Source organism: Parafilimonas terrae, assembly GCF_900115755.1.
GTDB classification, from domain to species: domain Bacteria; phylum Bacteroidota; class Bacteroidia; order Chitinophagales; family Chitinophagaceae; genus Parafilimonas; species Parafilimonas terrae.
This window is the reverse complement of sequence record NZ_FOXQ01000009.1, coordinates 1-57,671: the sequence shown is the minus strand read 5'-3', so window position 1 is coordinate 57,671 and position 57,671 is coordinate 1. Positions and strand designations below refer to the sequence as shown.

Annotated in this window: 48 protein-coding genes (1 of these 48 running past the window's edge); 25 read left to right on the top strand and 23 right to left on the bottom strand. The window is 39.3% G+C overall.

Annotation, left to right across the window (positions count from 1 at the left end; translation table 11 throughout):
- The 4 genes in view from BM015_RS14530 to BM015_RS14515 are tightly spaced (at most 35 nt apart) and all read right to left on the bottom strand, a layout consistent with a single transcriptional unit that may run on beyond the window.
- Positions 1–727: the start of an OPT family oligopeptide transporter gene (locus BM015_RS14530; protein ID WP_090659926.1), read on the bottom strand. Its footprint begins 1,340 nt before the window's first position; 727 of the gene's 2,067 nt are visible here — the first part of the coding sequence; its start codon is at positions 725–727; its stop codon lies beyond the left edge, outside the window.
- Between the two features lie 16 nt (positions 728–743).
- Positions 744–1,130, bottom strand: a complete 387-nt coding sequence (locus tag BM015_RS14525) for a type II toxin-antitoxin system VapC family toxin (RefSeq protein WP_090659923.1) — start codon at positions 1,128–1,130, stop codon at positions 744–746.
- On the bottom strand, positions 1,130–1,342 hold the full coding sequence (gene vapB, locus BM015_RS14520) for a type II toxin-antitoxin system VapB family antitoxin (protein ID WP_090659920.1): 213 nt from the start codon (positions 1,340–1,342) through the stop codon (positions 1,130–1,132). The genes BM015_RS14525 and vapB overlap by 1 nt, the downstream gene beginning before the upstream one ends.
- Before the next feature lie 35 nt (positions 1,343–1,377).
- On the bottom strand, positions 1,378–2,961 hold the full coding sequence (locus BM015_RS14515; RefSeq protein ID WP_090660287.1) for a peptide MFS transporter: 1,584 nt from the start codon (positions 2,959–2,961) through the stop codon (positions 1,378–1,380).
- A 119-nt stretch (positions 2,962–3,080) separates the two neighbouring features.
- Here BM015_RS14515 and purD point away from each other — a divergent pair, with 119 nt between their 5' ends.
- From purD to BM015_RS14485, 5 genes are all read left to right on the top strand, one after another.
- Positions 3,081–4,367 (top strand): phosphoribosylamine--glycine ligase, encoded by a 1,287-nt coding sequence (purD, locus tag BM015_RS14510; RefSeq protein ID WP_090660283.1) that lies wholly within the window; start codon positions 3,081–3,083, stop codon positions 4,365–4,367.
- 316 nt (positions 4,368–4,683) lie between these two features.
- Entirely contained in the window at positions 4,684–5,709 is a 1,026-nt protein-coding gene (locus BM015_RS14500; protein ID WP_090659914.1) for a rod shape-determining protein, read from the top strand.
- Between the two features lie 116 nt (positions 5,710–5,825).
- Positions 5,826–6,677 (top strand): rod shape-determining protein MreC, encoded by an 852-nt coding sequence (gene mreC / locus BM015_RS14495; RefSeq protein WP_090659911.1) that lies wholly within the window; start codon positions 5,826–5,828, stop codon positions 6,675–6,677.
- Positions 6,674–7,210, top strand: coding sequence for a rod shape-determining protein MreD (locus tag BM015_RS14490; RefSeq protein WP_090659908.1), 537 nt, complete (start codon positions 6,674–6,676; stop codon positions 7,208–7,210). Before mreC ends, BM015_RS14490 begins: the two co-directional genes overlap by 4 nt.
- 261 nt (positions 7,211–7,471) lie before the next feature.
- The gene (locus BM015_RS14485) at positions 7,472–9,517 is read left to right on the top strand and encodes a M13 family metallopeptidase (RefSeq protein WP_090659905.1); all 2,046 of its coding nucleotides are present in this window, start codon (positions 7,472–7,474) and stop codon (positions 9,515–9,517) included.
- A 175-nt stretch (positions 9,518–9,692) separates the two neighbouring features.
- On the opposite strand, the gene BM015_RS14480 is transcribed toward BM015_RS14485, so the two are convergent.
- On the bottom strand, positions 9,693–10,796 hold the full coding sequence (locus BM015_RS14480) for a fatty acid desaturase family protein (protein ID WP_090659902.1): 1,104 nt from the start codon (positions 10,794–10,796) through the stop codon (positions 9,693–9,695).
- Between the two features lie 305 nt (positions 10,797–11,101).
- On the opposite strand from BM015_RS14480, the gene BM015_RS14475 reads away from it, so the two are divergent.
- A complete protein-coding gene (locus tag BM015_RS14475) occupies positions 11,102–12,109 on the top strand; it encodes a fumarylacetoacetate hydrolase family protein (RefSeq protein WP_090659899.1) in 1,008 nt (335 codons plus the stop codon).
- Positions 12,110–12,143: 34 nt separating this feature from the next.
- Entirely contained in the window at positions 12,144–13,031 is an 888-nt protein-coding gene (locus BM015_RS14470; protein WP_090659896.1) for a flavin reductase family protein, read from the top strand.
- A gap of 188 nt (positions 13,032–13,219) precedes the next feature.
- On the opposite strand, the gene BM015_RS14465 is transcribed toward BM015_RS14470, so the two are convergent.
- Together BM015_RS14465 and BM015_RS14460 are read right to left on the bottom strand one after the other, a co-directional pair.
- Positions 13,220–15,010: an acyl-CoA dehydrogenase family protein gene (locus BM015_RS14465; protein WP_090659893.1), complete on the bottom strand. Its 1,791-nt coding sequence runs from the start codon at positions 15,008–15,010 to the stop codon at positions 13,220–13,222.
- Positions 15,011–15,159: 149 nt separating this feature from the next.
- Positions 15,160–15,624, bottom strand: a complete 465-nt coding sequence (locus BM015_RS14460; RefSeq protein WP_090659890.1) for a MarR family winged helix-turn-helix transcriptional regulator — start codon at positions 15,622–15,624, stop codon at positions 15,160–15,162.
- A 141-nt stretch (positions 15,625–15,765) separates the two neighbouring features.
- On the opposite strand from BM015_RS14460, the gene BM015_RS14455 reads away from it, so the two are divergent.
- From BM015_RS14455 to rpsA, 5 genes are all read left to right on the top strand, one after another.
- The gene (locus tag BM015_RS14455) at positions 15,766–16,563 is read left to right on the top strand and encodes an alpha/beta fold hydrolase (protein ID WP_090659886.1); all 798 of its coding nucleotides are present in this window, start codon (positions 15,766–15,768) and stop codon (positions 16,561–16,563) included.
- 23 nt (positions 16,564–16,586) lie between these two features.
- On the top strand, positions 16,587–17,735 hold the full coding sequence (locus BM015_RS14450; protein WP_090659883.1) for a glycosyltransferase: 1,149 nt from the start codon (positions 16,587–16,589) through the stop codon (positions 17,733–17,735).
- Positions 17,736–17,842: 107 nt separating this feature from the next.
- Positions 17,843–19,699 (top strand): membrane protein insertase YidC, encoded by a 1,857-nt coding sequence (gene yidC, locus BM015_RS14445; RefSeq protein ID WP_090659880.1) that lies wholly within the window; start codon positions 17,843–17,845, stop codon positions 19,697–19,699.
- A gap of 51 nt (positions 19,700–19,750) precedes the next feature.
- A complete protein-coding gene (locus tag BM015_RS14440) occupies positions 19,751–20,179 on the top strand; it encodes a CBS domain-containing protein (RefSeq protein WP_090659877.1) in 429 nt (142 codons plus the stop codon).
- Between the two features lie 169 nt (positions 20,180–20,348).
- On the top strand, positions 20,349–22,316 hold the full coding sequence (gene rpsA, locus BM015_RS14435) for a 30S ribosomal protein S1 (RefSeq protein ID WP_090659874.1): 1,968 nt from the start codon (positions 20,349–20,351) through the stop codon (positions 22,314–22,316).
- Positions 22,317–22,609: 293 nt separating this feature from the next.
- On the opposite strand, the gene BM015_RS14430 is transcribed toward rpsA, so the two are convergent.
- Complete coding sequence (locus BM015_RS14430; RefSeq protein WP_090659871.1) at positions 22,610–23,419, bottom strand: M48 family metallopeptidase; 810 nt, start codon at positions 23,417–23,419, stop codon at positions 22,610–22,612.
- Positions 23,420–23,545: 126 nt separating this feature from the next.
- On the bottom strand, positions 23,546–24,211 hold the full coding sequence (plsY, locus tag BM015_RS14425; protein WP_090659868.1) for a glycerol-3-phosphate 1-O-acyltransferase PlsY: 666 nt from the start codon (positions 24,209–24,211) through the stop codon (positions 23,546–23,548).
- Between the two features lie 247 nt (positions 24,212–24,458).
- On the opposite strand from plsY, the gene BM015_RS14420 reads away from it, so the two are divergent.
- Positions 24,459–25,034, top strand: a complete 576-nt coding sequence (locus tag BM015_RS14420; RefSeq protein ID WP_090659865.1) for an inorganic diphosphatase — start codon at positions 24,459–24,461, stop codon at positions 25,032–25,034.
- Positions 25,035–25,132: 98 nt separating this feature from the next.
- Here the strand turns inward: BM015_RS14420 and BM015_RS14415 are convergent, their stop codons facing one another.
- From BM015_RS14415 to BM015_RS14395, 5 genes are all read right to left on the bottom strand, one after another.
- Positions 25,133–27,688 carry a phosphoenolpyruvate carboxylase gene (locus tag BM015_RS14415; RefSeq protein WP_090659862.1) on the bottom strand — a complete coding sequence of 852 codons (2,556 nt, stop codon included), beginning with the start codon at positions 27,686–27,688 and terminating at the stop codon, positions 25,133–25,135.
- A 44-nt stretch (positions 27,689–27,732) separates the two neighbouring features.
- The gene (locus tag BM015_RS14410; RefSeq protein WP_090659859.1) at positions 27,733–28,569 is read right to left on the bottom strand and encodes a phytoene/squalene synthase family protein; all 837 of its coding nucleotides are present in this window, start codon (positions 28,567–28,569) and stop codon (positions 27,733–27,735) included.
- Between the two features lie 56 nt (positions 28,570–28,625).
- A complete protein-coding gene (locus BM015_RS14405) occupies positions 28,626–30,164 on the bottom strand; it encodes a phytoene desaturase family protein (protein ID WP_090659856.1) in 1,539 nt (512 codons plus the stop codon).
- Between the two features lie 131 nt (positions 30,165–30,295).
- Positions 30,296–31,108 carry a 2,3,4,5-tetrahydropyridine-2,6-dicarboxylate N-succinyltransferase gene (locus tag BM015_RS14400; RefSeq protein ID WP_090659853.1) on the bottom strand — a complete coding sequence of 271 codons (813 nt, stop codon included), beginning with the start codon at positions 31,106–31,108 and terminating at the stop codon, positions 30,296–30,298.
- Positions 31,109–31,150: 42 nt separating this feature from the next.
- A complete protein-coding gene (locus BM015_RS14395) occupies positions 31,151–31,987 on the bottom strand; it encodes a glycosyltransferase family 2 protein (RefSeq protein WP_090659850.1) in 837 nt (278 codons plus the stop codon).
- A 72-nt stretch (positions 31,988–32,059) separates the two neighbouring features.
- Between BM015_RS14395 and BM015_RS14390 the strand changes: the two genes are divergently transcribed.
- The 5 genes from BM015_RS14390 (at position 32,060) to BM015_RS14370 (ending at position 36,194) form a co-directional block, all read left to right on the top strand.
- Positions 32,060–33,190: a glycosyltransferase gene (locus BM015_RS14390; protein ID WP_090659847.1), complete on the top strand. Its 1,131-nt coding sequence runs from the start codon at positions 32,060–32,062 to the stop codon at positions 33,188–33,190.
- Positions 33,187–33,762, top strand: coding sequence for an L-threonylcarbamoyladenylate synthase (locus BM015_RS14385; protein WP_090659844.1), 576 nt, complete (start codon positions 33,187–33,189; stop codon positions 33,760–33,762). The genes BM015_RS14390 and BM015_RS14385 overlap by 4 nt, the downstream gene beginning before the upstream one ends.
- Before the next feature lie 67 nt (positions 33,763–33,829).
- Positions 33,830–34,021 carry a hypothetical protein gene (locus BM015_RS14380; protein ID WP_090659841.1) on the top strand — a complete coding sequence of 64 codons (192 nt, stop codon included), beginning with the start codon at positions 33,830–33,832 and terminating at the stop codon, positions 34,019–34,021.
- A gap of 37 nt (positions 34,022–34,058) precedes the next feature.
- Complete coding sequence (locus BM015_RS14375; protein WP_090659838.1) at positions 34,059–35,477, top strand: CCA tRNA nucleotidyltransferase; 1,419 nt, start codon at positions 34,059–34,061, stop codon at positions 35,475–35,477.
- A gap of 168 nt (positions 35,478–35,645) precedes the next feature.
- A complete protein-coding gene (locus BM015_RS14370; RefSeq protein WP_090659835.1) occupies positions 35,646–36,194 on the top strand; it encodes an IS1096 element passenger TnpR family protein in 549 nt (182 codons plus the stop codon).
- Positions 36,195–36,294: 100 nt separating this feature from the next.
- On the opposite strand, the gene BM015_RS14365 is transcribed toward BM015_RS14370, so the two are convergent.
- Together BM015_RS14365 and BM015_RS14360 are read right to left on the bottom strand one after the other, a co-directional pair.
- Complete coding sequence (locus tag BM015_RS14365; RefSeq protein WP_090659832.1) at positions 36,295–37,368, bottom strand: SGNH/GDSL hydrolase family protein; 1,074 nt, start codon at positions 37,366–37,368, stop codon at positions 36,295–36,297.
- Between the two features lie 17 nt (positions 37,369–37,385).
- On the bottom strand, positions 37,386–39,137 hold the full coding sequence (locus BM015_RS14360) for an Ig-like domain-containing protein (protein WP_090659829.1): 1,752 nt from the start codon (positions 39,135–39,137) through the stop codon (positions 37,386–37,388).
- Positions 39,138–39,426: 289 nt separating this feature from the next.
- Between BM015_RS14360 and BM015_RS14355 the strand changes: the two genes are divergently transcribed.
- Positions 39,427–40,383, top strand: a complete 957-nt coding sequence (locus BM015_RS14355) for a D-2-hydroxyacid dehydrogenase (RefSeq protein ID WP_090659826.1) — start codon at positions 39,427–39,429, stop codon at positions 40,381–40,383.
- Positions 40,384–40,751: 368 nt separating this feature from the next.
- On the opposite strand, the gene BM015_RS14350 is transcribed toward BM015_RS14355, so the two are convergent.
- The gene (locus tag BM015_RS14350; protein ID WP_090659823.1) at positions 40,752–42,167 is read right to left on the bottom strand and encodes a hypothetical protein; all 1,416 of its coding nucleotides are present in this window, start codon (positions 42,165–42,167) and stop codon (positions 40,752–40,754) included.
- Between the two features lie 24 nt (positions 42,168–42,191).
- Positions 42,192–45,008 (bottom strand): TonB-dependent receptor, encoded by a 2,817-nt coding sequence (locus tag BM015_RS14345; protein ID WP_090659820.1) that lies wholly within the window; start codon positions 45,006–45,008, stop codon positions 42,192–42,194.
- 247 nt (positions 45,009–45,255) lie between these two features.
- Here BM015_RS14345 and BM015_RS14340 point away from each other — a divergent pair, with 247 nt between their 5' ends.
- Entirely contained in the window at positions 45,256–46,773 is a 1,518-nt protein-coding gene (locus BM015_RS14340) for an oligosaccharide flippase family protein (RefSeq protein ID WP_090659816.1), read from the top strand.
- Between the two features lie 74 nt (positions 46,774–46,847).
- Here the strand turns inward: BM015_RS14340 and BM015_RS14335 are convergent, their stop codons facing one another.
- Entirely contained in the window at positions 46,848–48,701 is a 1,854-nt protein-coding gene (locus BM015_RS14335; protein ID WP_090659813.1) for a M1 family metallopeptidase, read from the bottom strand.
- Positions 48,702–48,750: 49 nt separating this feature from the next.
- Entirely contained in the window at positions 48,751–49,158 is a 408-nt protein-coding gene (locus tag BM015_RS14330; RefSeq protein ID WP_090659810.1) for an NUDIX hydrolase, read from the bottom strand.
- Positions 49,159–49,352: 194 nt separating this feature from the next.
- Between BM015_RS14330 and pyrE the strand changes: the two genes are divergently transcribed.
- Together pyrE and BM015_RS14320 are read left to right on the top strand one after the other, a co-directional pair.
- Positions 49,353–49,985 carry an orotate phosphoribosyltransferase gene (pyrE, locus tag BM015_RS14325; RefSeq protein ID WP_090659807.1) on the top strand — a complete coding sequence of 211 codons (633 nt, stop codon included), beginning with the start codon at positions 49,353–49,355 and terminating at the stop codon, positions 49,983–49,985.
- Positions 49,986–50,325: 340 nt separating this feature from the next.
- Complete coding sequence (locus tag BM015_RS14320) at positions 50,326–50,745, top strand: heavy-metal-associated domain-containing protein (RefSeq protein ID WP_090659804.1); 420 nt, start codon at positions 50,326–50,328, stop codon at positions 50,743–50,745.
- Here BM015_RS14320 and BM015_RS14315 read toward each other — a convergent pair.
- Positions 50,742–51,749, bottom strand: a complete 1,008-nt coding sequence (locus BM015_RS14315) for a PfkB family carbohydrate kinase (RefSeq protein ID WP_090659802.1) — start codon at positions 51,747–51,749, stop codon at positions 50,742–50,744. The genes BM015_RS14320 and BM015_RS14315 overlap by 4 nt on opposite strands.
- A gap of 208 nt (positions 51,750–51,957) precedes the next feature.
- On the opposite strand from BM015_RS14315, the gene BM015_RS14310 reads away from it, so the two are divergent.
- Genes BM015_RS14310 through BM015_RS14300 form a run of 3 tightly spaced genes read left to right on the top strand, consistent with a single transcriptional unit; the run spans position 51,958 to position 55,409 of the window.
- On the top strand, positions 51,958–52,680 hold the full coding sequence (locus tag BM015_RS14310; RefSeq protein WP_090659799.1) for an ABC transporter permease subunit: 723 nt from the start codon (positions 51,958–51,960) through the stop codon (positions 52,678–52,680).
- Complete coding sequence (gene gldG / locus BM015_RS14305) at positions 52,680–54,443, top strand: gliding motility-associated ABC transporter substrate-binding protein GldG (RefSeq protein WP_090659793.1); 1,764 nt, start codon at positions 52,680–52,682, stop codon at positions 54,441–54,443. The genes BM015_RS14310 and gldG overlap by 1 nt, the downstream gene beginning before the upstream one ends.
- Positions 54,444–54,458: 15 nt before the next feature.
- Positions 54,459–55,409, top strand: a complete 951-nt coding sequence (locus BM015_RS14300; RefSeq protein ID WP_090659790.1) for a TerC/Alx family metal homeostasis membrane protein — start codon at positions 54,459–54,461, stop codon at positions 55,407–55,409.
- 175 nt (positions 55,410–55,584) lie between these two features.
- Here the strand turns inward: BM015_RS14300 and BM015_RS14295 are convergent, their stop codons facing one another.
- Together BM015_RS14295 and BM015_RS14290 are read right to left on the bottom strand one after the other, a co-directional pair.
- Positions 55,585–55,992: a nuclear transport factor 2 family protein gene (locus BM015_RS14295; RefSeq protein ID WP_090659787.1), complete on the bottom strand. Its 408-nt coding sequence runs from the start codon at positions 55,990–55,992 to the stop codon at positions 55,585–55,587.
- On the bottom strand, positions 55,964–57,502 hold the full coding sequence (locus BM015_RS14290) for an RNA-directed DNA polymerase (protein ID WP_090659783.1): 1,539 nt from the start codon (positions 57,500–57,502) through the stop codon (positions 55,964–55,966). The genes BM015_RS14295 and BM015_RS14290 overlap by 29 nt, the downstream gene beginning before the upstream one ends.
- Positions 57,503–57,671 lie beyond the last annotated feature (169 nt).

Sequence of the window (57,671 nt, the reverse complement as noted above, 5' to 3'; positions counted from 1 at the left end):
CACTTCCGGCAACCAGTGTGCCTGCAATGCGCGGGCCTATAATGTAACCAACACCAAGATATTCCGGCGTTATTTCACCACTCACTTTTGCTGCAGGAAAATATTTATTGGTGAGTTTAGTTACATGATCTGGCGTTTCTGCAATAATGTGCAATACTTTTTGCAGGAAGGCATACACCATTGCAACGCCTAAACCAACGAATGCTGTTCTCGCTATATCACCGCCTTTTTCACCGGCTTTTAAAACCGATGCGCAGGCCGTTCCTTCGGGGTAAGGCAGGGTTGCATGTTCCTTTACAATCAAAGAACGGCGCAGGGGAATCATCATTAATGTGCCAAGCAATCCGCCAAATATGGCCAGTATTAAAATGGTCATATAATTGAAAAAATTGGCGCCAACACTCTGCCCGTTTACCATTGATAAAAATAAAAATCCGGGCAATGTAAATGCTACGCCGCTGGCTATGCTTTCGCTGGCTGAACCTGTGGTTTGAATGATATTGTTTTCAAGGATGGTTGTTTTTAATAATTTTCTGCCGATTGTAATTGCAATAACTGCGATAGGAATGGATGCGCTTACGGTTAAACCTGCTTTTAATGCAAGGTAAACATTTGCTGCACCGAACAGGCAACCCATAACGCAGCCCATAACAATTGCTTTTACGGAGAATTCTTTCATATTTGTTTGCGGCGAAACAAACGGCTTGAATTGTGTTGGTTCGGACATGTTGATTTGGTTTTGGTTACCAGATTGTTTGAACGTTGTATAAAGAAAGCTTGCTGTCTTTTGAAAGTAAAAAAAGATTATCTGTATATGCTACAGCAATTATCATTCTATCAAAAGGATCTTTATGGTAAAATGGTAAGAGTTTAATAAGATTAAGATGATGTAATTTGATTGGGATGATTTGAATTTGGTTTTCAATGCAATAATCTACAATCTCATCTAACGTATAATTTAGCTTTAATCTTTCTTTTGAAAGTTTTATTGATATTTCCCAAAGAGATACAACACTTAGAAATAATTTTTGTTCAGAGTCGGTAACAATATCTATTATTTTTTTGCTTAGTTCAGAATTGCCTTCCTGCATCCAAATAAGCGTATGCGTATCCAGTAAGTAATCAGCCATTACATGTAGTCTTTAAAGTCTTCTAATGGCTCGTCAAAATCCGGACTCATCCAAACCTTCCCCTTAAATGCTCCAATTATTTTATCACGATTAGGTTTTTCTAAAGGTTGTCCAAGTTTTTTTTCCCAAACAAAATCAATAAAATTTTTAATTTCCTGCTGATAATCTGCAGGCATCAATTTTACTTTTTCCAGGAAATCATAGTTACTCATACTTCACTTCTTTCTTCAAATTTAAACTATATTCCTTACTGTATCCCATGCATCATTTTTTGCAGTTTTTTCGAGAGCAAGAGAAGAATAATACCCGCTGCGCCACCCATAAAAACAAACAGCATAAAAAAATCATGCAGGCTACTTATCTGGTAGCCAAGAAACGAAGTGGTTTTGCCGCCTTCAGGATATAAACTGCTTAACACACCGGCTAATTTATTGCCACCGGCATTGCCTGTGAACCATACGGCCATCAGCAACGATGCAAATCTTAACGGCGATAATTTATTGAATAATGAAAGGCCGATAGGTGAGAGGCATAATTCGCCCAGCGTGTGCAGCAGGTATAAACCGGTGAGCCATATCATGCTCACCTGTTTTGCGGCAGCATCTTTTACGCCATACGCAATCCATAAAAAACCCAAAGCCAACAGCAATAGACCTATGCCCATTTTGGTAGGCGTGGCAGGTTGTTTCTTTCCCATCTTTAACCATAACCATGCTAATATTGGCGCAAAAATGATGATGAATGCAGAGTTGAATGATTGAAAATAGGCTGGCGGCATCACATAATCGCCCCAGAGATGGCGATTGGTTTGCCTGTCTGCAAAAACGCTCAGCGAAGCGCCGGTTTGTTCATAGGCGCCCCAGAAAAACACAACAAAAAAAGCAATGATCACCATTACCCAAATTCTTCCCTTTTCTTCTTTGGTTAGGTTTTTATCTGAAAAAATAAGAATGATGATAAACAGGAAGCTGCCGCCTAAAAGATAGAACAGGTAATTGATTTGCGTATCAAGGTAAAGCGCACCAATTGAAATGACCGCAAATACAAGCATGATAATAACCGTGGAAACAGGGTTCGACCATATTGGCGCTGGCGGCTTTACATGGCTTGATGCTTCTTTGTTTAATTTATCAACAACCAGGTCATCAGGTTTGAGGCCCAGTATTTTTCCTTCTGGATCGCGTACCAGTTTGTTGTGATATATCCGCTGTACAATAAGGCTGATGATCATGCCTACGCCGGCAACAAGAAACGCCCATTTAAAGTCTGCAGGATTGCCTGTATTGCCAACATAACCACAAGCTATAGGGCCGAAAAATGCGCCCAGGTTTATGCCCATGTAAAAAATAGTGTAAGCAGGGTCAACACGCAGGTCGCCTTTTGGATAAAGCTGCCCCACAAGCGTAGAAATATTGGGTTTGAAAAAACCGTTGCCCGCAATCATTAAACCAAGGCCGGAGAAGAAAAGAATGTTGGATAAAGCCGGGGAAGAATTATAGATAGTGCCACAAACAAAGAGAATTAATTCGCCAATTGCCATTACCAAACCACCAACAAAAATGGATCGTTTATTGCCCCAAAAGCGGTCGGCAAAATATCCCCCAACTAATGGTGTCAAGTACAACAAACTTATATAACTACCATACAGGTTTAAAGCAAAATCAAGTTTGAAGAGTAGCGCCTGCGTCATAAAATAAGTAAGGATTGCACGCATGCCGTAATAATTAAACCGTTCCCACATTTCAATTGCAAACAACACATATAAACCTTTGGGATGATTTTTACGGGCAGGTTGTTCAGCAGCACTTATTGCATCTTCAGTAATATTCATTAAAGCTGGTTTATTGGAATAATAATTAGTTGGCAGCCCAAAATAAGCAGTTTTTACAATTAACAAAATCTAATTCAGAAAGCATAAAACTTTTACTTTCGCCGCCTAATTATTTTTTCATGAATATTTTGTTGTTGGGAAGCGGTGGCCGTGAACATGCACTGGCGTGGAAAATGGCACAAAGCAAACATTGTTCAAATTTATTTATTGCGCCGGGCAACGCCGGAACAGCGCAATGCGGAAAGAATGTAAGTATCGGTGTAAATGATTTTGACGCCATCAAAAAATTTGCTGTTGAAAATAATATTGAAATGATTGTTGTGGGGCCGGAAGACCCGCTGGTAAATGGCGTGTTTGATGCGCTTAAAGCAGATACTTCAACCCAACATATAATTGTCATCGGGCCTTCTGCCGAAGGCGCTCAACTGGAAGGCAGCAAGGCATTCTCCAAAAAATTTATGCAGCGGCATAATATACCAACAGCCGCCTATGCCGAGTTTACAAAAGATAGTTTTGAAGAAGGCAAAAAATATATCCGGCAACATAGTTTGCCGGTTGTGCTAAAAGCCGATGGTTTGGCCGCTGGTAAAGGTGTTGTAATTGCACAAACAACAGCAGATGCATTGAAAGCTTTTGAAGAAATGATCATCAACCAGCAGTTTGGCGAAGCATCAAGCAAAGTGGTGATTGAACAGTTTTTAGATGGCATTGAACTGAGCATTTTTGCATTAACTGATGGTAAAGATTATAAGATCATCGGCCATGCAAAAGATTATAAACGTATTGGTGTTGGCGACACAGGATTGAATACCGGCGGCATGGGTTGTGTAAGCCCTTTGCCATTTTTAACTGATGAATTTTTACAGAAGATTGAAACAAAAATTATTCAGCCAACCATACAGGGTTTGCAAACAGAAAATATTATTTACAATGGCTTTGTATTTTTTGGGTTGATTAAAGTGGGCGATGAGCCTTTCGTTATAGAATACAATTGCCGCATGGGCGACCCGGAAACGGAAGTGGTGATGCCGCGTTTAAAAAACGATCTTGTGGAATTATTTTTATCCGTACATAATAATACTTTAAAAGATACAGTTATTGCATACGATGATCGGGCATGCGCAACGGTTGTTGCAGTAAGCGGCGGTTATCCCGGCGACTATGAAAAAGGAAAGCAGATAAGCTTACCGGATAATGTGTTGGAAAGTAAAAGCTTTATTTTTCATGCGGGAACAAAACCGGATAATAAAGGTGAAGTTGTAACAAATGGTGGAAGAGTTTTAGCCGTAACATCTTTTGGCAAGGATATTGCCGAAGCAGTGCAACTTTCAAAAAATGTGTTAGGTAACATACATTTTGAAGGCATGTATTTCAGAAGCGATATTGGGTATGAATTTAATCCGTGAATTGTCAATCGTAAAACGTGAAAACTTTAAAGGTTTTCAGACGTTGAAACATGTTGAAAAATTAAGGTCTGAAATAATAACAGCAATTTTAAAATTGAACGTTCTTGTATTTGCTTTGGACGATTCATGTTTGAAGAAAGCTGTTTTGCATATCAATAATTGTCTTCCCCGCCAAAAAAAGTTTAGAACTAAAAAAATAATGTTTGTGCATATTAACAAAACCCCTTGAAATAGAAATATCTGTGCTTTGTAAATTCGAATTATATCCTGCACCTTTGCGGCTTATTCAATAAATAACATTTGAACTAATTATATAATGGGACTTTTTAATTTTTTCACACAGGAAATTGCGATTGATCTTGGCACCGCAAATACCCTGATTATACATAATGATGAAGTGGTGGTAAATGAACCATCCATTGTTGCCTTAAACAGGAATAATCCAAAAGAAGTGCTGGCTGTGGGAAAACGTGCACTGATGATGCACGAAAAAACGCATGAAAGCATCCGTACCGTGCGCCCGTTGAAAGATGGTGTAATTGCCGATTTTAATGCTGCTGAATTAATGATAAAGGAAATGATCAAAATGATTTATCCTAAAAAACCATTGATTGCACCGAGATGGAGAATGGTTATCTGCATTCCTTCCAGCATAACAGAAGTTGAAAAACGTGCGGTTCGCGACAGTGCGGAGCAGGCAGGCGCCACAGAAGTGTATTTGATCCATGAGCCTATGAGCGCTGCTTTGGGTATTGGAATAGATGTGGAAGAACCGGTTGGTAATATGATCATTGATATTGGCGGTGGCACAACTGGCATTACCGTAATTGCATTGGCCGGCATTGTTTGCGACCAGAGCATTCGTATTGCAGGCGATGAATTTACCGCTGATATTATGGAAGCTTTGCGCCGTTACCACAGTTTGCTTATTGGTGAGCGCACGGCAGAACAAATAAAAATAACGATCGGCGCGGCTATGAAAGACCTTGATAATCCGCCGGAAGATATGCCGGTAAATGGCCGTGACCTCGTAACCGGTATTCCAAAACAAATTATGGTGAGCTACCAGGAAGTGGCTGAAGCGCTGGATAAATCCATCTTTAAAATAGAAGAAGCTATTTTAAAAGCGCTGGAAACTACGCCGCCTGAACTGGCTGCTGATATTTACCGCAGGGGTTTGTATTTAACCGGCGGAGGTGCATTGCTGCGTGGTTTGGATAAACGTTTAAGCCAGAAAATAAAATTACCTGTCCATATTGCTGAAGACCCGCTTATCAGTGTTGTGCGCGGAACAGGGCTGGCATTAAAAAATTACCAGCGTTACCCTTTTGTAATGAAATAAAAGAAGCCCGTCTAAATCTTCCCAAAGAGGAAGGCTTGCAAATTATAAATGATAAATAACCAATATAAAAATCAACGTTCTATTTCCTCCACTTAGAGGAAGCTGGGAGGGGCTTTATGCGTAATATAATTGCCTTCATACGTCATTTTTTTAACCTGTTCCTGTTCCTTATTTTGATGGGGATTTCACTGGCTGCCCTCATTAATTACAATCAAACTTACCAGGTTGCGTTTTCTAATATAGCCAATGAAACCACAGGTAAAGTGGGTGCGCAGTATAATGCTATTGAATATTATTTCCGTCTTAAAAAAACCAATGAAGCGCTGGCTGCTGAAAATGCTGAGCTCAGGGGCATGCTGCAATCAAGCTTTGAAGCGCCCGATACATCAAAAGTATTCCAGATAGATTCCCTGCTGAAAGACACGCTTGGCCGCATAAGGAAATTTGAATTCCTTCCTGCCAAAATTGTAAACAACGATATTTCAGAACAAAACAATTACATCACTTTATACCGCGGCGCTAAACAGGGTGCACAGGTTGATATGGGTGTAACGGGCCCGCGTGGAATTGTGGGTAAGGTAATTATGGTAAGCGATAATTATTGCCGTGTAATGAGCCTGCTTAACCGCAATGCCAAAGTAAGCGCCATGACAAAGAAGGATTTCTATACCGGCCTCGTTGACTGGGATGGCGAAGACCCTCGTTATGTAACCATGCATAATGTGCCTAAATCAGCTAAAGTAAAAGTAGGAGATAGTATTATCACCAGTAATCTGTCAGGCAGTTATCCGCCAGGTATAATGATTGGTACTGTTGCTGCTTTGCAGGGCGATTCCGGCAGCGGCTTTTATGAATTGAAAGTAAAAACATCAACTGATTTTTATAATATTCAATATGCCTATCTTGTTAATAACATGATCTGGGCTGAACAAAAACAACTGGAAGCTAAAACGCCAAAAGATAAATGACGAACCTGCTAAAAAATATAATCCGTTTTGTATTGTTCATCGCTGTGCAGGTTTATGTATTTAATAAAGTGCCACCCGTGCATGAGTTTGTGAAGCCATACATTTATTTCCTGTTTATTTTATGGCTGCCATTCAATATGGGGCGTGCGCCATTAATGCTGCTCGCATTCATATTCGGCTTAACGTACGACTATTTCAGCGGCACACCGGGCCTTCATGCGGCGCCTTGTGTTTTAATTGCTTATTTGCGGCCCTTTTTATTAAACCTTTTAATACCACAGGAAACAACGCAGTTAAGCTTTGCAGAGCCGTCCGTTAAAAGCATGGGCTGGGGTTCTTATGCAACATACATTCTTATACTCACCTTCATGCACACAACATTGCTTGTGTTTCTTGAGTGGATGGAGTTTGGTGATTTCTTCTTCTTCATCGGAAAAGTAACTGCCACCACAGCGCTTAGCCTTGTGCTCATTTTTATTGCAGAAATACTCTTTCCGCGCAAAGGAAAAGTGAGAACAAATGCTGCAGCCTGATAAATGCTTTCGCATTTATTATTCGTTATTGTGTTACCGGCAGCAGTAACGTTGTTAAGCACGGTTGCGTCGCACACTTCAGCAGCAATGCTTTTCTCAACAATATAATCAGCTTACAGAGAACAGTTATCCGTTATAAAATTTATGTATCTGTGGTTAAATAAATTCCATCTCTTTTCATAGCAAATATTTCAACCGCATAAATAAATAAGTTGATTCTTCCGCATGCATTACTTTAATTTGACTTTAAAAAACTACTGTATGTTATTCCGAAACCTCGCAAATGCATGCGTGCTCTTATCCGTTGTTCTTGCAGCTTGCAACACTTCAACAAACAAAAATGAAAACAAGCCCGATCCGCTTGTAACCAATCGTGATACAACCGTTAATCCTGCACAGGATTTTTTTCATTATGCAGATGGAGGATGGTTTAAAGCGCATCCTATTCCGTCAAGCGAAAGAAGCAACGGTATATTCAGAACCATACAGGATACAATTAATGACCAGGTAAGAAGAATATGTGAGGAAGCTTCAAAAGCCAACGATGCGACAGGAAGCAACAAACAAAAGATAGGTGATTTTTTTGCCAGCGGCATGGATACGGTAAATATTGAAAAGGCAGGTATAGCGCCATTGAAAAATGAATTTGCAGCTATAGATTCTATAAACAGTATAGATGCAGTTATTGCTGCAATTGCACATTTGCATTCAATAGGCGCCAGCCCGCTTTTTTCTTTTTATATATCACAGGATGATAAGATAAGTGATAAGTATGCCATGCTGTTTGCGCAGGGCGGCATTGGCCTTGGCGTTCGCGATTATTATTTTGATAATGACGGGCGCACAAAAAATATTCGCAATGAATATGTAAAGCATATTCAAAAAATGCTGCAGCTTTCCGGTACCGACAGTGCAACTGCAAGCGCCGGTGCATTAAATATTATGAAGCTTGAAACGGAGCTTGCCGCACATAGCCGTAAGCTTGCCGAATTACGCGACCCGGAAAAGAATTATAACAAAATGCCTGTGGCGCAGTTTAATAAGTTAACGCCGGCAATTAACTGGAATAATGTACTGCCCCTGTTAGGTATAAAAAATGGTGATACGGTTATTGTTGGCCAGCCTGAATTTTATAGCGCATTAAATAATACGCTTAGTAAATTTTCAATCAAGGACTGGAAAGCTTACCTGCGCTGGAACCTTATTAATGCGTATGCTTCTTATTTAAACAAAGCCATTGATGATGAAAATTTTTATTTCAATGCAACTATATTAAGTGGTGTTAAAGAGCGAAAGCCGCGCTGGAAGACAGTTGTGGAAAACACTAACGGCTATTTGGGTGAATTAATAGGGCAGGTATATGTAAAGGAATATTTGCCCGAAGGCACAAAAGATAAACTGGTAGAAATAGGCAATAACATTCGTGATGTATTTGCAGGCCATATTAAAAAGCTCGACTGGATGAGCGATTCTACTAAAACGAAAGCGTTATATAAACTTTCGAAGATAGTAATGAAAGTAGGCTACCCTGATAAGTGGAAAGATATGAGCAACCTTACGATTGACCGCAGTTCTTATGCACAAAACGTAATGCATGCAAACCAGTGGTTTTATAATTATATGATATCAAAATGGGGCAAGCCTGTTGACCGTGAAGAGTGGACGATGATGCCGCAAACTTATAACGCTTATTATAATCCAAGTAATAATGAAATTGTAGTGCCGGCCTGCAATATTATTGTTCCCGGTTTTGAAGGCCGCATGCCCGACGATGCTGTTTTATATGGCATAATTGGCGGTTCCACATTTGGTCATGAAATAACGCATGGCTTTGATGACCAGGGCAGCCAATATGATGATAAAGGCAATCTTAGAAACTGGTGGACAAAAGAAGACCGTGAAAAATTTCTTGCCAAAACAAAGCTGATCGTTGAACAATTCAACAACTATGTTATGCTTGACAGCCTGCACATAAACGGGGATGCCACGCAAGGAGAGAATATTGCTGATCTTGGCGGTGTGGTTATGGGATATGAAGCATTCAAAAAAACAAATCAATATAAAAACAATGAAACGGTTGCAGGGTTAACGCCAGACCAGCGTTATTTTCTTGCTTATGGTTATGCATGGATGGTAAATGCAACGCCGGAATCTATTGCAAGACAAATACGCATTGATGTGCATTCGCCTGCACAGTACCGTGTTAACGGGCCTTTGAGCAATATTCCTGAATTTTATAAAACATTCAATGTAAAACCCGGTGATGCGATGTACAGGGCTGATAGTTTAAGAGTTGTTATCTGGTAAATAAAGGCTGGATGAATTTTCGTGCAGCAATGCAGAATAAAATTTGTTTCTGTAAATAGGAGAGTAATATGAGTGGGGTTGATTGATTTCGGCATAGCAAAACAGCAATAATTTCACACTAATAAGAAAGAAGAACAACAAATAGTTGTTCTTCTTTCTTATTAATAATTCACCGTTACATTGTTTCTTCAAAAATATTTTCGTGAAAGGCATTTGTGCGTAATAGTTTGTAATGATTGCGCAACGATTTAACCAGGGGAAACTGGCGGTAAGGCAAATTGTTTTTTGCAGCAAACTCCCTTATAACCTGTGTTACTTCAGGATAAAAAACATGGTTTACCGCCGGGAACAAATGATGGGCAATATGATAATTAAAACATCCCATAAAAAAACGGATAAACCAATTGTCTTCGCTTACATCATTTGTACAGCTAAGCTGGTGCCTGAACCATGCCATGGGCATTTGCCCGTTTTCATCAGGCATTGGGTATTCACTTTCTGTGCTTGCATGCGGCGATAACAATACCAGCAGCGAAACGATGCTTGCCGTAAACAGCATGATTAAAAAAGCTATAATTGCCTGTCCCCAGCTAACATTAAAAAACAACACCGGCAATAAAACTGTATATAGTATAAAAGCAATTTTAAAAATAAACAGTTTAATATATTCAATAGTTGGTATATGGTCTATCACTTTCCAAACCAGTTTTCTCTTATTAAAGAAATCTTTAAAATCCCTTACCAGGAGCCAGTTAATAAGATATAAAGGATAAAAAAGCGGCAGATAAATATGCTGGTATTTATGCATTTTGGAAAATGGCGCATGCGGGAATACCCTTGCCAGCGGGCTTTGCTCAAAATCGCTGTCCCAACCCATAACATTTGGATAGTTATGATGCAGCCGTATATGTCTTATTTTCCAGATGTAACTGTTGGCGCCCATCAGGTCAAAGAAATGAACATACCAGTTGTTGATATGTTTATTTGAAAACAAAGTGTTGTGAACGGCTTCATGTATGAGGTTTAAAAAATTTAATACCAGCAAAAAGCCCATTGAGAAAAAGCAGAAATAATAAATGGAAGTATTCGAAGCCCAGTAAAGTGCCGCTATATATGATAAAATGTAAAGTGCGGGGAAAAGAATAGCTTTAACAATAATTCCCGGTCTTCTTTTTTCTTCCAATCTGCTAACTGTAATATTAACCTCTTTCCTTAATTGCTGAAATAACTCAGCATCTGCGTTTTTTATGAAAGAAGGTTTGGTAACTCTCTCTGTCATAAATGTATGTTTATAAGTATTCTATGGTGTGCCTTTGAGGCTAGCTAATTCACCTGCAAAAATAACAAAAAAGAACTTTTATGCTTGTCTGTATTATAACCGTACTTCAGGTAATAATGCCGCTTAACATTCTGTTTCTCAACTTTTATTCCATAAAATTGCATACAGAAATAATTATTCATAAATGAATATATATTCATTTATGAACCAGGTGCAAAAATACAGCATCCAACTGAAATAATTATTATGAAACAGGGCATAATATTTTATCACACGAAGGCCATTTAAAAAATAAACTTATACGAATGAAATTGGTTTCTTATTTAAAAGAAGGGCATGACCAGTTAGCTATTCTTGAAAATAATTTATTGTACGATACAGATTTGCTGCATAGCGAAATGCCATCATCTATGATGATGTTCCTTACTTATTGGGAAGATAATTACGCACTTGCATTAAAACTGCACCAGGCAATTTTGGATGGCCGCATTGGCAGGGAAAAAGGCTTTCCGGTTAATAGCGCAGATTTACTGGCGCCTGTACCTTTTCCTCCAAGCTGCCGCGATGGATATGCATTCCGTCAGCATGTTGCCGCTGCCAGGAGAAACAGGAAAGTGCCCATGCTGCCTGAGTTTGATCAGTATCCTGTTTTTTATTTCACTAATCATCATGGCGTGCAGGGGCCGGGGCCTGTTATGTGCATGCCCGATCATTTTAATAAACTTGATTTTGAACTGGAAGCAGCCATTGTTATTTCTAAATTAGGCAGAAATATTCCCGCAGAAGAAGCTGACGAATATATTGCCGGATTAATGATTATGAACGACCTCAGCGCCCGCACTTTGCAATCAGAAGAAATGTTGCTGAACCTTGGCCCGGCAAAGGGAAAAGATTTTGCAACGGCAACAGGCCCGTGGTTAATTACATTGGATGAACTGGAACAATTTGAAGTGCCGGCAAAAGAAGGCCATGCGGGTAAAAACTGGAATTTAAAAATGACATGTGCAATAAACGGCGTGCAGGTAAGTGAAGGTAATTTAAGCGATATGGACTGGACGTTTGCCGAACTGATTGAACGTGCATCGTATGGTGCAACTTTATATCCCGGCGATATTATTGGCAGTGGCACAGTTGGTACCGGATGCTTTCTTGAATTGAACGGTACCGGTAAACTGAATGATGAAAATTACGAAGAACAATGGCTGCAGCAGGGCGATGTAATTGAAATGGAAGTTGAAGGCTTAGGAATACTGAAAAATATTATTGAAAAAGAAGAAAGCGATTTTTCTATACTTCAAAAGAAAAAAGTTTAATTGACAAATTTGCTGATGTGCTAATTATAATGCGATGCATACGGTAGAATTAAATACACTTGCGCTTCCGCAAAAAATGAACTGGCTGCAATATGCCATTGCACCAAGGCCAATCGCACTGGCAAGCACGGTTGATAAAGATGGAAATTCAAACCTTAGCCCGTTCAGTTTTTTTAATCTTTTTTCTTATGATCCGCCTGTGGTTATTTTTTCAACAGTGAAAAGAGGAAGAAATAATACGCATAAACATACTTTCGAAAATATAAGTGAAGTACCGGAAGTGGTTATTAATATTTGTGATTATGATATAGTGCAGCAGATAAACCTTGCAAGCACTGAATATGCAAAAGGCACAGATGAATTTGTAAAGGCAGGCTTTACAAAGCTGTCATCATTTTATATAAAACCACCTCGTGTTAAAGAAGCCAAAGTGCAAATGGAATGCAAGGTGCTTGAAATAAAAAGCCTTGGCAATACTGGCGGTTCGGGGCAATTAATTATTGCAGAAGTTATATGCATGCATGTTGATGAAAGTATTTTGAATGAAGATGGTTCGGCTATAGATCAAACCAAACTGCACCATGTGGCAAGGCTTGGCGGCGACTGGTATTGTAATGTGGATGCAACCAATCTTTTTAAAGTTATCAGGCCGGTAAGAGATTTGGGAATTGGCATTGATGGTTTGCCTGCGGCTATCCGCACAAGTAAAATATTAACCGGCAATCATCTTGCCCGGTTAGCTAATGTAAAAGAAATACCTTTTGTTGATGCTTCGTTTGAAGATGAACAACTGAAAAATATTATTCAATATTATTCCGTAAGCCCTGATGAAATGGAAAGTGAACTGCACCGCTATGCAAAACAATTACTTGATAAAGGAAATGTAAACGAGGCCTGGCAGGTGTTGCTGGCTTCGGTGTGATTTATCTTACTAAGTTCATTATTTTTTTATTCAGCCGTCGTTATAATAATTATGGGTATAATAGAATTTATAAAAGAAATAAAAAGAGCTGTTCGAAACGACTTTGAAGAAATTTTAAAAAAGCCCTGATATCATCCGTGATAATCTGCACCATCTGTGAGAAATTAAAAGCCAGTTTGATGATTTCCCTAGAATGCATACTTCCTATCTGCAATCATCTTATCTGCAATCCTTCTTTTAGCTGCCTTTGAATTAAGTGGCTGAACTTTTGTAAATCTTTTTAAGCCAATATGCATGATGCGCAATTCATCGCCTTCACCAAAAGCATTCAAAGCATCTTTACCATTTTTATTTATACGGTCTGCTGCATCATAAATAAAACAGTCAACTATATCTTTCAAAACAGCAACATTAGCTTCACCGTTTTTCTCTGTAAGCTTCATTAAACGCAACAAACAGCTTTCTGCATGGTAGGTATCAATGGCCATATTGGCAATATGTATTAATACTTCCTGCTCTTTATCAATATTCATCATCAGCTTTTGCACGGCTGCGCCCGCCACCATTAAAATGGCTTTCTTAAAGTTGATGATATATTTTTTTTGTTCGCTGAATGGCGTTTCATCATCATTGCCAAAATCAGGAATGCTCATCAGCTCATTTGCGACAGCCATGGCAGGGCCCATCAAATCCAGCCTTCCTTTCATGGCGCGTTTCAACGTCATATCCAGAATAAGCAACCGGTTTATTTCGTTGGTGCCTTCATAAATGCGGTTAATGCGGCTGTCGCGGTAAGCTTTCGATATTAAATATTCATCACTGAAACCATTGCCGCCATGTATTTGTACACCTTCATTGGTAACCAGGTCCAGCACCTCGCTGCCAAACACTTTTAATATGGCGCATTCAATTGCATATTCTTCGGCAGCGCCAAGCAACGCCTGCTCATGCGTTTTGCCGGAAGCTTCCAGTTCTGCCCGCTTTTCTTCAATCAATGCGGCAGTTCTGTATAATGCAGAATCGCTTGCCCATAAACTAATAGCCATATTGGCAAGCTTTTCTTTTATAGCGCCAAAATTGGAAATGGATGTATTGAACTGTTCGCGATTAATGGCATATTCCACCGACATATCCAGTGCACTCCTGGAACCGCCGTTGGTTGCAGCGCATAATTTCAACCTGCCTATATTTAAAATATTAAAAGCGATAATATGGCCTTTACCAATTTCCCCTAATACATTTTCAGCAGGTACTTTGCAATCCTGGAAATATAACTGCACTGTTGAAGAACCTTTGATACCCATTTTATGTTCTTCAGGGCCTTGCGTAAAACCTTCAAAACCACGTTCAACAATAAAGGCCGTGAATTTATCGCCATCCACTTTGGCAAACACTGTATAAACATCGGCAAAGCCACCGTTGGTTATCCAGCATTTCTGGCCATTCAGTAAATAATATTTGCCGTCTTCACTTAAACGCGCCGTTGTTTTGGCGCCAAGCGCATCACTACCGCTGCCGGGCTCCGTTAAGCCATAAGCGCCTATAAACTCGCCGCTGGCAAGCTTCGGGATATATTTTTGTTTTTGATCTTCCGTTCCAAAATATAAAATAGGCAGCGAGCCAATGCCGGTATGTGCTGCAATGGCCACCGAAAAAGAAAAGCCATTGCCCAGCCCTTCATTAACAATGGTTGACGTTATAAAATCTTTTGCAAGTCCGCCGTATTCCTCGGGAAAAGAAGTGCTCAGCAATCCTTGTTCACCGGCCTTAACCAGTAATGAGCGCATAAGGCCCGGTTCAAGTTTATCAATGCGGTCAATAATGGGCAGTACTTCTGTTTGTATAAACTGGCTGCACATGTCCATTATCATTTGCTGCTCTTCGCTAAAGTCTTCACGAATAAAAATATCGTTGGCGGTGCTTTCTTTAATAAGCCATTCACCGCCTTTTAATATGGTTTTATTTTCCACAGATTCCATGATATTAATTTTATTAATAAATATTTTTTGCTATTGGTTTTTGTTTTTATGCATCACGTTAGCTTTCTTAAATTGCATATTCGCGTCTCATCTCCGGTTTCAAATTTTCTGCATTCATCATTTAATCAAACTTCATATAGTTTGAGACTTTATATGCTCCCTTCAGGAGATGTGGGGTTCAAATTATCATACACCTTCTGCAACACTCTTTTTACAATTTCAATTTCTTCTTTGTTCACATCCTGCAGCGCTTCATCCATGGTTTGGTTGGCCAGCTCAAGGGTTACATTCTGTAAAGCCCTTCCCGCATCCGTTAAACAAACAAGGTTAATGCGCTTATCATTTTTATGGGATGAACGTTTTAATAATTTCTGTTTTTCAAGTTTATCAATCAATCTTGTGATGCTTGGTTTATCGCGATAAGTGCGGTTGCATAATTCCTGCTGGCTTAAACAATCTTCTTTCCATAAATGATAAAGCACTGTCCATTGTTCAATCGTAATATCAATGCCCGCATTGCGAAGGTTTTTTTGTAACCGCCTTGCAACCGCCGTACTGGCCATTCCATTAATAACGCTGTATAATTCTCCTCTTTTAAACTGGTTTACCGACATGTTTTACTAAATATAACCTGTCAGGTTTTTAAAGCCTGCCAGGTTGAAATAGTTGTTTATGCAACTATCTCAAAAGTATATATCTTTATCACATTAACAACAGATTCAAAATAATTTTTTCTGTTAAGATGTAAAGCGTTCATGCAGCATCATTTCCTGGCATATAAAGCTTCGCTTATTCATTATTATGTTTTTGGCAAAGGGGCCAAAACATTGTTTTGTTTTCATGGTTATGGAGAAAATGGATATTCATTTGCTTTTTTGAATAATAGGCTGGGCGATGATTATACATTATATGCTATTGATTTTCCTTTTCATGGAAAAACTCAGTGGAATGAAGAAGCACCTTTTATGCCGGATGATCTTATTGCCATTATAAGGCTGATACATTTTACCAATACAAAGTTTTCTTTGCTTTCATACAGCATGGGTGGCCGTGTGGCTATGCATTTAATAGAAAAAATGCCGGGTGAAATTGAAACGGCAGCATTGGTTGCGCCCGATGGTTTGCATCAGAATATCTGGTACCGGCTAACCACGCAAACACGTTTGGGGAATAAAGCTTTTGCTTATACTATGAAAAATCCCGGCTGGTTTTTTAAAACGGTTAACGCAATCGCCAAATTAAAACTGCTTAATAAAAGCATCATAAAATTCATACATTATTATTTGGATGAAGAGAAAGAAAGAATGCTTTTATATAAACGCTGGACGTTTATGCGCAGGTTCAAACCCAATCTTCAGCATATAAAACAATTGTGTGGCACATATAATGTTCAACTGAATTTTTTGTTTGGTGAATACGACCGTATTATTCTCAGTAAACGTGCAGGTGTTTTTAACAATGCAAAAAATATCAGTATAAAAACTATACATGCAGGCCACCAGTTGATGAAAGAAAAATATGCAAACGAAATTGCTGCATTGCTGAATGACTGATTGTAGTTTTCTTTGCGGGCTATATGCAGTTGCTTACTTATTTTATTTATATCACTGCCACGCTGCTTTGCCTTTATCTTTTGCTCATAAACCTTTATTTGTATTGGTTTAGTAAACTCAGGATTTTTAATGCAACGGTTATAAAGCCTGTAACAAGGTTTACGGTTATTATTCCGGCACGCAACGAAGAAGAAAATATTGAAAACTGCATCCGGTCAATTCTCAATAATAATTATCCCGAAGATTTATTTGAAATAATAGTGGCTGATGATTTTTCCACAGACAGAACGCCTGGGATTGTTCATGCTTTGCAAACAAAGTATTCCAATATTCATATCATCAGCTTAAAAAATATTATTACCGAAACAATCAATTCCTATAAAAAAAGAGCGATTGAACTGGCTATTGCGCAAAGTAAATATGAATGGATCATTACCACCGATGCAGATTGTATTGTGCCGCAGCAATGGCTCCAGTTATTTGATGCGTATATTCAAAAAAATAACCGTGTTTTTATAGCGGCGCCTGTAATGTTTACCTGCAATAATTCTTTTCTTGATATTTTTCAGTGCCTTGATTTCTTAAGCCTGCAGGGCATAACGGCGGCATCAGTTTATGCAGGCGCCCATAGCATGTGCAATGGCGCTAACCTTGCCTATAAAAAATCAGTTTTTTATGAAGTGGATGGATTTAAAAATGCAGATCATATTGCGAGTGGCGATGATATGCTGCTGATGCATAAAATAAAAACAAAGTATCCTGAAAATATAGGCTATTTATTCAGCGATAAAATAATTGTAACAACACCACCCATGCCCGATTTAAACAGCTTTTTGAATCAACGCATACGCTGGGCAAGCAAAGCAACCAGTTATAAAGACAAGCGTGTTTTCTGGGTATTACTGCTGGTTTATTTTTTGAACCTTTTTTTACTGGTATTATTTATCGCCAGTTTTTTCAGGCCGCAAATATTTTTAGTGTGGTTATCATTCATTCTTTTTAAGGCATTGCTTGAAATGCCTTTTATGTATAGGGTTTCAAAATTTTATTCGCTGCAGCGGTTAATGCTTTCGTTTGTACTTATGCAGCCTTTTCATATTTTATACACGGTAATTTCGGGTTGGCTGGGCACATTTGGCACCTACAAATGGAAGGGCAGAAAGGTTAGATAATTTCAAACGTTTTCCATTAAAGTTTAAAGTTTTTTTAATTTTTACTTTTTGCTTTTCGCTTTGCCTGCAATTACCCAATCTGTTACCTTTGCCGCTTATTTTTTTATATGAAGGATAAGAATACAATTATTGGTGTAGTTATACTGGCCATTTTATTTTTTGTTTTTTTCTGGTACACGAACAAACAACAACAAGCCTATTTAACGCATCAAAAACATATACAGGATTCTCTGCGTATTGATTCCATTAATAAAATCACACCCGAACAAAGGGCTGCCTTAAAACTCGATTCTCTTCGTGCTGATTCTATTGGTAAGACAAATTCAGCAGGCAATTTTGCCAAAGCTGCCAGCATCCCGGAACAACTGGTTACTGTTGAAAACGATGTTCTCAAGGCTGTATTTACTACCAAAGGCGGTGCAATAAAATACGTGGAATTAAAGCAGTATAATTCGCAGACCGGCGGTAAGGTTGTATTGGGTGAAAGTGATAAAGATGGTATCAGTTATGCTATAAATACCGGCGCTAATAAATCAGCATCAACCACAGAAATGGATTTTGTTGCAGAGAAACCTGTAACAAATGCCGATGGCAGCCAAACCGTTCAGTTTAAATTAATAGATTCGGCAGGTGCGGGCATTATTCATCAATACACTATAAAAAAAGGCAGTTATTTAATTGACTGGAATATATCGCTGGCTGGTGCACAAAACCTCATAACCAATAACACGCTCAATTTTCATTTTGTTTCGCAGCTCATGCAGGTTGAAAAATCGGCTGATTATGAGCGCCGCATGTCGAACGTTTGCTTTTCTGAAGGAAATGATTTCGATTATATATCATCCAAAACAGAACATAAGTTTGAAAAGCCGGTGCAATGGGTAAGCGCTGCGCAGCAGTTTTTCAACGTAGCATTAATTGCCAAAGACAATTTTAAAGGGGGAGAAGTGCATTGGGCACGCAGCACAGATACCACGCAGGTAATAGGTTTGGTTGATGCAACCTTACAAATGCAGGTGCCCGCTTCAGCTAATATTAATATTCCCATGCAATTGTATTTTGGCCCGAATGATTATAAAGCTTTACAAAATGCCGCTCCTGAAATGGATGGCATTGTAAACCTTGGCCGTGATTTTTATGCCTTTGTAAGGCCCATTAATAAATACATTATAATGCCTGTGTTCAACTTCTTTGCAGGTTTTATTTCTGTGTATGGATGGGTGATTGCTTTGCTTACAATTTTTATAAGGTTAATCACATCGCCGCTTGTGTACAAAAGCTATAAAAGCGGTGCAAGAATGAAACTGCTGCGACCGGAATTAGATGAGCTGAGAAAGAAATTTGGAAAAGACCAGCAGGGCTTCGCCATGGAGCAAATGAAACTCTTTCGCGAAGCGGGCGCTAATCCATTGGGTGGGTGCTTGCCGTTATTGCTGCAGATTCCAATATTCTTTGCCCTGTATAGTTTCTTTAACTCTAACATAAGCCTGAGAGGCCAGCCTTTCCTTTGGTCGGACGACTTGTCAACTTATGATATACTGGTGCAGTTTGGCAGCAAAATTTTCATCATCGGCGATCATATCAGTTTATTTGCTCTGCTTGCTGTGGCTACCAGCTTTCTTATTTCTATATATAATATGAATATGACGCCGCAGGACCCTAATAACCCTATGTTAAAATACATGCCTTATGTTTATCCCATATTCATGTTATTGTTCTTTAATTCATTACCGGCGGCATTAACCTGGTATTATACGGTGTCCAACCTTATTACATTAGGAATCCAATTCGTTATTCAGAATTATATTCTTGACCATGATAAAATTCTTGCTGATATGCACGAGCGCCGCAAGGCCCCCAAAAAGGTAAAGCAAAAAAGCAAATGGCAGGAACAATATGAGAAAATGCTGGAAGCGCAAAAGAAAGTGCAGCAAATGAAAGACCAGCAAAAAAATAAGAAATAGCGGCTTATTTTTCATAGGGAAATTTTCACAGAATTTTGTATTTTTATCCTTATGAGAAACGTTGCTGACATATTGAAACGCAAGGGAAGCCATGTTGAAACGGTTCAATCTGAATTAACCGTGATAGACGCCCTGAAATTAATGGCTGATAAGAATATTGGTTCTGTGGCCATATCTCAAAACGACAGGTTTATTGGCCTTATGACGGAACGCGATTATTCCCGGAAAGTAATTCTTAAAGGCCGATCTTCCAGCGAGACTACGGTTGGCGAAATAATGGATACCAATTATCCGTCTGTAGTTAAAAATGACACCGTAGAACATTGTATGGAACTGATGTCTGCAAAAAATATCAGGTATTTGCCGGTTATTGAAAATGAACAGCTTGCCGGCATTGTATCCATTAATGATGTGGTTAAAGAAACCATCCTCACCCAGAAAGAAACGATTGAACATTTACAGAATTATATTCATTCGTAATCCCGGGGTTAAATAGGTGTTGGTTATTGAGCATTTCTGCACCACCGGTTCGGCTATAACCCGTTTTTTCTTAAAGAATTCATTAACAAACCTGCCCGTTGCAAATACGTGTTTTCACCGTATTTTACTTACTTTTGCCGCCCCGATTTAAAACAACGGGTTTTTTATTATGAGTGAAAATAATATTCCTAACACAAACGCTGAGGCACAGGAGTCTGCCAATGCCCCGCAGGCAGAAGCAACTACAGCGACAACAAATGCACCTGTGGCAGAAGGGTCAGCTTCTGAAACCGAAACCCAGCCTGCAGTGGAAAGCTCTGTTACAGAAACACTTCCCCCGCCTGTAGAAGAAAAGCTTGCAGCGCACGACGATTTTGACTGGAGCGTTGATAAGCGTAATGTTACAAATTATAGCAAAGAAGAAAAAGAAAAGTACGACAAGGTTTACGAAAACACTTTTGTTACCATTGAAGATGGTGAAATTGTAAACGGCACTGTTGTAGCCCTTACTAAAACTGATGTTGTTGTAAACATTGGTTTTAAAAGTGATGGCCTCGTGTCGCTTAATGAATTCCGCGATAACCCCGGCCTTAAGGTGGGCGATGTTGTGGAAGTTATGGTAGTTGAAAAAGAAGACCGCGATGGCAACCTTCACCTCAGCCGCAAACAAGCGCGTGTATTTCGTGCATGGGAGCGCATTGTTGAAGTGCATAAAACCGGTGAAGTTGTTACCGGTATCGTTACCAGCAAAACAAAGGGCGGCTTAATTGTAGATGTATTTGGTCTTGAAACATTCCTGCCTGGTTCTCAGATTGACGTTAAACCTGTAACTGATTACGATCAGTTTGTAGGCAAAACAATGGAGTTCAAGGTTGTTAAGATCAATGAAGCTATTAAGAATGCCGTTGTATCTCATAAAGCCTTAATTGAAAGCGATATTGAAGCACAGCGTGCAGAAATCATCAGCAAGCTTGAAAAAGGCCAGGTGCTTGAAGGTACTGTTAAGAACATTACAGACTTTGGTGCGTTTATGGACCTTGGCGGCTTAGACGGTTTACTTTACATCACCGATATTTCATGGGGAAGAATTTCTCACCCAAGCGAAGTAGTGAAGATGGATCAGAAACTGCAGGTTGTTGTGCTTGATTTTGATGATGACAAGAAACGCATCAGCCTTGGTTTAAAACAGCTTACACCGCATCCATGGGATGTGTTGCCTGAATTTATACATGAAGGCGCTGTTGTAAAAGGCAAAGTAGTTAACATTGAAGATTACGGCGCTTTCCTTGAAATTCTTCCCGGCGTTGAAGGTTTGGTGCATGTGAGTGAAATTACATGGGCTAACACACCTATCAATGCAAAAGAATTCTTCAAACTGGGCGATGAGCATGAAGCTAAGGTTGTAACGCTGGATAAAGAGTCCCGCAAAATGAGCCTTTCTATCAAGCAGCTTACAGAAGACCCATGGAACAATATCGAAGAAAAATATCCTGAGGGCAGCAAGCACAAAGGCGTTGTTAAAAACATCACTCCTTATGGTGTGTTTGTAGAGCTTGAGCCGGGTATTGGCGGTATGATCCACATTAGTGATTTAAGCTGGCTGAAACGCTTCAATCATCCTGGTGAATACACAAAAACAGGTGAAGACATTGATGTGCTGATAATGGCCATTGATAAAGAAAACCGCAAATTGCAGCTTGGTCATAAACAACTGGAAGAAGATCCATGGACAGCTTTACAGGATACATTTGCTGTAGGCAGCGTGCATGAGGGAACTATCATTCGCAAAGATGACCGCGGCGCTATTGTTCAGTTGCCTTACGGCCTTGAAGGTTTCGCACCTAACCGTCATTTAATTAAAGAAGACGGCAAGAGCCTGGTTGCAGATGAAACTGCAGAGTTTATGGTGATTGAATTTGACCGCAACGAAAAGCGTATTCTTGTAAGCCATACCAAAATATGGGAACAGGCAAAAGTTGCCGAACAGGAATCAGCTAAGAAAGAAGCAAAAGCCGAATCTGAAAAAACGCGTAAAACGGTTAAGAACATTCAGAACAAGGTTGAAAAAGCTACACTTGGCGATCTTAGCGCTTTGGCTGAAATTAAAGAGAAGCTTAAGAAAGAAGAAGAGAAATAATGCTTTTCAGCATACAACATTAAAACCCCGCAGCCGCGGGGTTTTTTTATTTTCCGTCAATTACGGGAAAAAGAATATAAGAAAAAGACGAATAGTGAGTGATGAATAATATCGTTCGCTAAGGGATAGATTTTTAATTATAATACTCAATAATCAATGCTCAATATTCCCTGCCTCACCAATCAGTCGGGCAGGAATTCTCATTTTGCAGATTACAATTGAACATTCCTTATTGCATATTGAGCATTGATTATTTCAGAAAGATTAAACTTGCGGTATTAACCCCACCTGGTTTATTTAGAAGGCTTATAATAAGAAAGCGCTTCAGGCATTAACTGTTTTAATTTTTGAATCCTGTCAGCATCGCTTGGGTGATCGCTTAAAAATACCGGCGGCGCACCGCCTTTATTCAGGTTTGCCATACGCGTCCAGAAAGGAATTGCTTCCTGCGGGTTATAACCTGCAATTGCTGCAAAGATCAGCCCGTAATGATCTGCTTCCAGTTCCTGGTTACGGCTATTAGGCAACAATACTCCTACCTGTGCTGCAGGCCCAAAAACATTATTAAATATATTTACCGTTTGCGCATTTTTTGACAAGGCAACATTTCCTGCAACCTGTAATCCCTGCGCTACCATAGCCTGGCTCATGCGTTCACGGCCATGACCTGCAACGGCGTGTGTTATTTCATGCCCTAATACAATGGCAAGCGCATCTTCGTTTTGTGTAATGGGAAGAATGCCTGTATAAACAACCACCTTACCGCCGGGCATGCACCATGCATTCACCTGTTTGTCCTGCACCAGGTTAAACTCCCATTTGTAATTGGCAATATCATTTGTAATACCTTTTTCCTGATAATATTTGGTAATAGCAGACGCTATGCGGGAACCAACGCGTTTAACCATTTCGGCATTGGCATTTGTTTTTGCAACAACTTTACTGGTATCGAGAAATTCCCTATATTGGGTTACAGCCATCTGCTGCATTTCAGATTCGGGAACCAGTGAAAGCTGGTTTCTGCCGGTAATTGCATTTCGTGTGCAGGAAAAAAAGTTAAGGCTTGCTACAAAGAGAAGTAGCAGGATGATTTTTGGTTTCATTCGTATAATTTCTGTTTTTTAAATGGCATCATGAAATGCCTTAATATACATTTCTCCTGGGAGTGAAACATTCTACACAGGCATTTCATAAAATAATTAAAATTCAACAATAGCGAAAAGTGAAGATCAACGTCTTCTTTTTTGCCTGTTGCTGCGGCGGCGGTCGCGGTGTTTAAGGATTGGAACTTTGCTTTCTGTTCCGTTCAACAACCGGTTTATATTTTTTTGGTGGGTGAGTATAACCATTAATGCTACTGCTACAGAGAATATCCTGTATAGTGTAACATCATCATTAAAAATAAAAAGAATAAAAACGGCAAATGCTACACTTGACAGAATTGAACTGAGCGATACAAACCTCGTTAAATATAAAACCAGCAAAAACACCCCAACACAACATACAGCTACGATGGGTTGAATAGCTAATATCATTCCAAACAAAGTTGCTACGCCTTTACCGCCCCTGAAACCTGCCCAAATAGGAAAGATATGGCCGGCAACCGCTGCGAGGCCAAGCCCGATCATCAGGTTTGTTCTGTCCCATTCATTGGATTTTGTTACGTAATATGGAATTAAAATATACAGGGAAGTAGCAATAACGCCTTTAACCATATCGGTGATCATTACAAGCGTGCCCCATTTTGCACCTAATACGCGATAAGTATTGGTGGCACCGGCATTACCGCTGCCATAATCACGAATGTCAATTCCAAAAAAATACCTGCTAACCCATATTGCTGTTGGTACAGAGCCAATTAGGTAGGCTGCTATTATCAGTAAGATTTCATTCATTGGGAAACTAAACGAGGTTAATAAAGCATTACAAATATAAGCCCTATTCAGTATAAAGTTTTTGATAAAATTATTTACCTCTTATTCTGAATATAAGGCTGGCTTTAAAAAGGATAAATATATAAAAAACGATCTATTTGAAAATTTTTTTCCGCTTTTCTTAATGGTTTTATTCAAAATTTTCACTTGTAGCAAATAAACACTTCTTAAAAAAGCTGTTTAAAACTACATTTGCAAAAATTAAATTATGATTACCACTACTGTTCTTCATCCCTGGCATGGCGTAAGCACCGGAGATAGGGCACCCAGAATTGTTAATGCTGTTATTGAGATATCCCAAGGCTCAAGATGCAAGTATGAAATTGATAAAGAAAGTGGTTTGTTAAAACTGGACCGCGTTATTTATTCTTCTTTTTATTATCCTGTAAATTATGGTTTTATCCCGCAAACTTACGGGGATGACAAAGATCCGCTTGATATATTGGTTATTACCTCTTTGCCCGTACAGCCTTTAACATTAATGGAAGCCAAAATTGTTGGCGTTATGCAAATGGTTGATGGCGGCGATGCAGATGATAAGATAATTGCCGTTGCCAACAATGATCCCGGCGTAAACCATTATAATAATATAGAAGAACTTCCACAGCATTTCTTTGAAGAGTTAAGGCACTTTTTTGAAGAATATAAAACACTTGAAAAGAAGTCTGTTACCGTTTCAGATTTTGGTGATAAAGCAAAAGCATTGGATATAATTGAAGATGCAGTGCTTCTTTATAAAAAGAAATTTGGTGAAAAATTAGCCAAAGCTGTTGAGCAGGCTTAGATGATTTATAATAAAAGAAAAAAGGGTTTCAACATTGAACCCTTTTTCTTTTTAATAATATGCCGGAAAACTTTACCGGTAATTATTTTAAAGTAACCTTATGCAGAATTTCTGCCGGCATTGATTATTCCGAAAGAACAACGCATAGCAAGCTTCTCATATTTTTCTTTATACAACGAATCATTTTTTGAGCGCAATTGCATTAATGCATATTGCTGAATGGTAGCCAGCGGCAGCACAATTCTTTCCCGCATGTGTATGCTTGAACTTTCAACAGGGTAATCAGCCATCAGCGCATCATTGCCTGTAAGTTTTTGCAAATATTGCAGCGTAAGGTCGTACTCCGAATTCATCATATTCCAAAGCTTTCCATACCTCGAATTATTGGCAAGATATTGTGTCAGCGGAAAATAACATTTCATCATTGCCATCTCGCAATTATCAATTAAAGTCCTGAAAAACAGCGAGTGTTTATATAATTGAACCACACTGTTCCATTTACGGTTTGCCTCTGCTTTTTTTAACGCAATTCCAACCCCATAATAGCCTGTTACATTTTGTTTAAGCTGGCTGAATGAACCCACAAAAGGAATAGCCCTTAGATCTTTTAAAGCCAGTGCCGATGTTTTACCACGCTTGGTTGGCCTGCTGCCAATATTTGTTTCTGAGTAAAAACGTAAAGGGCTTATTTCTGCAAGATAATCAACAAACGCAGGATGATTTTTTAGCTGAAGATAAGCTTCATAGCTGTCTTCTGAAAGTTGCTTAAGCAGCCTTTCTTCGCTCCTGGTTAATGTGTTTTCTTTTGATGAAAACAGGTCGTTTGAAATACCGGCATTAATAAGTTGCTCTATATTAAACTGAGCTGAACTGATAGTGCCGAAATTGGAACTTACAGTTTGCCCCTGCACCGTTAACTGTATTTCTTTGTTTGAAATATCATGCCCCATTGATGCATAGAACTTATGCGTTTTACCGCCACCACGTGCCGGTGGGCCGCCACGTCCGTCAAAGAATATTACGTCAACGCCAAAATTCCTGGAGACGCTTGTTAATTCTTCCTTCGCTTTATAAATGCTCCAGTTAGCCATTAAATAACCGCCATCTTTCGTGCCGTCAGAAAAACCAAGCATGATGGTTTGCGTATTGTTGCGCAGCTTTAAATGTTGCCTGTATATTTTATTGGAATATAATTTTTTCATGATGGCGGAAGCATTGGCCAGGTCATCAATCGTTTCAAACAGTGGAACTATATCAACACTTAATGCTTCTTTCTCCCATCCGCCTAATACCAATAAAGCATATACTTCTATAATATTCAGGGCGCTGTAAGAGTGGCTTATAATATACCGGTGGCAGGCTTGTTTTCCATTCCTTTCCTGTATGGTTTTTATGGCCTTAACCGATTGTATGGTGTCATTCAAAAGTTCATCGTCTTTAAATGACACATCATGTTCCTGCAATTTCAGCAGGGCATCAATCTTTTTGTTTTCATCAAAACCGGCATAGCCCTGCGGCAGAATTTTTTGTGCAGCAAGTGATTCAAAAAACTTAGCGTGCACCGAACTATCCTGCCGTATATCAAGCGAAGCAAAATACAAACCGAAAATTTCACACTTAAACAAAAGCTTATATACATCTTCTATAAACAAATTATTATTGGCATGAAGCGTAACAATAATTTGCTGCAGTATATCTTTAATTTCTTCCTGTGTTATCTGTTCAACATTGTCGCTATAAAGATTATCGTAAAGACGTTTTTCGAGCAGGGCAATCAGCTCCTGTGTGCCTTTAAAAGTAAGCCTGCGTTTTAGCCATCGTGCATTTTTGTGATAAGAACGCAGAATGCCTGCGCGAAGCGTTTCAGCCACTTTTAAAGTAATGCCGGTGTTAACAAACGGGTTGCCATCCCTGTCTGCGCCGGGCCAAAAACCCATTTGTATTAAAGGGTGTTTTAAGCGGTCTGATTCCTGTACTTCGTTTTTTAAAATTGACATAATGTTACCTGCCGCATCGTAAAATACATTTTCCAAAAACCATAAAAGGCTCAGCGCTTCATCATAAGGCGTGGGCTTTTGTTTTTTAAGAAAAGGTGTCCTGCCAAGCTGTTGCAGGTAATTATTTACTACCTCTGTATCATCGTCTTTTAAAGCACTGCTTAAATCGTTTATAATACCTAAAACTTCACCGGTATAAAATTGCGTTGGATGCGCTGTTAACACAATGCGCACAGCAAAATCATTCAGCTTTTTTACAAAATCATTTTCTTTCTGCATTTGTGTTATTTGCGAACACAGTTGCTTTATTGTGCCGGAGCCGTTTACATCATTTACATCTGTAAAAGCGGCATCTTCCAATGCATCAAATAAAACCACCTGCCGTTCTGCATATTGCACAAACCTGAATAAAAGGTCTATCCGTTCTTCCTCTTTTTCGTATGAAGTATTTTTTTCTAAAAAGTTATCAATAATATCTGCCGGGCTTTGATGTTTGCCGAAGCCTTCTTCACACTCCAATAAAAATAAGGAGAGCAATACCCCTGTTTTTTCTATGCGGTGAAAGGGTAACGAAGTAAACAAGCTATTATATAACTGAAACTTTAGCGCCACAAGATTTTTAAATTCCTGCAACGCTGCTGAAGATGTGCTGCTCATAACGCGATAAATATAATAAATAATTTAAACGCCAATAATTGTTGCTATAAAATGTTCAGCCGGTGCTGCAAACCGGCTTTGGCAAGAATGAAAATTTTTATATGGTCTGCAAGCCGTATGCGCTTTCTGCATATTGCTTTTGGCGGCAGTCGTTTTATTTTTTTAAACAGACATAAATAATATTTATAAGCTATGTAAACGCCAAGCTTTGCTTCTGCCGGTAATAATAAAATACCTTTATAGGCATAATCAAAATCCTGTTGAATATCTTCTTCTATCTCTTGTTTGTTTTGAGAGGTAAAATTTTTAAAGCAACAGTTGGGGAAATACATACGGTTAAGTTGCTCGTTGTCCGCTTTTATATCACGCAGGAAATTTATTTTTTGAAAAGCTGCGCCAAGCCTTTTTGCATATTCTTTTAACTGATCGTACAACATTTTATCGTTGCCACAAAAAATATGCAGGCACATTAACCCAACTGATTCTGCGCTTCCATAAATATATTCCCTGTACGAAATTTCTGTGTGACTGGTTTTATCAAGGTCACATTGCATGCTGTTGAAGAAAGCATCAATTAATGAAACGTCAATATTATGTTTATTAATAGTGAGCTGAAAACTGTTTAAAATAGGATTGAGGCTTATTTTTTCTTCAATGGCTTTATAAGTATCGGCTTTAAAAGTATGGAACAACGCTTCTTTGTCATAACTGTGAAATGTATCAACAATTTCATCGGCAAAGCGCACAAAACCATAAATACTGTAAATGTCAGGCCTTATGTTTTTATGCAATAACCTTATAGCAGCGGCAAACGATGTGCTATAGTTTTCTGCAGTTATTTTACTGCATTGCCGGCTTGTTTTATGAAAGAGGTCGATCATGCTTTAACGCTTGCAACTTAATCAGAATTATAAATTAATACAAGTTTAAATAATGTTCATTTTTTCAGGTTAATTATATGTTTTGCCACGATTTCACCACTTATTAATGCCGGTGGCACACCAGGGCCGGGCACGGTTAGCTGGCCGGTATAAAAAAGGTTCCTTATTTTTTTATTTTTTATGGAAGGTTTTAAAATAGCTGTTTGCATAAGCGTATTTGCCAGGCCATAAGCATTGCCTTTATAGGCATTATAATCTTCAACAAAATTGCTGCATGCAAAAGTTTTTTTAATGATGATGTGCTCTTTAACCGGTTGGTTAATTCTTTGTTCAAAACGCGATAATATCTTTTCAAAATAATGCTCACGCAATGCTGGTGTATCGTTATTCAGCCCCGCTGCAACAGGAACGAGAAAAAAAAGGTTCTCACAGTTTTCTGGCGCCAGTGAATTATCGGTTGCAGAAGTTGCGCTTACATAAAACAAAGGGTTTGCAGGCCATTGTTTTGTTGTATAAATTTCTGCCGCATGTTGCTGAAAAGAAGTATCAAAAAATAATGAATGATGTGTAATACCATGCAGCTTTTTATTCAATCCCACATAATATATTAAAGCCGAAGGCGCTATTATTTTTTTATTCCAGTAACCTTCTGAATAGTTCCTGTATGTTTTGGGCAACAAAGAATTTTCGGTGTGATGATAATCCGCATTGGCTATTACGGTTGCTGATTTATAAACAGCAACTGAATTGTCAGAATTCTGCACATGAATTTTAGTAGCCAGCTTATTTTCAACTTCAATTTTAATTACATTTTTATTGAACTGAAATTGTACGCCAAGTTCAAGCGCCAGTTGATACATAGCTTCAACAATACTGTACATGCCCCCTTTGGGAAACCATGTACCGCCCTTAATATCTGCATAATTCATCAGGCTGTACAGGGCAGGTATTTTTTCGGGCAATGCTCCAAGAAATAGAACAGGAAATTCAAGCAATTGCTGCAGTTGAGGGTGTTTGAAATATTTGCCGGCATGTTTTTTTATTGAAGTAAAAACATCAAGCCTAAATATCCCTTTTATTAAGCCTGCATCTAAAAATTCAGCGATAGAAAGCCCCGGTTTATATGCAAAGTTTTGCATGCCTGTTTTATACTTATAAGCAGCTTCACTTAAAAATAGCTCAAGCTTTTTGCTGCTGCCAGGCTCCAGTTTTTCAAATAAGTTTTCTAATGCATTATAATCCGCAGGAATATCCGTTATATCATTTTGCCAGTAAATGCGGTAGGAGGGGTTAAGCCTTACCAATTCATAATAATCACTTACTTTTTTATTGAATTGATTAAAAAACCTTTCAAAAATATCAGGCATCCAATACCAGCTCGGGCCCATATCAAAACTAAATCCATCCACTTTCAATTGCCTTGCACGGCCACCGGGTTGATCATGTTTTTCAAGCACTGTAACATTAAACCCAGCTTTTGCTAAAAAGCAAGCTGCCGAAAGCCCGGCAAAGCCACTGCCAATGATAATAACATCTTTTGCATACACGCTGTAAATATCAGTAACCTGCCTTGATAATTGTAAAAGTTTGTGCAGTATAAAATTGTACAGCCTGCATTGGTATTAGCAATGCAGGCTGTATTCGAGGTAATTATTTCTAAAATCAGCAACGGCTTTGCGCTACTGCTCAAAAACAAAACCAAAAAACCTTTTTAATGAAAATATAATTATACACTTATGTTAAAATCTCTCAAAGCATCATTCAAACTTGTTTTCTTATCGGTGCTTTCTTTGCGCTGGCCTATAATTAAAGCGCAGCTAACACCAAAGGAACCTGCAGGAAAATCCTTATTATAAGTGCCGGGAATTACCACGCTTCGTGCCGGCACATATCCCTTGTATTCAACCGGTGATGATTTGCTTACATCAATAATTTTTGTGGATTGAGTGAGCACAACATTGGCGCCAAGCACCGCTTCTTTTTCAACAATCACGCCTTCAACAACAATGCAGCGGCTGCCCACAAAGCAACCATCTTCAATAATAACAGGTGTGGCCTGCAAAGGCTCCAGCACGCCGCCAATGCCCACGCCGCCGCTTAGATGAACGTGTTTGCCTATTTGTGCGCAACTACCCACAGTGGCCCAGGTGTCAACCATTGTACCCTCATCAACATAAGCGCCGATATTTATAAAGCTCGGCATCTGCACTACATTTTTTGCAACGTAAGCGCCGTAACGGGAAACAGCGCCCGGAATAGTTCTTACGCCTAAATCTTTAAAACCTTTTTTCAATGGTATTTTATCATAGAATTCAAAAGGTGGCGTATCCATTGTTTCCATTGGCTGAACAGCAAAGTATAATAAAACGGCTTGCTTTACCCATTCATTTACCTGCCATCCGTTACCGGTTGGAGCCGCTGTACGCAGCCGGCCTTTATCAACTTCCTCTATAACGGCTTTTACAGCATCTGAATATTTTTGCTCTTTTAATAATTCGCGGTTATTCCATGCTTCAAGAATGAGTGATTGTAATTCCATCCTGGAGAAATTTAAGTTTTATAGTTTGAGTAATAATTTTTATTAAGCGGGTTGCGAAACCGGTTTCGCTGATTTTACAATGCCGTCTTCAATCCATGTTAATTTTTCTTTGCGGCTCTTCATCCATATCGCTTTGTTCCTGGCAAGATCTTCTTTATTCTTATAACCCCTTGAGTGATCGAGATGCACACACACAGCGCTGTATCTTATCTGCAAACCCTTAATGCCGCTGTTTTCCAGCCTTTCACCCATTTCCCTGTCCAAAGCGCCGTAGCGCATTTGTTCATTAAAACCATTCACGGCATAAATATCTTTTTTCCATGCCGATGAATTATGCCCGTTCCATGATGCATTAGTGGGTGTAATAAAATTGAGCAGGCTGGCTTTAAAGCCTTTGGCCGTAAACTTGTTGTTCCTGAATGTTGCAGGCAAACCATTAGCCTTCAGCCAATCTATATCGAAACAATTCTGGTTGAAAATATCTTCCTTTGTTATCTTTTGCGAAATATCCATAGGCAGCTTGCTGTAACCGCCGGATAAAAAGTATCCCTGTTTTCTTTTATTGATATGTACTTCCAGAAAATCTTTTCTTGGAATGCAGTCGCCATCAGAAATAACGAGATAATCGGTTTGCGATGCAACGATGGCTTTATTAAGAATCGCACATTTTCTGAAACCCTCATCAGATTGCCATATATGCTGAACAGGATAAGAAACCTCTTTGCGCATATTATCAATGAGCAAACGTGTTTCATCTGCTGAACCATCATCTGCAATCACCATTTCAAAATCTTTAAAAGTTTGCGCTTCATAACCCCACAAAACTTTTTGCAGCCACGCCGGCGCATTATATGTGGTGATTATTACAGATAATTTCATAAAATCTGGCTTAGCTTTATTATTGTTGCAAATGTATCGCTCAGGCAATAAATACCTTTATAAATTTAACGAATGCGTATTTGCATAACGAGGACTGAGAAAGACAGGTATTCTGAAACATTCCTGCTTAACCAGATAAAAGAACTTGCTAACCATGCAACAATATTTCCTGTGCACGGCGGGCGCCTGCCACAGCGAAATAATGATGATACATTGTTATCCTCACGTTTTTTTTGGATAATGCACAACATTGCGAAAACTATTTCAGGAAAGCGTAATAATTATTTCGGCAATCATGGATTGAAGAATTTTTTAAGGGAAAATAAAATTGATATTGTACTTGCCAATTATGGCTTTGCAGCCGTGCATATTCTTCCCGTTTGCAGAATTTTAAACCTGCCGTTGGTTGTGCATTTTCATGGCTTTGATGCAACACAGCAAAAAATATTGAAACAATATAAAGAAGCTTACAAAACATTGTTTAAAGAAGCTGCTGGCATTATCGCCGTATCAGCAGATATGAAGAATAAGCTGGTTTCTCTTGGCGCCGCTGAAGATAAAATTTCGCTTATACCTTACGGGATAGATGTTCAAAAATTCAGCCCGGCATATCCTAAAAAACAGGAAGCCCTTTTTCTTTGTGTGGGCAGGTTGATTGAAAAAAAATCACCACAGTCAACTATACATGCGTTTGCAAAAACAAAGCAGTTACACAACAATGCAAAACTGGTTATGATAGGCGAAAAATCCGGCCTGTATGAAAATTGCGCGGAGCTTGTAAAAGAACTCGGCCTTGAAAATGATGTGGTTTTTACAGGTATTCAAAATGCAGCGGAAATAATTAATTACATGCACGAAGCAAATATTTTTGTGCAGCACTCCGTAACTGCGGCAAATGGCGATATGGAAGGAACCCCTAATACTATTCTCGAAGCTGCAGCTTGCGGCCTGCCGGTTGTAAGTACCAAACATGCCGGTATAAAAGAAGCAGTTTTAAATGGTAAAACCGGTTTTTTGATTGATGAACATGATGTTGATGGCATGGCTAAATACATGATTGAGCTTATTGAAAAACCTTTGCTTGCAAAAGAAATGGGATTGGCCGGGCGCAGGCGCATTGAAGAAAATTATGATTTGCACAAGCAGTCAAAAAAATTATATAATGTGCTGCAGCAGGCTGTAAACAAAAAGCAGGAGAGATGAATGAAATTAATTTTGAGCACGACATAATCAATTCCCTGGAGCAATTAAAGAAAGGCGGCATTATACTTTACCCCACCGATACTATTTGGGGCATAGGCTGCGATGCCACAAATAATGAAGCTGTAAATAAAATTATTCAGCTTAAACAAAGGCCCCAGCTAAAAAGCTTTGTTGTTTTGGTGGCTTCGGAGAAAGATGTTTTACAATATACGGCCTCGCCGGATCTCGCTGTTTTTGACTATTTGCAAACCGTGCAGAAACCAACCACCGTAATTTATGAGCATGCATTAAGCCTGGCAGAAAATGTTTGCAATGCCGATGGCTCGGTTGCCATAAGAATATGCAGCGATGAGTTTTGCAGGCATCTTATCAGGCGTTTTCGCAAACCCATTGTAAGCACTTCGGCCAACGTTAGTGGCGAACCTTCGCCCTCAAATTTTGCACAGGTATCGCCGGTTATAAGAAAAGGTGTGGATTATATTGTACAGTACCGGCAGAACGATAATACGGAACACGCTGCCTCTTCGCTTATTCGCTGGAAGAATAATAAAGCTGAAATAATCAGGCCCTGAAAATCAATGCCTGCGAATGTTTCAATTTAACCTGCATAATTTTTGAAGAACTTTAAAAAAAAGTTTTATGGGTAAATTAGATAAAGCAATGATTAATCAGTTATCAATAAAACGCGACACAGAAAGGAGCGAAGGCTGGGATTTTTTAACGCCTCTTACTAAAGCTGAAAAAACCCGTTATATCATGCACCATCTTATTCATCCCGATTATGTTTTGTTTGATTGGGAATTCTTCAGCAATGAACTGGAGTTTGAATAATTAAACACTCCTTTTTTCCACCCTATCTTTGCCGGCTATGCAAATTGAGTTAACCGGCCATGAAGCTTTAATTTTTAAAAAGATAGCAAGAGCGGCAGAAGAACTTTCCATGCCATGCTATCTTATTGGCGGTTTTGTGCGGGATAAATTGCTTGGCCGGCCAACAAAAGATGCAGATATAGTTTGCATTGGCGATGGTATTAAGCTGGCACATGAAGTGGCAGAATTATTCAACCCCAAACCGGCTGTTGCCTACTTCAAAAATTTTGGTACAGCGCAGATAAAAATCCCTGGTCTTGAAATTGAATTTGTGGGTGCACGAAAAGAAAGTTATGCGCCACATTCGCGCAAGCCTGCAGTAGAAACCGGCACATTGGAAGACGATCTTAACCGCCGCGATTTTACCATTAATGCACTTGCCATCAGCCTTAATAAAAATGATTACGGAGAGCTTGTTGATGCGTTTAACGGTGTGCAGCACCTGCATGAAAAATTAATAAAAACACCGCTTGAGCCTGTTACTACTTTTAGTGATGACCCTTTGCGCATGATGCGGGCTATACGCTTTGCAACCCAACTGGGTTTTACTATAGAAAAAGATACATTCAATGCTATTAAAAAGGATGCAGAACGTATAAAAATTATATCGCAGGAACGTATTACTGATGAACTGAATAAAATTATGCTGGCAGAGAAACCTTCCGTAGGTTGGTTTCTGTTGCGTGACAGCGGCCTGCTTCAAATTATATTTCCCGGTCTGCTTGAATTGCAGGGCGCAGAATATGTTGATGGCATTGGCCATAAAGATAATTTTACACATACGCTGCAGGTGCTGGATAATATGGCCGCCAAAACAAATGATTTATGGTTGCGATGGGCCGCACTGCTGCATGACATTGCAAAGCCTGCCACCAAACGTTTCAGTAAAGAAGAAGGCTGGACTTTTCATGGCCATGAAGCAGTGGGCGCCCGGATGGTGCCTAAAATTTTTGCACGCTTAAAGCTTCCGCAAAGTGAAAAAATGAAATTGGTACAGAAGCTGGTTGCGCTGCACTTGCGGCCCATCAGCCTTACAAAAGAAAATATAACAGACAGCGCCATACGGCGTTTGCTTTTTGATGCCGGCGACGATATTGATGCTTTAATGATGTTGTGCGAAGCTGATATAACCAGCAAGAATAAAATGAAGGTGAAACGTTATTTAAGCAATTTTGAAATAGTGCGTAAACGCCTTATTGAAGTGGAGGAGAAAGATAAAATACGCAACTGGCAACCACCCATAACTGGCGAGATAATCATGGAAACTTTTGGATTGCCGCCCGGCAGGCAAATTGGTATTATAAAAGACGCTATACGCGAAGCAATACTTGACGGTGAAATTCCAAACGAATATGAAGCCGCTTATAATTTAATGATTGAAAAAGCCGCAGCGCTAAATTTAAAGCCGTTGGCATAAAATATTACATAACATTTTTTTTATGTATTGTTGCTGTTTGGTTTTAAAAATAACCTGCTGAAGGCGGGGATTGTTAATAAAAAAATTTATGCATAATCAGTATGATTTTTGCATGGAATGTTTACCTATAATTGAAATAATAAACTGAAATATAAAATAATTCTACCCATGGCAGTTTTAAAATTCAGAGCGTATTACGAAGAAGATGAAGCCGTTTACAGGGATGTGGTGATAAAACATTCTCAAAGCTTTTTTGACCTGCACAATGCAATCTTAAAATCTTATGAGTTTGACAATAAACACCAGGCAACTTTTTACAGGAGCAACGATAACTGGCAGCGCGGCAGGGAAATTACACTTGAAAAATATGATAAAGCATATAAGGCCGAACCGCTGATAATGATTAATACAACTATCGGCAGCGAAATTCGTGATACGAACCAGAAGTTTATTTATATATATGATTTTGAAAAAAACTGGACCTTTCATATTGAGCTCATCAATGTGTCAAAAGAAGAAAGCAGTAAAATAATTTATCCTGCAACATCAAGGGTGGAAGGCATTGGGCCGCAACAATATGGCACACGCAGTTTACTGGGTAAAAGATTTGTGGATATTGAAGAGAAGTATGATTTACCTCAAAACAATGAAGGCTTTAGCGAAGAAGGAGAGGAGACTGGTGTGGAAAACAATGATGAAAGTTCTGATGACGAATAACCTGTAATTACTCAATATGTTTTGCATACAAGAGGCCGTCTTGCTTTAAGACAGCCTCTTTTTAATTTGGAGATGAACGCTGATGTTGCCGCTGACGCAGTTACCATCTTATATTGTTTTCAATATATTTTATTAAATCATCCGCCATTGCCTGCTGCTCGTTTATATGCGGATGCCCGGGCGTGTTTTTATAAGGAAAAAAATGTGCAGTGATTTTTTTGTCGTGCATATTTTCCACGGCCTTTGAAACATAACCCGGCCATGCTGAACCTTCTTTTGTAGCATCCATATTTCCAAGGGCGCAAATAATATATGCCTTGGGATATTCGCTGCGAATGCTTTCAATAAAATCCTGGTAAGCCTTAATAATTTGTTCCGGCGTTGGTGCTGTTATGCCAAAATGGTGTTTGAATTGTTCATGCTGCGGCTGTTGCACCAGCCAGGAATCATTCTGAAAGAGATTAACAACCACAACATCTGGTGTGTATTTGCCGAAATTCCATTTGTTGTTTGCATCATCGCCATATAAACGGTCATACATTTCAGGCATAACCTGCGGAAACCAGCTTATTAAAATACCAATACCGCTGCGGGCAATACAACTATACTGGGCATTAAAATGCCTTGCTGTAATGGCAGCATAACTCAGGTAATTATCTTCAAACGGCGGTGTGCCCCTGTCCTGGCCGCTGGTATCTAAAACACCATAACCGCAGGTAATAGAGTTGCCATAAAATTCTATCTTTCTTTTTTTGGCTGCAGACGCTTTGGAAATAGTTGTGCCTGCATCAAGCTGGAAATGATAAAACCACGTTCTTCCAAACACCCATTCTGTTCTTTTAAAAAGCTGCACCGTATGCCTGCCTGTTTGCAGGCCGGAAGCAAGCGTGTACAATTGTTTTGAAGAATCTATTTTTATGTCAGGCATAAGTTGCCCGTCAACGATGACTTTAAAATAATTAGCGCCTTTTTCATCACGAAGCAAGGCTTTCACGCCGGTCCCTTTAAAATTAATTGTGATGGAATTTCCCGGCCAGCTTAGCATAGCTGAATCATCATTAAAACTTACGCGGCCTTCGTAACGAATATGCGGGTCGCTGCTTTTAATAATGTTTTGCGCAAGCCCGTTCAACCAAACAGTGCAGAGTATAATTATGCTTATAAAACTTTTCATACTATTCAGAGGTTTTATCAATCTTTTTTGATCATTACAAAATAACCGGTGCCAACATTGTTGGCTTTTGCATCTGCCGATGGCAGCGTTACCTTTCCTGCCGGGAAACTTTTGCTGTAAACATTATAATAGCGATACTGCGCAACAATCTGTCCGTCTTCTTTTTCAAAATCATTCAGCCATGCAGGAATAGTTGAATGATAGTTGGAATCAAGCGTTTCATACGCCACATATATTATTGCATCTTCATCTATATTAAAGCTTAAAAGGCTATCGGCTGCCGTATCTTTCTCATTAATATTCGTTTTAATAAAAGTCAATCCTTCATACCTGCCAATATCACTAAAATTAATTTCTTTAGTTGCCGTACTTAATACCGTGTCTTTACTGTCAAAAAAAGGTGATTCGCCCAACATCATTGTTGAAACGCGATAGGGAATTCCATTGGCGGAGACGGGACTTGTAACCAATATATCACTCCTGTTTTTTAAAGGCACCCTTAAATTAAAAACATATTCTGCCGTGTCATTGTCTTCATCATAAACCTTAACGGGAATTGAATAATTGCTGCCTGCAATTAATGGTATGCCTTTTAATGTGCCATCGGGATAAAGACGTAAGCCTGGCGGCAGTTTGGCTTCATCCGTAATGAAAGTTAATATTCCGTTACCGCCGCCGGCATTTATTTTAGCACTGTAAAACTTTCCCACCTGTGCATCATATAAAAATTGCCAGGATATAGATGGCTTTATATTCACCCTTAAAATTGTTTCAGCAGTTGATGTTTTGCCTTTGTCATCATAAGCAACCGCTTTAATAATATTGTCTCCGCGGCGGGCTTTTAATACGAGTTTGTAAGGCGCCTTTTTAAATGTTTTTACCGATTTGCCATCGTAAAAAATTTCTACCTTTTTAATGTTTCCGTCAGCATCATGTGCAGCAACTTCTACGTTAACTTTTTCCCCGGCTTCTGCCGTTTGTTTATAAGAAGGCGTTTTAAAAAATACCGTTGGATAAATATTGCCATCATTAATTTTTGAGTAAGCCCAATCCGTTAAATCCTGTGTGCTGGCGGCAACCCACATTACGCCATGATCATAACCTTTAAAATTTGAATAACGCGGATTTATGCCGGTAACCCATGTTGCGCCTGTATCATTCGCAGCGCCATTTAGATGACGAATATCCGCAACATTCCTGCGCAGCGATCTTGAAAAATAATCGGTCTCGCCCTGGTTGCACCATATAGGAATATCTTTTACCCTGGTTGAATCTCCGTGAAAGGCCATGCCCATTGTAATGGCTGCTGCAAAATAGCCAGGGTATTGCTGAATAATATCGAAGGCGCCTTCTGCGCCCATTGAGAAACCGCAAACATATATACGTTGCGGGTCTGCTTTGCCATCGGCAATAAGGCTGTCTGTTATTTTTTTAAGGTCATTAAAATGCTGCTGCCATCCGCATGAAGTTGCGGGAGCAATAATATAAGTAGGTGTTTTTTGTGTATTGTTTGAAAAGTTATGCCACATGCGTACAATGGGATCAACCGTATTACGCAGGCTTGCATGATCATTATCACCGCAACAGCCATGCATTGCTAATACAACAGGATACTTCCTGTTTTTCTTCATGTCTGATGGCTTATACAAATAATACTCTGTAGAATCTTCTGTGTGCCAGCTCCATTGCGGTAATCCTTTATAGTCTATTTGCTGTGCGCACAAATAATGAGCAGGTAAAATAAAAATAAAAGCAAACAGTTTTTTCATGCGGCTAAGATATTTCATCAGTCTATTAAAGTATGTCAAACTATATTAAAAACAATTTGAAAAAATATATTATGGAAGATGCTCTTAATATTGCATCAGAACTTGTTTAATAAATGTATTATTTACGGCAGCATGCATGTACGCAATACTGCTGTAATTCAATTCTTCACAAAAGAAGAATTTCAAGCAAAAATATTTGCTTTCAATATTTGCATTATTTTTTATACAAATTCAAAGGCATAAGCATTTAAAAGAAGAATGAAATCTTTTTACTGATAAAATTTTACAGATGAAAATTGTTGTTTTAGATGGCCATACTTTAAATCCAGGTGATCTTTCCTGGAAAGAAATGAAAGCATTAGGTGAATTGATTGTTTATGACCGCACAGGCCCCTCGCAGATTGTTGAACGTGCAAAAGATGCAGACATTGTGCTTACCAATAAAGTACCGCTTTCAGCACAAACCATTCATCAGCTTACTTCATTAAAATATATCGGTGTGCTGGCAACCGGTTATAATATAATTGATGTGGCAGCGGCACGGGAAAGGAATATTCCTGTGTGCAATGTGCCGGGTTACAGCACGGCCTCTGTGGCGCAGTTAACGTTTGCTTTGCTGCTTGAATTAGCGCATCATGTGCAGCGCCACAGCGATGCTGTTATGCAGGGCAAATGGTCTGCATCGCCTGATTTTTGTTTTTGGGATTATCCTTTAATGGAACTTGACGGCAAAACAATGGGCATCATTGGCTTTGGCACTATTGGGCAGAAAGTTGCTGATATAGCATCCGCATTTGGCATGCATATAATTGCTAACAGCAGAACGCAAACCAATCAGCAGCATCGTAAAAATTTTAAATGGGCGAGTGTGCAGGAATTGCTGCAACAGGCCGATGTGGTAAGTATTCATTGTCCTTTAACCCCGGAAACAAAAGGCCTTATTAATAAAGAAAGTTTACAATTGATGAAGCCTTCTGCTTTTTTATTGAACACGAGCCGCGGCCCGATTGTTATTGACGAATATCTTGCCGACGCATTAAACAATGATGTAATAGCAGGCGCGGGCATTGACGTGCTTTCCACAGAACCGCCACCTTTATCCAATCCTTTGCTAAAAGCAAAAAATTGTATGATCACGCCGCACATTGCATGGGCTACAAAGGAAGCCAGGGCACGAATGATGAACATAACATTAAACAATCTTTCTGCTTTTTTTAATGGCCAGCCTGTGCATGTAGTAAATTGATGAAACTCAATTGCTGTGCTTTATTGAAATGCAATAAATGTTTTGCATTACCGGCACTATTATGTGTTACCTGTTTAATAATTCCTGCGATTAATATCATTGGTTAATTTAACAAAGAGAACCTGCAATACCATTAAACAGTTTATGGGGGTTATGCTTAGGGCCGTTCAGAAATGGGCGGCTCAATTATTTTAATGAGTGCAGAAAGAAAATTATTAACTAAAAACTGCTAAAAATAAAAGCAATAAAAAAGCCTTGCTGGAAAGCAAGGCTGCATAGAATCTCTAACTTAATGCTATGAACCCATCACAAAAATGCTTTATTTATGTAACTAAATTGTGAACGGAACATTAAGCGTGTATTAAGGATTATAAATTGAGGTCTAACATTGTCCAGCCTTTCCACCAGTTAGCATCGTCGCCTGATGCACCTGCAGCGCCTTTGAAACTAACTTTGCTGAAGAAACTGTTTGATAATTTGGAAGAAGAAAAACTTGCACCGCTTAACAAAGGTGAATTTTCCTTTGGCGTTATATCAGGATTTGAATAATCGAACGGTGCTGTTAATAACACATCGCTGTTGTTGGTTAATATTGAATTGCCGAAATCTCCAGTTAAAAACCACTTGTTCACAGCATCTTTATCCCAGCCGGTAGGTGCAGCGCTTGCAGCATAATCAACAGCAACATTACAACCTGCTATAACAGTATTTTGAATTTGTAATGTATTTGCGGTTATGTTATTATCAGTAGGCGTGCCTTTGCTGGCATCAATTAAAACACCTGTAGGAAAGCCCATTATAACGGAGTTGAATATTGATATGCTTGAATTTCTTCTTATCTGCGCAGCAGCAAGAAACAGGCTATTACCGGCGTTATTAAGCGCAGCGCGTGGGCCTATAACCGTAATATTGCTGTATGTGCCTGATGTTTGCGGCGTTAAAGAACTTCCGTTGGCATCGTTATCGCTTTCAAAAGATTCGCTTTTTGAAATATCGGCAATGGCAGAATCTCTTATTACAATACCAAACTGCACGTTGCCGCTCCAGCCATTGTCTGTATCAAAATCATCATCCAGCGTGCTAATAAATACAGTGTGTTTAAGGTTTACATTGCCGCCAAAACATTCAATAGCATCATCGTTTGCTTTATATATTTCTACATAGTCAACCGTAGTGCTTTTTCCAACGCCTGCGAGAGTTAAGCCGTTGAGTTCATTGTCAGGCAAATAAGCGTAGCCTGCATATTCAATACGCACATAACGCAATATGCCGGAATTGTCATCATCGTTTGTGCCGCCAAATAAGCCAAGGCCTTCGGCAGTGTTTACGCCACCTTCCACAGAACCTATTCCCTGCACACCATTATAAGATGCATTTGTTTTTGCGTTTCCAAGCACTACAACGCCGCCCCAATCACCTCTTTGCGGGTTTGCCTGGTCTGAAGTAAAAATAATGGGTTTATCAGCAGTGCCGTCTGCAATGATCTGGCAACCTCTTGTGATAACCAAAGCGCCTCTTGTTGAACTGCCTTTTTCTCCCTTTATAACAGTACCCGGTTCAATGGTAAGTTTTGCGCCGTTCACTACGTAAACAAATCCGCGGATCTTATATACATAGTTCGCCTTTAACGTCCTGTCTGAAGAAATCTTTCCTTCAAGAACGGTATTTTCTTCAGCAGAATCACTGCCGCTGCCGCCCTGGTGAATAATTACATCTTCCTGAATTTTGCGGCATGAACCTAATAATAAGATTAATAATGCTGCACAGCTAAGTAGCTTGTTCATTTGTATTTGATTTAAAGTTTTAATTTATTTTATGTTATATGAAAAAGACAGGCTTACGTTAGTACCGTAATTCCTTGATATAGCTAACGCATCAACGCCTTTGTTATACACTTTGTTACCATCGAGATCGTGATAGAAATTAGCGCGTTTGTTTATAAGGTTTGCAATGTTGAGTTTCAGTTCACTCTTGTTATGCATTAATTTTTTGGCAATCTGCAGATCGAGCAACGGCCTTGGCGCTTCCCATATTGCAGGCACCTGTTCATTGCCCACATACAATATGCGCCTCCCAATCTGGTTGAATAACATAGTTGTGCTCAGGCCAATTTCCTGAACATCGTACTGCACGGCTGCGTTTATAAGATAAGGCGACTGGCCCTGCATTGGCCTGTTAAGTGATTGCTCCTGGAACTTTACGCGGTTATATATGTAAGAAAAATTTCCCTGTACGGTAAAGCGCTCGAAAGCAGGCCAGAAATCAAGCTTTTTGCGAAACTCAATTTCACCGCCGAAAGTTTGCGCTTTTGACTTATTGTTATCGAGATAATTAAATGTGCTTGAACCGCCGGCGCCTGTCTGGTTGAATGCAAGCTCTATAGGGCTTTGGAAATATTTATAGAATGCGCCAATGGTAAAGAGTTCGCCGGGGCGGCTATATACTTCATAACGAATATCGGCATTGGTAACTTTTGTTCTTACAAGATTAGGATTGCCTATAATGGTGGCGCCTACTTCAAAATCATAAAACGCTGTTCCGGTAAGTTCCCTGAATTCCGGCCTTACAATAGTTTGAGAACCGGCAATCCTTAAATTAGTCCTGTTGTTTAATTTGAACGTAATGTTTAGTGCAGGCAAAAGATCGCCTTTCTTTTGCCAGTTAAAGCGTGGATCTGATTTATAAACGCTGCCTACCAGCTGGTCAAAATATTCATAACGGGCGCCCCAAACTATACGCAGCCAATCAGTAAAAGAATTATCAAATTGAATATAACCTGCATTTAAAATGGAGTTAGCTATATACCTGTAATAAACACCGGGTATTTCATCAAAATGAAGTTGGCCGCTGCCGTCGCCAAAATTTGAAGCGTTAAATATCTGCGATGGGTCAAGCGCTTTTAGTTCAGGATTATCAGAAGGTAATGTTACTGAGAAAGGACGTGCATCATAAATCCTGTCTTTCACCTGGAAATTATATCCGCCTTTTACAGTTTGCTTTTGACCAAACAGGTTAAAGCTGGTAGTAATATCTCCGCCGGCATTATATATATAATCATTGAGGTCTGAATAAAATACACTGCCTGTTTTTTGTGATAATGTGTTTGATAACAAAGCAAGGTATGGCGCTGTATCATCGCCTGCTGCCTGGTTGTATTGCAAGCGTCTTTGTTTGGGAAGATATTGATCGAGAATGGTGAAGCTGCCAAACCAGTTAAACTTGCTTTTCAGCGATGGAATATTGTGCTCGCCATTTAACTGCGTGTTGAAAAAAGTATTGTTCCTGAAAGCATATTCATAGGCTTTTATGTTTTCGCCGGTTTGTGCATTCGATTCAAAATCTTTACCTGTGCGTAAGGTTGTATAATCAGAAGAATTTGTATTAATAATATTTCTGAAAGAAATTTTATGATTGCTGTTAAGCCTTAAAGAAAAGTTGGCTAATGCACCCCATAAGACATCGTTTGAATAACGATTGTTATGATACCGGAACGAAGGGTCTGCTTTCGTTCCATCTATATTATAGAAGCTGTTGTTGTAATCAAGATTCCTCAAACTCCTGTTATAGGTAACAGAGATAACGCCGCCGAGGTCTTTATCATTTAATACCTTGCCTGCAAAGCCGGAATTAAACTGGAAAGTTTGTCCAAGCGTTGGTAAAAAACTGCCTTTTTTTTCCGGCGCCCAGCTGCCTGAAGCTACCGGCGTGCCCAACTGTGTTTTTTCACTGTTGCCTAATACCGAAAACTGGTTTTTGGCAGGGAAATTACCTGGTAAAGCCCTTGCGCCATCGTCAATGCCAAGCCAGTCAAGCTTCCCACCTTTATATGTATAAAAATCTTTGCCAATAGTATTGGTGTTGAAATTGGTGCCTACCTGTACATTCATAAAATTCCTTGAAGGAATATCTTTTGTATTCACCTGTATTAAACCGCCTGCCCATTCCGCAGAATATTCAGGTATGAAAGTTTTATTTACGATGATGTTTTCAACAATGGACGAAGGAAAAATGTCGAATGAAAAAGTTTTCCTGTCGGGCTCTGTGCTGCTTAATAAAACACCATTAAGCATAGCTTGGTTATAGCGGTCGCTCAGGCCACGCACAACAATATATTTGCCTTCCTGCATTGATAAGCCGGTAACGCGTTTTAAAGCTTCACCGGTATTTTTATCAGGAGAACGCCTTATGGCTTCTGCAGAAATTACCTGGGCAACCGCATTTGTATTTTTCTGAAAACTGATAAGTGCATTGGTGCTTTCCCTGCGCGCAGAAGTTTTTACTGTTACCGCCTGCAAATCATTGCTGGATGCCGTGAGGTTAATGTTTAAATCTTCTGTTGATCCAGGTATAATGCCGCTTATTGTTTTGGCGGTGAAGCCAACTGCAGATACTTCAATAGTAACGCTGTCTTTTGCACTTATGTTTAATGTAAAATGGCCATCAACATCAGTAACGGCGCCTGCTGTGCTGCCGGCCACTTTAATGCTGGCGCCTGTGATGGCATGGTTTGATTCATCAACAACCCGGCCTGTTATTTTGCCTGTTTGGGCCTGCGCTGATAACGAGGTAATAAATATTAGAAAGATGATTGAAAGTATTCTTGCTGCCAAATTTCCACCTTGCATAGTTAGTATTTATGGCTGCAAAGGTGTTACGCTATAATTACCTCAATGTTATGCGAACGTTACGGCAATGTTACCAATGTCAATAGTGAATTAGTTGTGAATTCATGCAGCAGAAAATTTGTTGAAGTTTTATTCACCTGCATAATTATAATATAGTAGCTTAAGCCGGAGCTTTAAAATATTATTATCCTTATGGCGGGCAGGCGGCTATTGCCCAATCATTATTTTTGCGGAAATATTTTTTTGATTGAGCAGTATTAAACAACTGGCAGGACAAACTTTCTGGTATGGCATAAGTGGTATAGCAGCAAGGTTTATTAATTACCTGTTAACGCCGTACCTTACTTATTCAGCGCTTATTTCCACAGCAAATTATGGGCAGATGACTGCAATGTATGCAGCCATTCCTTTATTCAATGCCATTTTTACTTACGGCATGGAAACCACCTATTTCCGGTTTATGCGCAAAGATGTTGACCATGAATCGGTCAATAACACATCAACCATCAGCCTGCTTATCACTTCTGTTGTGTTAACAATATTGTTGTGGTTAAACCAAAGCTGGCTTGCCAAAACCACATCGCTTGCAGAATTTCCGATGCTGGTACAATTAAGCATTATTATTATCGGCCTTGATGCGCTTTCAACCATTCCGTTTGCAAGATTGCGGTATGAAGGCCGGCCCAGGTTATTTGCGCTTATTAAAATTGCCAATATTTTAATCAATATAGGTTTTACAGTTTTCTTTTTAAGTTACTGTCCGGCAAAAGCAAAGGCTGACCCCAACAGTTGGGCGATTATAATTTACCGGCCTGATGTCAACCCCATAACTTATGTTTTACTGGCCAATGCATTGGCCTCTTTATGCACCTTATTTTTATTGGGTAAATGGGTGCTGCCAAAACGCTGGAGCTTTAATACTGCCTTATGGCTTGGCATGATGGCTTATTCATTGCCCATGCTTGTTGCTAATTTAGGTGGCACCATCAACGAAACTTTCGACAGGCTTATGCTGGGCTGGTGGCTGCCCAACGCCAATGGCTATGCGGATGAACAACGTGGCATTTACGGCGCCTGTTATAAACTATCTATTCTTATTACATTATTTATACAAGCTTTCAGAATGGGTGCTGAGCCTTTCTTTTTTAAACAGGCAGAAAGTAGTAGTAACCCACAAAAAACCTATGCCCGTGTTACCAAATTTTTTGTAATTACAGTTGCTGTAATGTTCCTTGTCGTTACTTTATTCCTGCCGGTGTGGCGGTATTTTATTGATGAAAAATATTGGGGCGGGTTAAAGGTTGTCCCCATTCTTTTACTGGCCAACATGAGCCTTGGTATTTATTATAATCTCAGCATCTGGTATAAACTCACTAATAAAACCATGGCAGGCGCTGCTATTACTTTAATAGGCGCTGCCATCACCATTGTTATTAATTACTTCTTCATTCCCAGGTATAGTTATGTGGCATCGGCATGGGCTACTTTTCTTTGCTATGCAAGCATGATGGTAATAAGTTTTGTATGGGGCCAAAAAGAATATTATGTGCCGTATGCCTGGAAGAAATTACTGGCTTATATAATTATTGCTGTTTTGGTTTTCTTTTTACACAGTGTAATTACAGGCTTTTATGATAATATCATATTCAGTTTAGCCATGGCTGTACTTTTTATATTGGCTTTTATGGTATTTATTGTGAAGGTGGAAAAGAAAGAATTTGAACAATTTCCATATATAGGCAGGCTGATAAAAAAATATTTCTGATAGGATGTTATGTTATTGCCACAGATGCACAGATAAAAAAATTACATCTGTGGCAATTCATTTAGAGGATTAGCTTATTTCGGTTCCCAAACATTATTGCTTTTATCTGTATCCGCATCATGCACTTCCCCTAAAACAATCCTTTCTATTTTTTTACTGGTGGAAAAGCTGAGTGCAGTTTCATTGCTTTTTTCCCAAACAGCAATACTTTGATGCAGCATTTGTGTGGTTCCATCTTTATAATAAATAATAAGGTGAACCGGCACCGGTTTATTTCCTTTCATAACAACGGTAACGGTAATGTTATTGCCGCCTTGCTTTACATTATTGATAGCGAGATCAGGATAACCGCGGTCGTAAAACCATTTTTGCCAAAACCAGTTTAGGTTTTTGCCGCTGCCTGCATTCATGCAATTAAAGAAATCAGGCGGTATCGGGTGTTTGCCATGCCATTGCTGAATATAATAATGCAGCGCTTTTGTAAACAATTCATTGCCCAGCATATCTTTTACATATAAGTAGCCCATGGCCGGTTTGGCATAAGCATTTAAAAAATAGCTTGCACCATCTTGTTGTGAGCTTAGTGTGGTAATTGATTCGTCAAAGTCATAATTGGCAGTGTGGTTGTAAGCGCTCATGCCATAATTATCTATAATGGAAGAATCAATCATTGGCGAAATAATCCACTCGCCAATAGAAGCCCAGCCTTCATCCATCCAGGCATATTTTGTTTCGTTTATGCCCATATAAAATGGAAACATGGTATGAAAAATTTCATGGTCGGTTAGTTCAATTGCCTCTTCTTTATCTTCCAGCGGGTTATCGTTAACCATCATAGGATATTCCATCTGGTCAAGGCCATCAAATATAGTTTCATGCGCATAAGGAAAAGGCCATGCAGGAAAACTATAGCTCATGCCCTGCACCGTTTTTCTTGCATAATCAATCACATCAAAATAGTCTTTGTGTTTGGGATTGAAAACCGCATCAACTCTTGTTCTTCTGCCGGTTGCTTTATCAACAACCAAACTGCTGGCATACCATATATAATGATTGCTGGTGGCAAATACAAAATCTGTTACATTATCTGCTTTAAACTTCCAGGTGTTGGCCGGGTTTTGTGCTGTAATGTTTCCTGCAGCCAAATCGCTTGTATCAATCACTTTAGTGAGGCCATCATTTTTTTCTGCTATGCTGATGCGCTGTGCGATTGCAGGCGCATATACTTCGCCCGCATTTAAAAGATCGCCGGTTGCACAAACAATATAATTTTCAGGAACAGTAATGTTTACATCAAACGAGCAGAAATCGTTATACATTTCTGTGTGGCCGGTATAGGGAACCCTGTTCCATCCGTCAATATCATCATACACGGCAATGCGCGGAAAAAAATAAGCGATGAATGCCGAACTATCGTCAACCATCCCTGTTCTTTGATGTGAAGTGCGGTTAAGCTCATAAGAAAAGTCAAGATGAAAATTCATTTTTTCACCGGGCATTAATAACATGCCATGCAGGCTCATGTTTGTGCCTTTGGGTTCCCGTATATTTTTGGGCTTACCATTAATTAAAAGATTGCTGAGGTGAACGCCGTCCGTTAAATCTGCGGTGTCAACAGGTGAATCGCGTTGCGAACCTTTCTTATAAAAATTGGGATAGAGTTTAAAAACTATTTCGCTTAATGTATCGGGGCTGTTATTCACATATACAATGTCTTCATTGCCCGCAATAACCCTTGTAACCGGATTAAAATTTACGCTTATTTTATAAGTGGCTGTGTTTTGCCAGTAATTTTTGCCGGGCCTGCCATCTGCCGAGCGTGTTTGCCGGTTAAAGGCGGCCTCATAATTTCTTGCAACAGGTAATGTTTGTGCATTCAGTTGAAAACAAATAAGCAGCGCTAAAAAACAGGTAAGATATATTTTCATACGCTAAAAGTAAGGCAGCGCTGCTTTTGCAGAAAATTATGTTTAACGGCTATTGAATGCTGTGAATAATATCTATGATGTTTGGATAACTGTTTTCCAGTTTTTGGGGAATATCTTTTTCGCTTACCCATTCAATCTGTTCAATATCTTCTTCCGTTTGCGGGGTTAATTCCTGTTTGCCCGCCGCATGCATTTTATACCAGTGCGTTTCTTTAAATACATCACTGTTTATGCGGGGTTCAAAATATTCATGATGTGTTGTACCTAAGAAGCTGTCAAGCGTTATGCTTTGCAAACCTGTTTCTTCCTGCACTTCACGCACTGCGCATTGTTCAATGGTTTCGCCTTCATCTAATTTTCCTTTCGGAAGGTCCCATTTGCCGCGGCGAAAGATCATAAGCAACTCGTTATTATCATTAAAAACCAATCCGCCTGCTGCAATAATTTTTTTTGCCATGATGTTTTTTTAGAGATTTAAAACTGCTTAAGTTAATTGTTTTAATGTCTTTATTAATCACAGGTACAAAGATGTTATTTGTGCGCTGTGATAACAATAACCTGTCAAACCAAAAACCACATTCAATTTTATGATTCACTTAAAGAGCTTATCAATGTAAAGTTTGCAATATTCAATAATAATATCTTCGCAGCATGAAGAATGAAAAAATTATTGCTGAAAAATTATTGCAGGCTGAGGCAATTAAATTAAGCCCGGAAAAACCGTTTACCTGGGCAAGCGGCTGGAAGAGCCCTATTTATTGTGATAACAGGCGGGTGCTTTCTTACCCTTTTCTGCGCGATTTTATTAAAAGCGAAATGTGTAATGTAATATTTGAACAATATCCCGAAGCAGATTTAATTGCCGGTGTTGCCACAGCAGGCATTGCCTGGGGAGCAATGGCTGCCGACCAGTTGAAGCTGCCATTTATTTATGTTCGTCCCAAACCAAAAGAACATGGGCTTGGCAACCAGGTTGAAGGCTTTTTTAAAGAAGGGCAGAAGGTGGTGGTGGTAGAAGATCTTATTTCAACAGGTAAAAGCAGCCTGCAGGTAGTTGATGTGTTAAGAAATTCGGGCGTTGAAATTGCAGGCATGGTTTCCATATTTAATTATGGTTTTACTGCATCGGAAGAGGCATTTAAAAAAGCAAGTGTTTCGCTGGAATCTTTAACCACTTATACATCATTAATAGAACTGGCGATTGAAAAAAATATTGTTTCTGCTGAAACGGAAGATTTACTGAAGAGCTGGCGGTTAAACCCGGCAGATTGGTTAAAGGTTTAGGCGTTTATGGGTTCACTTGTTTACAGGTGTTTTTTGAACGGCGCTCTGCGAAGTCTCCCGGCTTTTACAGCTAAATATTTATTATTGTATGCGAAGGTTATGAACAGCCGGGCAATGTTTTCATCATTATTATCGTTTTTAAAAATAGTAATGTTTGATGCCATGAAAAATCAATTGTACAAGGGAGTGACACAACCGTGATGCCACGAAGTACCGGGTGATGATTAAAAAATATCAATAAATAAAATTCAGTTTATATGAAACGCCCATACAAATTTTGACATATAAAGAATGTCTATTGGTCGTTTCGCCTTGTCTATAAAAATTAAAAAATAAACAGATGAAATGGATAAGCGTTGTTGTTTTAATGTTTGTTGCAGGAAGCGCTGATGCGCAGGTAATGCAAAACAAACCGCAGTGGGGAACCATTAAAGTGCCGCAACTGAAATGCTGGGAATGTGAGCAGCGGCTTAATCAATATTTAACGCGTGAAAAGGGACCGAACACAGATGCCGGTATTGTGCAATGGAAAACAGATTTGCGCAATGGTGTTTTGAAAATTCAATATATACCAGACCGTATAACGCTTGATTATATCCGCACCGCTGTAGCCAATGCAGGCTTTGATGCAGACAGCGTTACGGCAGAAGAAACCACGTACAAACGATTACCGCCGGCATGCAAGAAAGCCAGTGATAGCGCGGGTTTCGGGCCGTTTAAGTTTTGCAACATTGATCCTGCCGACAGGCCAAAAGATTAATGATAATCGCGGATAAAGTTTTTTATTTCATCCACTGTTTTGTTCATGGCTTCACCCTTTATAAATAATTTTTGAAACGCAGCGCCTGCAGCAAAATTGATGAGTTGCTGCAAGGGAAGATGATTATAAACACCATAAATAATGCCTGCCATAAAACTATCGCCGGTACCGGATTTATCAATAATGTTATCAGTGCTGTAGGTTGCAGAATTGTAAAAATTATTGTTGCCAAAAATGGTAGCAAAATATTCCAGCTTATCTTTTTTAAGCATGAAGGGATGCGCCACCACCTTACATCGCGGAAAGTTCTGCATGATTTTTTCCGATGCATTTTTTGCCTGCAGCAGGTAATTGTCTTTTGTGCTGATAGAATGTACATTGGCGGCAACAGGAATATGCAGCATGGCTTCTACATTATGGATATTGCCTGCAACAATATCGCAGTATTTTAAAAGCGGCTGTATAATACCGCCCGCATTTTTATCATGTTGCCACGCTTCTGCATTACCGTTTAAATCAATGGAAACTGTTATGCTTTTTTTCTCGCAGGCTTTTAAAGCTTCTTCGCAAACTGTTGCCACCTGTTTATTTAGCAACGACAATACTGCACTGAAGTGAAACCATCGTACGCCTTGTAAAGTTTTATCCCAATCTATCATGCCCGGTTGCATGTTATAGAAAGAAGAATGCAGCCTGTCATAAACAACATCTTCATTGTATTTATCTTTTCCTTCTTTTAAGTAATAGAATGCAGGCTTGCCAGCATTTTGTATTATCGTGGAAACATCTATTTTTTGCGAAGCGATATAATGGATGAGTTGCTTTGATAAAAAATCACCGGGCAACGCCGTGCAATAGCTTACAGGTATTTTCCATTTGGCAAGTGCCATTGCCACATTTAATTCAGAGCCGCCCGCATAAACCGGTAAAGTATTTTTGTTAATCCATTCACCGTTTTCATCGGGCGACATGCGTAATAATATTTCTCCGAAGGATAAGATCATGGTAAAATCTGATGTTTAATCTTAGCAGTATTTAATAATACGCATAACAGGAACAAGGTAATAAGGTGGCATTTGCTGCCGGAACTTTTGTTGTTTTCAGAATAAGGAGCAAAGATATTTAATGAAAGCATTGAAAACATATTGCTATTTTAAACAAACCTTACCAAAATCTTCTTCGCTGTAAATTTATAGGCAGTAGTTTTGAGCCATGTGGATGATCTGCAAAAAAGAATGGAGCCAGTTCTTCAGCAGCCTTACCGGCTACGTTGCATTGGTTGTTTTTCTTTTATTGAACGGGTTAATGTTTTTTGTTTTCCCCAATACCAGCCTGCTCAATTTTGGTTATGCCTCACTCGATGGCTTTTTTTCATTAGCGCCGTGGATTTTATTATTTCTTATTCCCACCATTACCATGCGCAGCCTGGCCGATGAATACAAAGCTGGCACTTTTGAATTATTAAAAACGCTGCCCTTAACATCGCCGCAGATTGTATGGGGCAAATTTTTTGGCGCGTTATTAATTGTTTTGCTCGCATTAATCCCCACCACTATTTATGCATTTTCATTGCAGCGGTTAAGCGCTGCCGGCGGCATTGATGTGGGCGCTACCATTGGCAGTTATATCGGGTTGTTTTTATTGGGCGCTGTATTTACGGCGGTGGGTTTATGCGCCAGCAGTTTTACCAATAATACCATTGTTGCTTTTATTAGCGGCGCATTTGTTTGTTTGATTTTATATGCAGGCTTTGATGCTTTAAGCCAGTTGCCCGTTTTTTCAAACGGGCTTGATTATTATGTGCAGATGCTCGGCATTAATTTTCATTATAAAAGCATAAGCAAAGGTGTGGTTGACATTCGGGATGTGATTTATTTCCTGGCAATCATCCTGTTTTTTATGCTTCTTACAAAACAAAATATTGAGAAAAGATAATGAAGGCCGGCAATCAATATTCACGTACAAAAAATCAATGGCTTATTTTATTGGCCGCGCTGGTAGCGGTTGTTTATGTGTCAACATTTTTTCGTTACAGGATTGATCTCACTGCAGAAAAGCGTTTCAGCCTGAATACTTCTACTAAAAAGCTGCTGAATGATGTGGACACCACCATTAACATTACGGTATTTCTTACGGGCGACCTTCCTGCCGATTATAAAAAGCTAAGCATTGCTACAAACGATTTATTAAATGAGTTTCGCGATTTAAGCAATAATAATATCCGCTTTCATTTTGAAAAACCTGGTGAGCACTTACCGGATAGCCAGCGCCTGAATTTATACGACAGCCTTCAGCGCCTTGGCGTTGTGTTTGAACAAAGCAGCGACATTGCCACAGGCAACGAAAAAGCCGTGCAGCAGTTAATTATTCCATCTGCAATAATTCAATACGGAAATTACAGGCCGGTTGCTGTTGACTTAAGAAGCAGCCGCACTGTGTTTAAAAATTATAATGTGGTGGATGAAGACCCGCAACCCGATAAAGAGGCCACTTTAAATGCGGCTGAAGCTTTGCTGGAATATAAGTTTGCCAATGCCATTGATAAACTCACAAGAAAACAAATTCCCACCATTGCTTATTGCATTGGCAACGGCGAAGCCGGCCCGCAATATGTAAACGATCTTATTCAAAACCTGCGCAACGATTATAATCTGGCCTTGTTTGATTTAAAACAGGCATATCCAAATCCTGAGCTCATCAACACTTTATTAATTGTAAAACCCACCATACCTTTTACCGATGAAGACAAGCTGAAGCTTGATCAATATGTAATGCATGGCGGCAAAATTATTTGGTGCATTGATAAATTATATGCTGAATTAGACAGCCTCATGCGCAGCCAGGCCGACTTTGTTGCCTTTGACCGCAACCTTAATATTGACGACCTTTTATTTCGCTATGGGGTGCGCATAAATGGTAATCTTGTGCAGGATTTAAACTGCAGTAAAATTCCATTGGTTACCGGTTACAATGCCGATGGCAGCCCGCGCATGCAACGTTTTCCCTGGCCTTATTACCCGTTTCTTTCTTCGCCCAACAACAATATAGTTTCCCGCAATTTAGACCGCGTGCTTTCCATCTTCCCATCAAGTATTGATACGATAAAAGCGCCGGGCATAACGAAAACCATATTGCTCTCAACCGATACATCAAGCCGCCTTATAAGCTCGCCCGCCATGGTAAGCATTAATAAAATAATGGACGACATAAGCACGGAAAATTTTGCTTCTTATAACGAACATTATATTCCTGTTGCCGTGTTGCTGGAAGGTAAATTCAATTCGCTATATGCCAACCGGCTCACGCAAAGCACGAAAGATTCTGTAAGTAAGGCGCTAAACAAACCGTTTGCGCCCGTCAACACAAACCCTACACAACAAATTGTAATGAGCGATGCCGATATTGTAACCAATGCCATCAGCAGTACCACAGGGCCATTGCCCATGGGAGAGCTGCCTTATGAGAACTACCGCTTCGCCAACCGCGAATTTTTTCTCAATTGCATAGATTACCTTACCAGCACCAGCGGCGTTTTTGAAAGCCGCAATAAAGATTTCACCCTGCGCCTGTTAGACCGTAAAAAAGTGGAAGCCCAAAAAATGGCCTGGCAATTGATAAATATTGCTATCCCCATTGCGCTAATTATAATATTCGGGTTTATTTACCAGTGGCGCAGGAAAAACCGTTTTGGGGTGTAATATTGCAAGCACATCATGTCACGAGATACTATCAGCTACATTGTTTTCGGTATTGTTCTGTTATTCGCCCTCATTTTCGATCTTGGGCTTTTAAGCAAAAAAAATAAGACCGTTACCATAAAGCAGGCTTTGCTCCAAACTATTTTCTGGGTATCGCTGGGCCTGGCATTCTTTGTTTTTATGTGGTTTGAAAACGGCAAAACCCATGCGTTGGAATACATCAGCGCTTATTTAATGGAGTGGAGCTTAAGCATCGATAACATTTTTGTGTTCATTCTCATTTTTACTTCATTCTCGGTAAAAGAGCAATATTATTCCCGTGTATTGCTGCTGGGCATATTAATGGCCATTATATTCCGCGTAATTTTTATTACGGTGGGCGTTGCGCTGGTAAACCGCTTTGAGTGGCTGTTATATATTTTTGGCGCTTTTCTCGTGTACACCGGCTTTCACATGTTTACCAGTAAAGACGATGAAGCCTTCGACCCCGAAACTTCCAAAGCCTACAAATTTGTAAAAAGGATTTTTCCGGTTACCAACAGCGATGGCAATGGTAAATTGTGGATAAGGGAAAACGGCAAACGTCTTTATACAACCCTTTTTGTTGTGGTAATGATGCTGGCCTCTATCGACCTTGTTTTTGCGCTGGATTCCATTCCCGCCGTAATGGGTATTTCGAGGGATAAGATGGTAATTTACACCTCTAACATTTTTGCCGTGCTTGGCTTAAGGAGTTTATTTTTTTTATTAAAGGGCGCGGTGGCCAAATTCGATTACCTGCAGGAAGGTATTGCCATTGTGCTCGTATTTATCGGGCTTAAAATGATTGGCGCCCACTGGCTGGAACAATGGCTCAGCCCAACCACACTTGTATTTATATCACTTGGTGTGATTATTATTTGTATTACAGGTTCTGTTTTATTATCCATCAGGAAGAATAACAGGGAGAAGCAACTGCAGGCGTAAATGCTGCGCATTTTTACATTTTGTTGTTTTTTGCCGGGGTTATCCTGAATTTTCAGGACAGGGTTTTCCATTTGCCGCAAAGCTAATGGACATTGTGCGAAACTGTTATGAAACATTCCCCTTTAGTTGCCTGCAAACTGCTGCTCCTTTCTAACCTGTTAGTTTGATTTAATGTTCATTTTGGAATAATATGCGCACCTAATGTTTGATACTTTATTTTGCCGTTCTCTACAATAAAAGTGTCTGCGCCAATCGGGATTTTTACAAATGAAGATTCACAGTTCCAGGCAATATAGGCTATATTATCTCTTATAAACATTTGCTTCATTTCAAAAGCAGAACCTTTGGGTACGATTTTAAACACTTCTTCATAAAAGGAACGGATTACATTTAACCCCTTTAAAACACCGTCTGGCGTTAATTTTGGCGCTTGGCGCAGTGGCGGATTTCGGAGCACAAAACTGTCAATACACCACAAAAGTTTATGCGAGGTAGAATATTCAATTAACCACTTCACCCGCCATTGAGCCAAACGCCTGTTATGGGCTGGCTTTCTATTCTGCTGGTTGTTCTGCATAGTCATATTCCGTCTTAAACAACTCAACTTCTTCTTTCGCTATCACAACATCTATGTCAGCAATTACTGTTTCATCAATTATGGCAGTCGTTTCAATAAGAGTTTTCAGATTATTTTCAAGCCAATCTGAATTCCATATTTGTAATGTCTGGTTATTGACTTTTTCGCAAAGCTTTTCTGAATACTGCTTTTGTCTGTCGAGTTTGATAGTAAGTCTTTGAAGCCAAATTTTTATGTGACCCGTGTTTGGGATTTTTTCAAATCTTTGAGAAACAAGGTCTAATATTTCATTTTTCTTTTCTGTCTCTGGTATTAAAGATAAAAGCTTACTAAGAATAGCCGAAGCAATCGGGTAAGTTCGTGGGTTTTTATACATAATATCAACCAAGATACTTACCAAAACAGTAATATTCTGATTGGTCTCTGTTATGCCTTTAATCCTGTTGTAAAACTTTGATAATGCTTTTGATAGACTGCCTGAATTTGGGTGCAGTTCAGATAAGTTGTGAATAATCAATAGATGTTCTTGAATACCTTTTGCTCCTTTTCTTGCTGACATCCAATATAACTTATCAGACTTTATTGAATTTTTAATGACGTTGTTTGAAACAATTGTTTTTTGTGCATTCAATCGCATGCCGAGTTCAATCAAAATCTCAGTCAGCAATTTGGTAATGTGTTCGGTAGTTTGTGGATTGTTTGAGAAAATTCTATAATCGTCTCTATACCTGATTATTTCATAGTCTTGTATATTGTCTTGCTGTATTCTATCCGAAAGCTCTAAGTCTGCAAAGCCAAGAACCATTTCTGCGGTAAAATCCATTAGAACACTTCCTTGTGGTATTCCATTTGTTTGACCAAAAGCCATATCCTGCAAATGTTTGTCAATCGAGTTTCCAATGAGGTTTTGGTCTCTCCGTTGTGCTTTTGCAATGGGTTTAGTATGAATTGCCCAAGGAACGGAATGTGTGTATATTGAGCCATAACAGTCTGAAATGTCCGTATGCAAAACATATTCATATTTCAATGCTAATTCCAATGACTGTTGTTCAATTGCTTGCCACCACTGGCTAATTGAAGTTGCTTTATCTGACTGTTGGTTGTCTGAGCGTAATGGAATGCTGTAACATCTTATTTTTGGATTAGCTTGAAATTGAGCGAACCGAGCCACAATTACATTCCAATTTGCTTGTTCTGTGATTTTATTTACAAGTGAAACATAAAGTGCTGGGTGTATTAATTGGAATGGTCGCCAAGCAAATTTTCCGTCTCGATTATTTAAGAATTTATAGTTTACATCTTCAAATTCCGCTGGAAAATGTCTTTTCGTTTGTCCTGGTCCGATAGTATAAGTAGAATATAAAGTTGATAGGTCTTGTCCGCCAATATGATTTGAAACAGCATTGAGTAAATTTTCAAACACAAAATATGTCGGAAGGTCAAAGTTGAAATAGCTTTCTTCTTTGAGAAAAAATTGTCTTGCGTCTGTATGATTTAGGTCTAAAATTCTTGTCATTTGTTCTTGTTGAATTTTCTCGGGTGTCGTCTTTAAGCTTGCCCATAACGTTCACGGCTTTGCGCAGGTGTGGAATTTGAAATCCGTCTGCTGAAATACCGGATGCCAATTTATTGTAAAAAATATTGTATTCAGATGATTTCTATTAGAATCTCGTCAGCCGATAGCC

Bases quoted from the DNA above. Each gene is read 5' to 3' on its own strand.
- plsY (WP_090659868.1), bottom strand. From the start codon at position 24,211: ATGAATGAAATCTTACTGATAATAGCAGCCTACCTAATTGGCTCTGTA.
- BM015_RS14365 (WP_090659832.1), bottom strand. From the start codon at position 37,368: ATGAAAAGTTTTATAAGCATAATTATACTCTGCACTGTTTGGTTGAAC.
- rpsA (WP_090659874.1), top strand. From the start codon at position 20,349: ATGAGTGAAAATAATATTCCTAACACAAACGCTGAGGCACAGGAGTCT.
- BM015_RS14415 (WP_090659862.1), bottom strand. From the start codon at position 27,688: ATGAGCAGCACATCTTCAGCAGCGTTGCAGGAATTTAAAAATCTTGTG.
- BM015_RS14330 (WP_090659810.1), bottom strand. From the start codon at position 49,158: ATGGCAAAAAAAATTATTGCAGCAGGCGGATTGGTTTTTAATGATAAT.
- BM015_RS14440 (WP_090659877.1), top strand. From the start codon at position 19,751: ATGAGAAACGTTGCTGACATATTGAAACGCAAGGGAAGCCATGTTGAA.
- vapB (WP_090659920.1), bottom strand. From the start codon at position 1,342: ATGAGTAACTATGATTTCCTGGAAAAAGTAAAATTGATGCCTGCAGAT.
- BM015_RS14470 (WP_090659896.1), top strand. From the start codon at position 12,144: ATGCATACGGTAGAATTAAATACACTTGCGCTTCCGCAAAAAATGAAC.
- BM015_RS14300 (WP_090659790.1), top strand. From the start codon at position 54,459: ATGTCACGAGATACTATCAGCTACATTGTTTTCGGTATTGTTCTGTTA.
- BM015_RS14410 (WP_090659859.1), bottom strand. From the start codon at position 28,569: ATGATCGACCTCTTTCATAAAACAAGCCGGCAATGCAGTAAAATAACT.
- BM015_RS14385 (WP_090659844.1), top strand. From the start codon at position 33,187: ATGAATGAAATTAATTTTGAGCACGACATAATCAATTCCCTGGAGCAA.
- BM015_RS14380 (WP_090659841.1), top strand. From the start codon at position 33,830: ATGGGTAAATTAGATAAAGCAATGATTAATCAGTTATCAATAAAACGC.
- pyrE (WP_090659807.1), top strand. From the start codon at position 49,353: ATGAAGAATGAAAAAATTATTGCTGAAAAATTATTGCAGGCTGAGGCA.
- BM015_RS14525 (WP_090659923.1), bottom strand. From the start codon at position 1,130: ATGGCTGATTACTTACTGGATACGCATACGCTTATTTGGATGCAGGAA.
- BM015_RS14375 (WP_090659838.1), top strand. From the start codon at position 34,059: ATGCAAATTGAGTTAACCGGCCATGAAGCTTTAATTTTTAAAAAGATA.
- BM015_RS14350 (WP_090659823.1), bottom strand. From the start codon at position 42,167: ATGAACAAGCTACTTAGCTGTGCAGCATTATTAATCTTATTATTAGGT.
- BM015_RS14320 (WP_090659804.1), top strand. From the start codon at position 50,326: ATGAAATGGATAAGCGTTGTTGTTTTAATGTTTGTTGCAGGAAGCGCT.
- BM015_RS14430 (WP_090659871.1), bottom strand. From the start codon at position 23,419: ATGAAACCAAAAATCATCCTGCTACTTCTCTTTGTAGCAAGCCTTAAC.
- BM015_RS14465 (WP_090659893.1), bottom strand. From the start codon at position 15,010: ATGGAATCTGTGGAAAATAAAACCATATTAAAAGGCGGTGAATGGCTT.
- gldG (WP_090659793.1), top strand. From the start codon at position 52,680: ATGAAGGCCGGCAATCAATATTCACGTACAAAAAATCAATGGCTTATT.
- yidC (WP_090659880.1), top strand. From the start codon at position 17,843: ATGAAGGATAAGAATACAATTATTGGTGTAGTTATACTGGCCATTTTA.
- BM015_RS14515 (WP_090660287.1), bottom strand. From the start codon at position 2,961: ATGAATATTACTGAAGATGCAATAAGTGCTGCTGAACAACCTGCCCGT.
- BM015_RS14290 (WP_090659783.1), bottom strand. From the start codon at position 57,502: ATGACAAGAATTTTAGACCTAAATCATACAGACGCAAGACAATTTTTT.
- BM015_RS14490 (WP_090659908.1), top strand. From the start codon at position 6,674: ATGACGAACCTGCTAAAAAATATAATCCGTTTTGTATTGTTCATCGCT.
- BM015_RS14315 (WP_090659802.1), bottom strand. From the start codon at position 51,749: ATGATCTTATCCTTCGGAGAAATATTATTACGCATGTCGCCCGATGAA.
- BM015_RS14390 (WP_090659847.1), top strand. From the start codon at position 32,060: ATGCGTATTTGCATAACGAGGACTGAGAAAGACAGGTATTCTGAAACA.
- BM015_RS14295 (WP_090659787.1), bottom strand. From the start codon at position 55,992: ATGACTATGCAGAACAACCAGCAGAATAGAAAGCCAGCCCATAACAGG.
- BM015_RS14345 (WP_090659820.1), bottom strand. From the start codon at position 45,008: ATGCAAGGTGGAAATTTGGCAGCAAGAATACTTTCAATCATCTTTCTA.
- BM015_RS14395 (WP_090659850.1), bottom strand. From the start codon at position 31,987: ATGAAATTATCTGTAATAATCACCACATATAATGCGCCGGCGTGGCTG.
- BM015_RS14310 (WP_090659799.1), top strand. From the start codon at position 51,958: ATGTGGATGATCTGCAAAAAAGAATGGAGCCAGTTCTTCAGCAGCCTT.
- BM015_RS14500 (WP_090659914.1), top strand. From the start codon at position 4,684: ATGGGACTTTTTAATTTTTTCACACAGGAAATTGCGATTGATCTTGGC.
- BM015_RS14450 (WP_090659883.1), top strand. From the start codon at position 16,587: ATGCAGTTGCTTACTTATTTTATTTATATCACTGCCACGCTGCTTTGC.
- BM015_RS14455 (WP_090659886.1), top strand. From the start codon at position 15,766: ATGCAGCATCATTTCCTGGCATATAAAGCTTCGCTTATTCATTATTAT.
- BM015_RS14370 (WP_090659835.1), top strand. From the start codon at position 35,646: ATGGCAGTTTTAAAATTCAGAGCGTATTACGAAGAAGATGAAGCCGTT.
- BM015_RS14335 (WP_090659813.1), bottom strand. From the start codon at position 48,701: ATGAAAATATATCTTACCTGTTTTTTAGCGCTGCTTATTTGTTTTCAA.
- mreC (WP_090659911.1), top strand. From the start codon at position 5,826: ATGCGTAATATAATTGCCTTCATACGTCATTTTTTTAACCTGTTCCTG.
- purD (WP_090660283.1), top strand. From the start codon at position 3,081: ATGAATATTTTGTTGTTGGGAAGCGGTGGCCGTGAACATGCACTGGCG.
- BM015_RS14480 (WP_090659902.1), bottom strand. From the start codon at position 10,796: ATGACAGAGAGAGTTACCAAACCTTCTTTCATAAAAAACGCAGATGCT.
- BM015_RS14420 (WP_090659865.1), top strand. From the start codon at position 24,459: ATGATTACCACTACTGTTCTTCATCCCTGGCATGGCGTAAGCACCGGA.
- BM015_RS14460 (WP_090659890.1), bottom strand. From the start codon at position 15,624: ATGTCGGTAAACCAGTTTAAAAGAGGAGAATTATACAGCGTTATTAAT.
- BM015_RS14485 (WP_090659905.1), top strand. From the start codon at position 7,472: ATGTTATTCCGAAACCTCGCAAATGCATGCGTGCTCTTATCCGTTGTT.
- BM015_RS14475 (WP_090659899.1), top strand. From the start codon at position 11,102: ATGAAATTGGTTTCTTATTTAAAAGAAGGGCATGACCAGTTAGCTATT.
- BM015_RS14360 (WP_090659829.1), bottom strand. From the start codon at position 39,137: ATGAAAAAACTGTTTGCTTTTATTTTTATTTTACCTGCTCATTATTTG.
- BM015_RS14355 (WP_090659826.1), top strand. From the start codon at position 39,427: ATGAAAATTGTTGTTTTAGATGGCCATACTTTAAATCCAGGTGATCTT.
- BM015_RS14400 (WP_090659853.1), bottom strand. From the start codon at position 31,108: ATGGAATTACAATCACTCATTCTTGAAGCATGGAATAACCGCGAATTA.